Below are 43,186 nucleotides of genomic sequence, written 5' to 3' on the forward strand. Positions count from 1 at the left end.
CCTTTCGGTCGTGTACCACGGACAGCAAGCATGATCTGCCCGTGGCGCCCAACCTGCTGAACCGGCAGTTCTCGCCGGACGCCCCAGGGCGCGCCTGGGTCGCCGACATCTCATACATCCCGACCGACGAGGGCTGGCTGTACCTCGCCGTGGTCCTCGACCTGTTCAGCCGCAAGGTGGTCGGCTGGGCGATGCGCGACCACATGCGCACCGAACTGCCGCTGGCGGCCTTGATGATGGCCACCCAACGCCAAAAGCCTCCGCCTGGCCTGATCCACCATTCCGACCGAGGCAGCCAGTATGCCTCCCACGACTACAGAAAAGCGTTGAAAAACAGTGGCCTGGTCGCCTCCATGAGCCGCAAAGCAAACTGCTGGGACAACGCCCCCATGGAGAGCTTCTTCGGAACCCTCAAGTCCGAACTGGTCCATGATCGTCGATACGCAACCCGCGAGGAGGCCAAACGCGATCTGTTCGCCTACATCGAAGGCTACTACAATCGCCGGCGCCTTCACTCAGCGCTCGGCTACATCACACCAGAGCAGGCCGAGCTTCGTGCCGCGTAACCCGGTGTCCACTTTTTCGGGGCAAGGTCAGCCCGAACATCATCCGGGATTTCGTGCATGGCATACCAACGCCGCCGAAGCTTCTTGATGTACATTGCCAGGAACCCCTTCACACCCACGTTTCACACCAACGCTATCACGTCGAAGGGGGCAGTTTTCAAGGGTTTTCTGGTGTTAGATGGTGTGGCTCAGAGCGTCCCACCCCCTCCGCCATTCTCGCATCAGCGGTGGTCTCTCGGTGAGGTGGTCGCCGCCAGAAATCGCCAGCTTCCGCGGGTCTCTTAGAGTCAAGCTGTTGACCGCCCCGACGACTTTTTTCCCCTCATCTCCTCCCTTTCGGCCAATTCTCTCCGAGGCTGTTGACTGCGAAGTCGATGAAGGGACGGTTGAGGTGAGGTATCGTGTGCTCTGTCGCCGTATCCGCGCCGTACTGGTCGGTCACCATACCGGAAGGTCACCACTTCCATCCTTCGACGGCGGCGATGACTGCAGCAAATGCCGCGATCACAGTCATGACCAGGACTATCCCATACCCGAACCGCGCCCAGAACACTCGCCAGCGAATTTCAGCAACCAATTCGGTGCGGGTGACACTGCCATCACGGAGACGGATTAGGTCACTTTCGTTTTCTTGATACCGCCGCCGCAAATCGTCAGTTGTGTAAAGCTGAAATTAGAATTTGTTGCGGCCGTCAATACCGTGCCGGACGCGCCGTACATCGTACCATCTCATCAAGTGAACGGTCTGGTCGGGGTGAGGAACACTCATGCGTTTGACCGCTCTGTGTTACCGTGACTCAGACCCTCTCGCGGACGACGCCCCATTCGATGTCACGCCGCACTCGACAGCGGCTTGGCCCGTTCGATCCGCGCCATTTCGCGGGGCGAGTGCGTCGCCTCCCACAAATCCGTGCGCCGCTGCACGTTGAGCCAGAAATCCGGACTATTGCCGAACACCCGCGCGAGGATGAGGGCGGTCGGCGCGGTCACCGAGCGGCGGTCGTTGCACAGCTCGTTGACGTGCTTGCGCGGAACGCCCATGGCCTCGGCCAACGCGCCCTGTGTCAATCCCAAGGGCCGCATGAACTCCTCCACCAGAATCTCACCGACCGTGGCCGGCTTGCGCTTGGTCATCAACATGGCGTGACCTCACCTGTAACCGTGGTCATCGAGATAAGTCTCCGACGCTTCGCCCGTGCGGCCGTCCCAACGAAAAATCAGCCGCCACTGCTTGTTGACGCGGATGGAATGGAGTCCGGCGAGATTTCCGCGCAGCGTCTCGAAGTGGTTACTGGGCGGCACCCACAAATCCTGGTCACACGTCGCATCGTCGATCATCTGGAGCTTGCGGAACACACGGGTTTCGTGGTCGGGCGGGATGTGGCGGGACCGGACGTCGTCCACGAAGAATGCCCGCAGCCAGTCATCCCGAAACCCAACGATCATCCCGCTGCTCCATGCTGAGTCAATGTACCACCCCTAGGGACACTCGGCAAGAAACCCAAACACCGCGACACCAAGCGATCGGGACCATGGTCAATAAAGCAACCTATCGAATTTACAGAAATTTCCGGAGACGGTTGGATTCCAGAGTCCTTCCCTCCGCCATCTATCCCATTAAGATGGTTTCTCCAAACCCGGCTTCGGCCGGGTTTTTGCGGTGTTTCAAAGGGATATGGGGGCGGGGCCGACGACCCACTCCTCGAAGGCCTCGGCCTGGGGCAGCCTGGAGCGCATGATCCGGCGGTACACATCCCGTTCCGGAATGATCAGCAGGTCAGAGGACGGGGCGTCGCCAAAACCCAATTCCGTCAATTCAACGGAATTGAACTTTTTCAATGCCTTACAGTGCTTGCGAGCCTCCTGATCAGCGTCAGCGCACCCCATGATCTCCGCCACGCCCTTGTGAACGAACCCGCGCGTCTGAAAGTCAGCGTCTCCCGGCTCCCGCTTTACGCGTTCCCAAGCAGGAACTCGACGTCCTCCTCGCTGATGTCGAAGGGGGTGGCGCCGTCGGGGTCATACAGGCCGTCGGCCAGCGCCTGCTTGCGGTCCTTCAGGGTCTGCATCTTGACCTCGATGGTGTCCTCGGCGATCAGGCGGTGGACGAACACCGGCTTGTCCTGGCCGATGCGGTGCGCACGATCCGTGGCCTGTTGCTCCACCGCCGGGTTCCACCACGGATCGTAATGAATGACCGTATCAGCGGCGGTCAGGTTCAGGCCCACGCCGCCCGCCTTCAGGCTGATGAGAAACAACGGCATGTCGCCTTTCTGGAACCGCTTGACCACGCTCGTCCGGTCGCGCGTCTGCCCGGTCAGCATCACATAGGGAATGCCGGCGCGCGTCACCGCCGTCTCGATCAGGTCCAGCATGCTGGTGAACTGCGAGAACAGCAGCACGCGCCGACCCTCGGCGACCAGTTCGGGCAGCATCTCCATCAAGCGGTCGAGCTTGGCCGAGCCGGCGGCGCGCACCTTGTCCGCGCGGCCGGCCTGACGCGCCCCGGCCACAAGGCGCGGGTCGCAACACACCTGACGCAGCCGCAGCAGCGCCTCCAACAGTTCAATGCGGCTGCGCGCCAGCCCCTTTTTCGCGATGGCCTCGCGGACCTTGGTATGCATGGCCAGCCGGATCGCCTCGTAGACGGCGCGCTGATTGGCCTCCAGGGTGACATGCTCCACGATGTCGGTGCGCGGCGGCAGGTCGGCCAGCACATCCCCCTTGGTCCGGCGCAGCAGGAACGGCCGCAGCCGCCGCGACAGCCGCCCCTGCCGCTCGGTGTCGCCCTGCTTCTCGATGGGCGTGCGCCACTGCTTGGTGAAGCTCTTACGGTCGCCCAGCAATCCCGGCGAGATGGCATCGTACAGCGCCCACAGCTCCCCCAGGTTGTTCTCGACCGGGGTGCCGGTCAGGGCCAACCGGTGGCGCGCGGTCAGGCGGCGCAAGGTCTTCGCCGCCGTGGTCTGCGGGTTCTTGATGGCCTGCGCCTCGTCCAGGATCAGCAGATGCCAGTCCTGTCCGGCGAGAACCTCGCCATCATGGGCCAGCAGCGGGTACGTGCTGAACACGAGATCATGCTCGCCCAGACGTCCGAAATCGGCCTTGCGCTCCGGCCCTTGCAGCACCAGCGTCTTCAGGTCGGGGGCGAACTGCGCCGCCTCGGCCTGCCAGTTGCCCATCAGGCTGGTGGGGGCGATCACCAGGGAGGGGCGGTCGAGACGGCCCTCGGCCTTCTCTATGGACAGATGCGCCAGCGCCTGCACCGTCTTGCCCAGGCCCATGTCGTCGGCGAGGATGCCGCCCAGCCCGACCTCTCGCAGAAGTTGCATCCAGGCTACCCCAGCGCTCTGATAGGGCCGAAGCGTGCCAGTGAAGGCCGGCGGCAGCGTCACTTCCGGCGGCGCGCCGTGGGCCTCGCGCAGGCGGCGACCCAAGGCACGCACCTGCTCGCCGCCCTTGAAGACGACGCCGCTGTCGGCCACCGCGTCCTCGAACGCCGTCAGGTCTGCCATGTCCAACGCCAACAGGCGGCCGCCATGGGCGGGGCCGGCGTCGCTGCCCAACAGGTCCACCAGGGCGCGCAGGATGGGTTTGATCCGCGCGAACGGCAGGACGAAGACCCGGCCGTCCGGCGCCCTCACGTTCAGGGTCTCAATGTCCTCGCCGACATCGTCCAGCAGGTCGTCCAGGGCGTCCGCCGGGATCCCCTCCAGCACGCCCAGCAGGGCCGGCAGCAGGTCGACCCGCTCGCCGTCCACCATCACACCCAGGCTGAGGTCGAACCAGTCGATCCCGGAGCCGTCCCCGGGCTGTTCCAGGCCGGCCTCGACATCGCCGTCGATCAGGATCGGGCGCAGCGGGAAATCGTCGGCGATCTCCACCTGCCAGCCCGTCTCGCGCAGGCGCGGCACGTCCTCCAGCAGCACGGCGAGCCATGCCGAGTCCAGGTCCTCGTCCGGGATCAGGGTGAGGTCGTCGCGATGGGCCTGAGGAATCGAAAGGTCATAGCGGTTGCCGGCGCGGGTGAAGCCGATGCGGGACAGGGCGCGCAGGGCGTCCCGTTCCTTGCCCTTGGCGCGGACAACCTGGACCAGACCGTCCCCGTCGCGCCGGGTGACCTTGGCATCGGTTTCGGTGGCGGGAACATCGAGCCCGCCGTAGCGAAACCACGGGCGCGCCAGCCGCAGCGTTTCCGTTCCAGTTCCGCCCCCGTAGCGCATCCAGTAGGGACTGCGCTGGACCTCCAGGGGGAAGATGCGCAGGCACGGAACCGGGGCCTCCTTGATGACCCGGGGCGGCGGAAGGGCGCGGGGCAGAACCTCCGGCGTGGCGCCGGTGACCTGATCGCCCAGAACCGTCGACAGTCGGCCGCGCACCGGTTCGACCTGCTCGGGCGCCAGCGCCGGCGCCGCCAACAGCGCCGCCAGGGTGCGCGGCGCGATGGGCAGCGACAGCGGCGACGCGATCACCCGGTCGGGGACCGTCGGATCGGCGGTGATGGCCCACGGCGGCCCCATGGGCAGCACCGCCAGCGGGTCCGAGGCATCTGTGTCGGCGTCCGGCACGACGACGGGGCGTTGCCGGCCGTCGTCCTCCACGGTCCAGGTTGCGCGGCCCGGGCGGGGCTCGCCGCGCACCATCGCGGGTCCGGTCAGATCGTTCCAGCGGGCACGGCCGGTCTCAAGGATCGCCTCCAGGATGGAGGCGCCCTGATCGCCCGACAACGTGCGTCCGCCCATCCCCGAGCCGCCGTCGCGCAGGCGAGCCAGGCTGTCCAGGATGGTCCGGTCGGACGGCCGCAGAAACTTCGCGCCGCCTTGTGCGCTGGAGATGTTCGAGGGATCGTAGGGATTGGCGCTCTTGGAGAAGGAGCCGTCTTTCAACAGCCGAACGGACAGGGGGCGCACCCGGGCCTCTCGGCGGCCGGTGGGCCAGACGTACTCATGAACGACATAGATCAGGCGCTGGCGGACGGTTTCCGGATAGGCCTCGCTGTCCGACTCCCCGGCGGCCTCCAACGACCGCAACCACTGATCGACCGCCGGTTCCAGGACCCCGGCATCGTTCGCGGCGGGCGGTGGCCGCTCCACCTCCACCTCCACCAGTTCGGCGGACGTCGCCCCCCTTTCCGGCAGGCGCAGCACGCCGTCATCAAGCGCCTGCAACAACAGAGCGACGGCATGCTTGCACTTCAGGCCCACCGGACAGGCGCACTCGGTCATCACCGTGGGCACGCCATGCCGGTCAAGGGCCAGGCGCGCCTCCGTCTGGTAGGGGAGAGAGCGGGTGCCCTTGACCGTGCCCGCCACGCGGGTTCCGTCCGGCGACGCGGACGTCACCGCCGCCCGGCCGGAGCGGTGATACGTCGCTCCACGCTGCCAAGTCACGGTGCCGAAGGCGAGCTTGAGGAGATGAAGCGGAGGAACCGGCACGGATCGCAATCCCGGACAAGCGCGTAGGAAACATGATGATGAGCAGACGCCGACACAGCGTTGCCCACGAACCGTTGGGACAACCGTCGGGACGACCGAGTTGGTCGGACCATTGGGTTGGGGCACGGTTTTGTGAGACAGGACGCTGCGCTACCTTAGGGTTCCCCCGATCACTGCGACATCCTGGATGCCTTCCGGCATGCTTGCAACGCTCTCATCGACCAGCCAAGCTGAATTTGATCTCTGGGTCCTCAATCCTGGCGGTCGTCGACCGCTCCATAAACGGTTTCGCATGGGGCAGGTCCGGAGACCGGGATCGGTTGTCCAACGTCGAACGACACGATCACGCCAACACCCGCTCCAGCCTGTCGCGCGCGCTCTGGCTGAGGCGGGCGAGGCCGATGGCCCGAGCCAGTGCACCAGGATCGCCCATCAAATCCAGGTCGGCGTTGATGGAGCGCAGTTCCGCCGCGCAGATGTAGTCCACCGAGCGGACGTCGTCGTCGCGACCCTGGCAGCGGGCCGGGGCCGGGTGGCCGTGGTCCGGCGCCTTGGCCCAATAGAACACGCCGACGTCCTCGGTGGTCCGTGCCGCGTGGTCGCCGGCGACCTCCAGCACCCGCTCGCGGATCAACCGGCCCGCCCGCTTGAACCCGTGATGACGCGCGATGCGCCGCACCAGGATGTCCTCGTGGACCGGGCCTTCGGTGTCCACCACATGCCGGACCATGGCGGCCAGCCGGCCGTCATAGGAGTCGTCATAGAATGCCTCCGGATCGGAGGCCAGATCCGGGGCATTGAACGTCGAGACGACGTAGGTTCTGGCCACGTCGAGCGGCCCGGCGTCGCGAGGGGGCGCCGGGCTGTCCGCTGATCTGCTCGCGGTCTCCCCATCGGTCGGGGAGCGGTCGGCGGCGGCCAGCGGACGCGGGGCGGCCGGAGCGTCGAGGGGGCCGACATCGCCGAAAAGATCGGTATTCCGCGCTGTGCCATGTGTTTCCGCCGGGCCGGTGGAGCCGGTTCCGGCGGGTGCGGCGGTCTCCTTGTGGGGCATCCCTTTGGTCTCCGTTTCGGTTTGCGCTTCGGCTTCGGCCATGGCCTTCGCTTCGGCCTCCGCCTTCGCGGCCGCCGCCTCGGCCCGCCGCGCGCGGTCGGCCTCCAGATGCGCCCGCAGGGCCGCGTCGACCGTCCCCAGGGCCGCGTCGGCGTGGTGCCACCAGTCGGTCGACCAGATGCGGAACAGCGTCCAGCCCAGGCTTTCCAGGACCGCCTGCCGGATCTTGTCGCGTTCCCGAGCGTTGGCGGCGCTGTGGTACATGGCCCCGTCGCATTCGATGCCGGCCAGATAGCTGCCGGGCAGGTCGGGATGCACGACGCCCAGGTCGACGCGGTAGCGCGACACGCCGATCTGCGGATGAACCTCCCATCCGCGCTCGCGGAGCGCCCGCAGCACGGCACTCTCGAATGGTGATTCCACGTCGCCGACAGACCCGAACACAGCGCTGCCCAGCGCGGACGGGCCGCGCTCGGCGAACTCCAGGAAGTGCTTCAGGTCGGTGACGGCGCGGGCCTGCGTGCGCGACAGGTCGATCCGCTCTGGCGCCAGGGATGAAAACACCCGCATCTCGAACCGTGCCCGGGTCAGCGCCACGTTCAGGCGGCGTTCGCCGCCCTGTTTGTTCAGCGGCCCGAAGTTCATGGTCATGTGGCCGGTTCGGTCGGGACCGTACGTGATGCTGAACAGGATCACGTCGCGCTCGTCGCCCTGCACGGTCTCCAGGTTCTTGACGAACACGGGTTCCTCCAGGCCGTCGGCGGCGAAGGCCCATTCGATCTCCGGCTGTCGGCCGCGCGCCTCGTCCAGCAGGTTCTCGATCAGGGTCTGCTGTTCCGCGTTGAAGGTCACGACGCCAATCGACAGCGCCCGCACCGCCTCGTCCGGGTGCGTCAGGCGGCGCACCACCTCGTCGACGACGGCGCGCGCCTCGCCCTCGTTATGCCGGGCCTTGCCGCGCGCGTAGTGTCCCTCGGTTCGCACCAGGGCCACACCATGGTCGCGCACCGACGGCGCCGGGAAGGTGACGAGCTGGTCCTCGTAGTAGCGGCTGTTGGAAAACGCGATCAGGCTTTCCCGACGTGAGCGGTAGTGCAGCGACAGCACGCGTTCGGGAATGCTGGCGCCGCGCATTTCGTCGAGGATGCTTTCCAGCGTAACGTCGGTTTCGACATCCCCGTCGATGTCGTCGTCCGAGCGGTCGAAGAAATTGGTGGGCGGCATCTGCTTCGGATCGCCGGCGACGATCAACTGGCGGCCGCGCGCGATGGCGCCGACGGCGTCCCACACCGTGATCTGCGAGGCTTCGTCGAAGATGACCACGTCGAAGGGTGTCTGCTCCGCCGGCAGGTACTGGGCCACCGACAGGGGCGACATCATCAGGCACGGTGCCAGCGTCCCCAGCACATCCGGAATCTCCTGCACCAGTTGGCGGACCGGCTTGTGGCGCGCCTTCTTCTGCAGTTCCCGGTTCAGAATGCCCCACTGGGAGCCACGGGTGACGGTCTCCTGATCCGGCATGTCGCCGCGCAGGCGGGCGACGATATACGCGGCCGTCAGGGCCTGGAAGGTCTCGTCCACCTCCCTGAACTTCTGGATGGCCGCCTCGTGCTCGGCCGTGGAGAAGGTCCGCAACACCTCGTCCTCGCCGATGATGGCGGCGGCCCACCATGTGCAGTACGCCGCTTCAAAGACATCCCGGGCCTGTGTCGGGTCGATCCGTCCGGCCTCCAACGCCTCGACCATCGGCATCAGATCGAGGTCGATGGCCTGGGTGCGGCGGCGGCGCCACGCACACCACTCCCGAAGCTCCGCCCGGGCGCCGGCGATTCCCGCCGCCATGTCGACCACCGCGTCGAGGTCCGGCGCGGCGGCGGCATCGGTCCCCGCCGACGGGGCGCCGCGCTGGCGGTCGAACGCCTGGTGAGCCTCGCGGTAGGCGTCCATGGCCTGATCGAGCGAGCGGGCCACCACCCCGACCGGCGCGTCGGCGGCCAGCAGGTCGTTGCCGTCGTGGAGCAGGTCGCGCAGGCGCGCCCGCAGAGCGGTCAACGCGGTGGCGTCGTCGGCGAGGCGGCCGGCGGCCTGCCGGGCGCGCTGGCCGAGGTCGCGCAGCCGGTCCATGTCGTCGGGCGCGCTGTCGTGACCGCGCCAGCCCTTAACGGCCTCCAGGATCGGTCCCAGGCGGTCGATGGCCTCGCCGTGGCGCCGCAGCCGCGCGAGAACGGGGGCGTCGTGCTCCGGATCGGGTTTGCCGGCTGTGTTGCCGAGCCGCCGCATCTCCTTGCGGATGCGCCCCTTCAGGAAGGCGCGCTTGGGCCACCATGTCTCGCGGGCGACGGCCCATCGCCGAGCCAAGGCATCGCCATCCAACTCGCGCCAGGCCATGGGATCGAACGGAACACTGAGATCCCGCTGGGCCGCCAGATAGTCCCGCAGATGCGTCACCGCCTGGTCGAGTGCCTCCAGGCGCTCGGCACCGTCGGGACCGAAGGCGCAGGCGGTCTGGCGGCGATGCGACTCCCGCAGCACCTGGGCGAGGTCCACAAGGGCATCCAGGCGGCCGGGTGTGAGCGTCGGACAGTCGAAGCCGACGGCGTTCGCGAAGGCGGCGCAGGCGGCCCGCAGGTCGCGGGCGGTTCGCGTCAGGGTCTCGGACCCCTCAACGAGGTGCGTTTCCCACTGCGGGGACCAGTCGCCGCCCAGCACGCCCCGCAGCGGGCTCGCGGATAGATTGCGCACGGCGCCGGCCTGGATCGCCAGCGCCTCGACGGCCTCGCGCATGGCCTCCAGGGTCGCCTCGTCGTGCATGTCGGCCTTGGGCCAGCGGAGCGAGACGTGCGCCGCCAGGGCTGCGTCCCGGATCGACACGCCGACGGCGTGGTGCGGCGTCAGGCCGTTGCGGTGGCGCGCATGCAGGTGATCGACCACCTGATTGAGGCGGTCGCGCAGGGTGCGCAGGCGCTCGGCCTCGCGGTGCCAGGTGGCGGCGTCGTGCGGCTGCCCGCCCGTCCACGCCTCGCCAAGCTGGCGCAGCACATCGGCCTTGCGCGCCTTGTTGGAGTGCAGTTGCAGGCAGAAGGGACCCAGCCCGATGCGCTCCAGCCGGCGGTGAACCACCTCCAGGGCCGCCGCCTTCTCGGACACGAACAGCACGGACTTCCCGCTGCCCAGCAGGTGGGCGATCATGTTGGCGATGGTCTGGCTCTTGCCGGTGCCGGGCGGCCCGATGATGACGAAGGTTTTGCCCCTGTCAGCCGTGGCGATGGCCGCCATCTGCGACGAATCCGCTGGCAGTGGCGCCAGCAGGTCGGACGGCGCGTACAATCGGTCCACCTGGGCGCCGTCGACGAAGCGAATGTCGCTGGGGAACGGGTCGCGCGGCGTGTCGATCAGGTGCTGGACAACGGCGTTGCGACGCAGGGCGTCGGTGCGATCGACCAGATCCTTCCACATCAGGTACTTGGCGAACGAGAAGTGGCCCAGGACCACGTCCTCGACCACCTCGAAGCCAGGCGCGTCCTTGATCGCGTGGCGAACCCTGGTCCAGATGCCGGCGACGTCGATGCCGCTGTGATCCTCCGGCAGCGGGCCGTCCAGCCCGCCGATGTGGATGTCGAAGTCCTTGCGTAACATCTCCAGCAGCGTGGTGTTGAAGCGCGGCTCGTCATCGTGGGCGGTCAGCCTCACGCCGCTGCGCACCGAGGTTCGGTCCAGCGCCACCGGCATCAGGATCAGGGGCGCGCGGAAGCGGCGGTCGTCCTTGTCATCGCGTTTCCACAACAGGAAGCCCAGGGCCAGGAACAGCGTGTTGGCGCCGCCTTCCTGCAACGCGGTGCGGGACCGGCGGTAGATTTCGACCAGCCGGCGAGACAGCTCGGCCTCCGGCAGATCGACCAGGACCTGATTGTGTTCGAGAGCGTCGGCCGCGTAGTCCTGGGTGATCGCCTCACCGGTGCGCTGACGGTGCAGGTCCGCATCCTGCCCGGGCGCGGAGCGGTGCGGCACCGGCTGGACGGCGATCCGGGCGTTGGCGGCAAGCTTGTCTTCCAGCAGACCCGGATCGGGGCAAATGAGGGACAGACTGGTGGTGCTGGCGCGGTGGTGCAGCATCGGATTGCGCACCGAGAGATCGAGCAGCCGCCGGTGCCAGCGCTCCAACCGCCCCGCCGGGGTGTCGTCCTGCACCGGCGCCTCGGGCGCGGCGTCGAAGCCGGGCAGCGGTGGCGGTGCCTCCAGCCCCAGAACCACGGTCGGCGCCGCCAGGGCGGCGGGCTCCATCCCGTCCGCCGGGCCGCTCTTCAGGCCCAGGGGGGCGATCCGGAACGCCCGCGCGCGGCGGATGTCGACGGCGGCGCCGAACGTTTCGTCGCGCTCTGGCAACACCTGATCGCCGGCCGCCTCGATGGCGCGCGTGAACGGCGGCGGCGGGTTGGACGTGACGTAGGTGGTCTCAAACAGCAGCAGTTCCTTCAGCGCCACCCGCTTGCGCAGCGGCTCGGCCTCGTCAATGACGATGGTCGACAACTGCTCCGGTTGCAGCCACACGCCGATCAGCGCGTGGCCCTGCGGCAGCACCACGACGGGATTGAGCCCCGCCTGCTCCAGCGCCGAACAGAACAGCATGGTGAGGTCGAGACAGGTCGCTAGGCCACTGTCCATGATCTGGCCGGGCAGCCGGATCTTCTGGCCGTCCCGCTCGAAGCTGGCCGGCGGCATGGCGTAGTTGAGGCCGAGGTTGGCGATGGCCGTGTAGATGGCGGCAGCGATCTCCCAGACGCGCTCGCGCCGGCCGGACTGATAGCCGTCGATGCCGCTCGGCCGGCCGGCGTGGCGCAACACCTCCGCCGCGTCACCGAGAATCCGGTCGACCACCGGGTCGTTGGGCACCGAGAACGCCGCCAGTTGCTCCGGCATGTAACCCGCGCCGCCCCACTCGTTGTAGGCCAGCAATTCGATGGGGCGGGTGGTTTCGGCCAGGCACACGCCCGCATGTTCGGCGCGGATGGTCAGCGTGCCGCGCACCGCATCGGCCAAGTTGAGCAGGAACTGGCCGTCGACCTCGACGTCGGGGGTCTTCACCGCCACGGACGTCCCCGGCCCGATCCGGTCCAGTGTCCAGACCGCATCGCGAAAGAACGGCGGCGTCGCGGTGGCGGTCACGGTCACATTGTCGAGGGCGGTGTCGGGACCGCGGTTTTCCACGCTCAGCGCGCGCACAACCGGAAACGCGCTCTGGTGGCAAGCGAAGTTCACTTTCGGTGTCGTTTCGACGTGAAGGATCAGCCCCTCGGACTCCGCCCCATCCATGATGTCCCCCGTTTCCAACACCGGACAATCGTTGCTCAAGGGGGCGCCGGGCGCAAGAATGGATCGGGTTTGGTGCTGGTCATCGCGGCCGGACGCCGCGCGGTCCTTGGAGGCGAGCGTGCGCCTTTCGACAACACCGCTCACCTGCCCCTCGTGTTCCTGCCCTCGCTCGATCGTCAGGCCGACCCGCCCGACCCCGCGTGTCGCGCCCTGAGGGCGTCGGCGCGGAGCATCGAATACATCACGGCCCAGGGCACCGGGTTCGGCCAGAGCGACGGGTTCGCCCTGTTCTCGCACCTCAAGGACGGGCGCGTCCGGTTCCGCGTGCGGAGCCAGGGCCAGTGGATGATTTCCGTCAACCACAAGGAGGACGTGACGCCGAACGGCCCGCTCGCCGATCTGGTCGGCAAGGCCGATCAGGTCTACCACGGCGCCACCCTGACGTTCAGCGTTCGGTAGAGCGAACCGCGACCAATCCGAGACACGATGGTTCCGGATTGGGTTTCGGCCGGATTGGGTTTCGGATTGGCCGCGTCGCTCTGCTCGTGGTGGTCGATTTAGCCCGACGGCCGACCGTTGGCTGACCGGTCGGCCGTCGGGGGGAGGGGCCGGGCGACCGACCGTTGGCTAGGCGGTCGACCGTCGGGGGGAGGGGTCGCGCCCCCCGACGGCCCCCGATGGCCGTCAACGCGGTGCCCATGCTGCCACACCACGCTGTTCGGCCGGAGATTAAGGGTCCGCCGGCTTGGCCGCCGATGGGACGACCATCGCCACAGTAGTGCGAGTGCGTGTCATTTGCATCCGAAAATCCTGCCGTTCCAAATCTTTCGGGTTAATGGGCGACATGCCCCGGGGAAAGAATGGTCGGATCGCGAGCGATCCTCGCGAGAAAACCCGCGTGTCGGGCGCCGGCTAGGTGGCGGGCCTGGGGACACCGAGAACGTCCGATCCGTCCTGTCTCATCCCCTCCCCCGAAGACCGTTGGGTCCACAAAAGTGCGAATGCGACTCGATTGCATTTATTCATGGACGCGGACCCACCCCTCGGTCTACCATCCTCAGAGTCAGGCGATCCGCTTTCGGATGGTCGCCTACGCACCGTTTCACGTCCTCGGAGGGAAAGCCAGACCATGTCCAAGAACCTCAGCACTCTCGACCGCCTGCTGCGATTTGGCGTTGGCATGACGCTGATCTTCGCCGCCATATGGTGGGAACCCCTGTCCCTCTGGGGCTGGATCGGAGTGATTCCGGTCGTCACCGCCCTGGTCGGCTGGTGCCCGTTCTACCTGCCATGGGGTTTCAGAACCCGCAAGACCGAGCAGGCGTCGGCGCCCGGGGCCAAGCGTGCGCCCTCCCCCAGGCAATCGCCCGCCGGGTAATCCCGCCGCCCGCTCACAGGAACACGCCAGCGCAAGCCACGGGACAGGATGAGCGGAGCGGGCAACCGCGCCTTTTGCTGTTCGGCAGCTCGCGCGGCGCCGACCTGAAGGTCTCCCGGCTTTCGCACAAGCGAAGCCGGGAGACGGGGCGTTGGCGCTGGCGCGGCCGGGCGAACCCCTGAAGGGGGTCACGGCCCTCGGCTCCATGCTCCCACCGGACCGGAGGCAGGATCATGAGACAGGACCCCGAACGCATTCGTACGCTGACGGCATCGACGTCCCCGTGCATCGCGGCCATCGCGGAAAGCGAGGGCATGGTGCCCCTGCTTGCCGCAGCGTGGACCGACATGACGCTCCGCCAGCCGCATGGGCGTCAGACCATTCGCGAGGTCCTGGACCGGGCGGCGCGCACAGCCAATCGCCGTGGCGATCGCATGGCCGCGTCGCGGTACCATGACGCCTTGCGCGAGTTCGACCGGTCCTTTGAGGCAAGGTCGTGAAATCCATGACCATGCGGATCGTTGACAGCGCCATGATCGACGGCTCATCCGCGCGAAGCGCACGCGCCCTGGCGCGACCCACCGCGTGGACCACCGAAGACCCACGGGCGCGCGCCGCCGCAGCCCACGCCCGTGTCGCCTTGAAAACGGCGCGCAGCGCGGGGCGTGCCATGAAACGACATGATACCGAGACGTTTGGTGGAACCGCCGAGCCCGCCGTGACAAACGTGCTCAACGACCCGCTCATTCACTCCATGATGCACCGCGACGGCGTGCCCTTGGAGTCACTGCAAGCCTTGATTCGCGACGCCCGGGCGCGCTTGCGCGCGCTGTAGCCTCGACCGCCTCACCACCACCGAGCCCCTCGGGGCGACAGGGGGAAACTTCTGTATTGGGATGGGCAGGTCTTCTGCCTGTACTACAAGGTGCTGGCGCATGGCCGCTTCCCCTGGCCGTCCGGAGGCGACGGGACCGTGCGACTGACGCCGGCACAGCTGGCGATGCCGTGGGAGGGGATCGAGGTGGCGCGGGCGGTGGCCGAGCCGGCCCCGGCCGAGGAGGAAGAGACCGACCCGTCCCCGAGAGCGAGACAGCATCGGACCCGGGCCAGCCGTCCCAGAAGACCGCGCCGCGCCGTCGCAAGAAGCCCAAGGTGGTTGCCGGACACCCCCCGCGCGAACGCATCGTCCTGGGCCCGGGCGAGCAGTGTCCGGCCTGCGGCAGGCCGCTGCGCCTGGTGGGCGAGGTTCTGGCCGACGCCATGACCCTCATCGAGACCGCCAAGATGAGCGGCCTGAATCCGGAGGCCTACCTGACCGACATCCTGGCCCGGATCAACGATCACACGATCAACCGCCTGGACGACCTGCTCAAATGGAACTGGCGCGCAGCCAACGCCTGCCAGACCGCCGCCGCGTAATCTTCAAGCCCCTATCTCGGCGGCCCAGAGCGGCCGGTTACCACCCGCCAACCCCCGATGAATAATCCAGGCCCGCTCGCCCCGACGCTGCGGATCATCCCAAGTGAGTTCCGGCCACCACCAGCACGATCAGAATAGGGCCGCGCGAACATCAAAGACGACAACACCCGCAGCGGCGTCGCAATGGTGGCAGCCTATGATGCCGGGTTCGAAGTCCGGCGTGATCCGGCGCACCCGGGTTTCTTCGTAGCATGTCAAATCAAGCGCCGTGATTTCCATCACATTGAGCCCGTATCCGTAAGTGCCATGGGAATTCTCCTGTGACGTTCGGTACAGACGTCCGTTCTCGTGAAACACGCGCCCGCCGTTTCGGGCAGTGCAGGACCCGACCACCACCGGATTCAGGGGGTGGGGCTCCAATCGACGCAGAAGCGGGCTGTCGGCGCGATAAACATGCAATTCCCCACTATAATCATCGAAAATATCGCCAAATATGTTGGTGAACACCCACCAAGCGTTCTCATGGACCGCCAGCACCGTATCCGCGGCGCGGGTCCCTTCCAATGCCGTCGCCACCAGTTCCCATTCCAAAGGAAACGCGCGCGCGCGCCACACCTCGATGCGGGCGGCTTGGATTGTTTCCGGTATCATCCAGATGTCGCCGTTCCACCTGAAGACAAACGGAAAAGAAAGGTGATAGGGGCGCCGCAACGCATCGCCGATGACGTCGAAGCGGTCACCGTCCGTTCGGGCCACGGCAATATGGCCAAGGCCGGTCCTGTAATCGTAATCCTCATAGAACACGTACAGGCCGTCTTCGGTCTCGAACAGGAACGGATCAGCCCAAAAGGCATGGCTTGGCGGCATCACAGACTGAGCCGCCGCAGGGTCGAAGGTGTGGGGAGTGCCCCGGCCGATCTTCAGATAAAACCCCCCGTACCGGCGGCCGAGGCGGGCGCCGGCGGCCCGTTTGAACCGCTGCACGACCTCCCCGCCCCACCGCGTCAGGTAGCGGGGCACGTGGGATCGCGCCGATGGCGATGGTCTCGGTTCGGCCAACCCGAGATCCTGAACGGCGCCGTCCTGGTGCAGGCGCGCCAGCTCCCGCATCACCAACGGCACCGCCTTCTCGCGCAAGAACGCGTGATGACGGCTAGCCGGGAACTTCGTGTCATGGTCAACACGGGCAACGACGCGAGGAGGCTCTTCCGCACTCTGTTGGACCGTCAGGACGACGGGGGTGACAGGGGCTTCCTCAAACGCCTCGCGATAGCCGGCCCCGCTCGCGAAGGCATCAAGCCGCCAGACCCCGAATCGGGTTCGGGCACACAGCGTCAGGACTCTTGGATCGTGGACGAAATCGACCACAACATCGAATGTCCGTTGGCCGGCCACCGCTTCTGCCAGAGGCATGACCGGGGCGGAGGTGGGCTGCGGCGGGCGCTCTCCACTGGTCGACCCACGCTGAAAGCGGGCTGTCACGCCGGCCTCCGCCCACATCAGCGCCCTTACGGCGATTGAAGTGGTTGCTGCTGGACGGGGAGCGTCCACAAAAACGAGCGCCTCAATGGAGAAGCGCACATCCGTCACAATATGGTCGATGAACCGCCGCTCGGCGCGCGTGGGCGCGGCCGGATCCGCAACCACAATGGCAGTCCGCACAACGCCCGGCCGTGGCGCGGGTGTCGCACCGCCACCGTTCGACCGAGACCGTCCCGTCCTGGGGGGACCGGCTCTGGCAGGGGACGCAGCGGCCAGCGCCGGGTCCAATCCGTTCATTGTCACGCCACGGCCCTATTTTCGGCGACGTCCTCGCCCAAGACACTCAACCAATGGCTTCCCGATCTCCGCCCCCAAACGCGCGCCCATCGCTGATCGGCTGCGACAGGCCCATTAGGCGCCTCGCTGGTTCAGCGAAGCACCGGCCCGCCTCCAATGGATCACCGTGCCGGAAGGAAAACGGTTGCAGGTCTAGGACACCCCATCCTCGGTCAACGCGGAAACTCAATACAGGTGACGAGATTAGACCCCTAGGACCGCAGCTTCAACCGCCTTCTCAGGGAGGACCGGTGCTGCCAGCGGGAATGACAATCAGGAGACGGAATCGCCAATCCATGACCCGCTGTCTCCCAGGGACCCGGCTTTCTGTCGGCGCGAGCCCATGCCGTCGCCACCGGCGCGTTATGCCATGACGACACAGCACCCTATCGCGGCAACGCTGCACGCGAGGTAGCGACCCGGATCTTTCGGACCTTGGTTCTTATGCCGAGACACGCCCCGGCAACGCCCAACTCGGCCGAAAAAGCGACTGATCGGACCGTATCGGACGGCCGAAACGGCCCCTTTCGGGCCGAAACGACACATCACGCCGGCCTCTCGTCGATCCATTCGATCACGTCGGGCTCGACGCCAACGCCACCCCGGACTCCTCCGGCCGGATCGAAGGCACGGGGGATGGCTGATCGTCGGTCGCCCGCGCCAGATCCCACGAGATCAGGTCACCATACTCGTCGAACATTTTTCGCGATCGATCATCCGTCTCGATCAGGTGATGGATTCGGTCCATGGCTTCCACGGCGGCGTCCGAGTCACCCATATGTTTGTGACACAGCGCCTTGCAATACAATGCAATGATATGAAATGTATGGCGAACCAGAACATCTTCAAACTCCACCAGCGCTTTCTTATAATGCCCAGATCTCATCTTTACATTATTGATGAAGTTCACATCCAGGTTGGCCCTGTACGCCAATTTCTCCAGATCATCCGCCGATATCTCCGGCGTGTCGAATGAACGGTCGCGATACGTTCCCGTCCACGACCGGTCATCGTTCGACAGGACCCCCATATCGCTGAATTCTTGGAACATCTCGCTCCCAATCAAGGGCATTGCCACCATGAATTCGCACCAGTCGGCGCCCAAATCACGGGCAAACGCCACGGTTTCCTTCATGTTCTCTATAGTCTCTCCGGGAAATCCAAGAATGAAATAGCACCGGACATAAATATCATGGTTAACAGCATAGGCTACCAAGTCTCTGGCACGGTCCAAACTGCATCGTTTCTTGATGATATGTTTTTGGACATAGTCGCTTCCCGATTCGATTGCGAGAGTAAGAACGCTCATACCGGCGCGGCGAAGCGCTTCAATGACATCTTTATCGAGAGTATTAACAGAAAGAGCATTTGGAAATTGCATTTCCATGTTCTCAATGTTCAAACCATCAATTGCATCAAGAAGGCCAACAATTCTTTCTTTCTTGATGGTGAACATGTCATCTTCAGGAACGAAAAGATTGACGCCCCAGCGTTTGTTCAGGATTCTTATTTCTTCCAGAACATTTTCTTGAGATCGATACCGCATTTCCCGCCCGTGAACGGTATGGCTGCTGCAAAACGTACAATGGAACGGGCACCCGCGCGACGTCATGATCGAGGCCATCCGGGCTTCGCGCGCCGCCCCGAAATTCCGCTTCCGCGAGTAGGGGGAATTCACATAGGCATCCATGTCCAGAAGGTCCCAATCCGGGAACGGCAAACGATCCAGGTCTTCGACCATCAAACAGCGATCCAGCACCCCGGTCCGATGATCGGTGATCGCTGTCTTGTCGAAGAACCCGCGCACGTCCGCTGGGACGCCCTCGGCCATCTGTCTGATGAACTGCGCGAATCCGAGTTCCGCCTCCCCTCGGGCCACCCAATCGACATCGGGGCGCGCGAGCAGGCCATACACGTCATTGGTTGCGTGCATGCCCCCGACGACAACGGTTGTGTCGGGCCACATCTCGCGAAGGATAGGCATCATGCGGCCAAAAAACTCAACAGAAAATGAGAACATAAAAGAAACAGCAAGAATATCAGGAGATCGCTCTACAGAATCGTTCGCTACATTAAAAATGAAGTTTTCGATTGATCCGTGCTTACCTCTATTGAGCGTTTCTATATTGTAATCAATTAGATCAACAAACTTAACCCCTGCCGATTCTTTGATCGCAGAAGACAGGTACATTATTCCTAACGGCATCGAAACCGCCGGATATACATTGCTTCCCCCCAGTATACCGTCCACTGATATCGTCGGAAGATTGACAAACGTCACATTGGGGGTGGTCATGGTCAGATCTCCTGGCAGGAGAACCTGGCAATAACGATTTTGCCTCTTTATGATCGGTGTCTCTGAGTTAAAATTCTGCGAACGAACGGCGCGAAAATGCGCCCATACGCCGCCGGCGGAGTGCCGCGATGCGGCGGCTCCGCCTTACGGTCATTGCAGGGTTCGTATCGCCCGCTTACGCCGGATCATGCGCCGAGCGTTCCGGCACCTCCTGGAGTTCCAGCACCAGCTCGTACACATCCTCCTCGACCATGCGTTCGCGGCGGAAACCCAGGTTCTCGCAGAAATGCAGCATGCGGGTGTTGTCCTTCAGCACCTGCCCGATCATCTGCCGGGTGCCGCGCGCGCGGCAGTAGCGGATCATCTTTTCCAGCAGTGCCACGCCGAGCCCGGAGCCCTTCAGGTCGGAGCGCACGACGATGGAGAACTCGGTGCGTTCGTTGTCGGCGTCGGTCACCGTGCGCACCACACCCAGTGTTTCCTCTGCCTTGTCCTTGTCCAAGTCAGCGCGGGCAATGAAAGCCATTTCGCGCTCGTAGTCGATCTGCGTCAGGCGGGCCATCTGATCGTGCGGCAGTTCCTTGACCAGCCCGAAGAAGCGGAACCGAATGTCCTCCGACGTCAGACTGGAGACGAACTCGTAGTGCTTAGGCTCGTCCTCCGGGCGGATCGGGCGCAACAGCACCTTCTCGCCGTTCGTCATGGTGAACCATTCCTCCTGTTCCTTGGGATAGGGACGAATGGCGAGACGGTGCGGTCCGCGTGTCTGCTTGGGGTCCAGCTTGATGCGGGCATCGACGGCAAGCACGCCCCGGCTGTCGGCGAACAGCGGGTTGATGTCCAGTTCCGTGATCTCCGGAATGTCGCACACAAGCTGCGAGACCTTGATGAGGGTCAGGCAGATGGCGTCCAGATCAGCCGGCGGGCGGTCGCGGTAGCCCTGAAGGCGCTTGTAGATACGCGTGTTCTCGATCAGGTTGCGGGCGAGGTTCATGTTCAACGGAGGCAGGGTCACCGCCCGGTCGGCGATCACCTCGACGGCGGTACCGCCCTCGCCGAACAGAACCACCAGGCCGAACACCGCGTCGGTGGTCACGCCGATGATGAGCTCGTGAGCGCCCGGGCGGCGCATCATCCTCTGCACCGTGAAGCCGTCGATCTGGGCATCGGGGAAGGTCTCGCCCACCCGGTTCAGCATGCTCTGGGCCGCCTGCCGCGTTTCCTCGGGCGAGTTGAGGTTCAGCATCACGCCGCCGACATCAGACTTATGCGTGATGTCGGGCGAGAGGATCTTGACCGCCACCGTGCAGCCCATGCGGTCGGCGATCTCCAGCGCCTCGTCGGGCGTGCGCGCGATATGGGTCTCGACGGTCGGAATGCCGTAGGCCGCGAACACCGCCTTGGCATCCGGCTCGCTCATCACGAAGTGCCCCTTGGCCATCGACCCTTCGATGACCAACCGGGCCGTGGTCGTGGCCGGGGTGAATTCCACGGGAAGCGAGGCCGGCGTCTCCATCAGCATTTTCTGGTTGCGGGCGAAGGTCACCGTGTGCATGAACGCCCGCACCGCCTGATCCGGCGTTTCGTAGGAGGGCAGACGCGCCTGTGCGAACATGCGGCGGGCATTCGCGACGGCACCCTCGCCGACGAAGCAGGTGGTGATGTGCGCCCGCTTGTTCTTCTCGGCCAGTTCAATGACCTTTTCGGCGATCTCGTCCGGACTGCTGATGGCGGTCGGCGCGTGCATCACGAGCATCGAGTCCACCTCGGGCGCCGTGAACAGGACCTCCATGGAGTCCGTATAACGCTTGCCCGGCGCGTCACCGATGATGTCGATGGGGTTGGAGCGCGACCACGTCGGCGGCAACACGGCATCAAGCTTGCCGACGGTCTCGTCGGACAGGACCGCCATCGTGCCGCCCATGTCGATCAGATCGTCGACGGCCATGACCCCGATGCCGCCGCCGTTGGTCATGATGGCCAGCCGTTCGCCTTTCAGGCGGCGTTGGTGGGCGACCGTTTCCACCGCCTCGAACAGTTCCTCAAGGTTGTACACCCGCAGAATGCCGGCACGGCGGAAGGCGGCGTCGTAGATATGATCGGCCCCGGCCAGCGCGCCGGTGTGCGAGGCGGCGGCCTTCGCGCCCTCGGCGACGCGGCCCGACTTGATGGCCAGGACGGGCTTGTTTCGGGCGGCGGCGCGGGCTGCGGACATGAACTTGCGGGCGTCGCGCACGGCCTCGATGTACAGCAGAATGGCGCGGACGTCGGGGTGCGTGCCCAGATAGTCGATGGTATCGCCGAAATCGACATCCAGATTGTCGCCCAGCGAGATGAAGTGCGAAAAGCCGATGCCGCGCGGCGTGGCCCAATCCAGCACCGCCGTGCACAGGGCGCCGGACTGGCTGACGAACGCCACCTTACCGGGCTTGGCCGGTTCGTGCAGGAAGCTGGCGTTCAGGTTCACGCCCGGGACCAGAAGACCGACGCAGTTCGGCCCCAACAGGCGCATGCCGAAATGACCGGCGATTTCCAGCATCCGCTCCTGGGCGGTGCGGCCCTCGTCGTCCTTGATCTGACCCAGGCCGGCGGTGATGACAATGGCCGCCAGCACGCCCTTGTCGCCCAGGGCCTGGACCACATCGGGCACCGCCTTCGGCGGAACGCAGACGACCGCCATGTCCGGCGTCACCGGCAACGCGGCCACATCCTTGTAGGCGAGAACACCGGCGATCGCCGATTCCTTGGGATTGACCGGCATGATCGGACCCTGGAACCCGCCCATCAGCAGGTTACGCATGACCAGCGCCCCGACCGTTTGCGGGCGGTTCGAGGCCCCGATCACGGCAACCGAGCGCGGCGCGAACAGGCGTTCCAGATTCCGTGTGCTCATCTTTTATCCCTCGACGGTATGGGCTGAATGACCCGAGCGTTCAGATCGAGGGTACGCCTTTTTTGCTGCACTGCAAGATCAACCATCCGGACCCGGTCCGGTTTCTGTCCGACCCGGGTCCACCCCGATCAATCCGGCACGAACAGCTTGCCCTGGAACAAGGCCAGCATGGTGCGCAGAAACACGGTGACGACCACGATGGTGGTAATGGCCAGCAGCCCCCAGCCGACATACAAGGTCCAATTCGTCCCGGTCAGGGCATGAAACTCCAGCGTGGCCACGGTGACCGCCGCTATCGGGAAGGTGTAGGCCCACCAGGACACGAAAAACGGCACTTTCATGTACTGCGCGACCAGGGAGAAATTCAGCAGGGTGATGAACAGGGCCAAGTGGATCATCATGCGGGCAAAGCCGTCCAGGGCCTCGGCATGGGCGGCGCCGTCCGGCAGAAGTCCGGCGTTCAACTGAATGTAGGACAGGAACCCGATGGCCGGGGGCGCGATCAGGATGAACAGGGTGGGGACGAATTTCGCCGGCATCTGATCGTGAAACACGATGCGATAGAACACGATGGTGAACAGCAGGAGCCAGAACACCATGCCGATCGAAAAGAAGAACCAGGACACCTCGTCATAGCCCAGGCGCGTCCCGCTCAACGGCACCAGAACGTTCCCGACGATCGGAATGAACCAGGCCGGGTTGGAATGATTGATCTGATGATTGTGAACGATCCATCGGCCGATCAGGCGTAGCGTCAGCAGCAAATGCAAACCGGTCCCGACGGCCCACAGCAACAGAGTGACAGTGTGCGAGTAAGGACCGGTCCCCAGCGACAGCAACAACAGACTGATTGAGACCGCTGGAAAGAAGCTAGACCGGATCGGGTGATTGAACTCCGCTTTCACCTCAGCCGGATGCAACATCCATTTGAAGACATACAGGATGGCGATGGCGACGAAGGCCACGCCAGCGAACCCCAGCACGGCCTCACCGATGATCGACGGCATCTCCAGCACATGGTGTGCCTTGCGCCAGGCAATGCCGAGTCCCGCCGTGCCCATGACCAGGGCAAACAGCGGAATCGGCACGTGCATCAACCAGTTCGATTCGACCTTCTCGGCGTGGGTCGGCGTCTGCGTGCCCGCTGCGGCGGGCGCGGCTGTCTCGTTCATGGGAAACAATCCTCCATCAATGTTCGACGTTGCCGTCTGCGCTCATGGTTATATTCGCCACCCCTAATATGCAAGCCGTGACTGGACCGACTCCGGAATCTGCCCAGCCAGTGCCATCAGGCGCGCCCGGAACAGGGTCGCAACGCTTTGCGCGTCGGTGATGGCGCCGGTCTCGGCCATGTGCACGGCCTCGCGGAACGGAACCCGACGGATCTCCAGCCTTTCCGTCTCCTCCGGATCGCTGGGACCCTCGGTCAAGTCCCAGGCTAAAAACGACACCGCCGCCTCGTCGGTGATGCAGTTCGACAGGTGCAGCCGCAGGATCTCGACCCATTGCCCCGCTATGAGACCCGTTTCCTCGCGCAACTCGCGACGCGCCGAGTCCAGGGCCTTGGTCCCCAACGGACATCCCCCCTCTGGCAGTTCCCAACTCCATGCCCCGAGCGGATAGCGGAACTGGCCCACCAGGGTTACCGACCCGTCTGAGTCCACAGGCAACACACAGACAGAGCGGTTTTGAAAATGAACCACCCCGTATCGTCCAAGGGTTCCGGCCGGTGTGATCACCTGATGCTCGGTGACCCGAATCCACGGGTTGTCGTAAACCTTCCGCGTCGAGAGCGTTCTCCAGGGACTGTTGTCTGGATCGGATGGCATCGCCTTGGCTCCTTTTGACGCGACGAACCGCTGCCATCCGACGAAACACGCCCACGATACGTCGGGATGCTACAGGGTCGCCCCCGTCATTGATTTGATGGAGCGCAATGGCCGGCAAGACACTCGCGATCATCGCCGGGACCCCATATGATGCGGACGCGCGCGCGTCCGGGATTCCCGGCATGGCCGCGCCCCGTTTCGTCGAGGGTCTCTTTGAAAAGGCTGTGTCGTTGTCCAACCGCCCGACTGTGACGCCCCCTCCCGCACCGCCCGGGCCGGCCGTGCGCTGGCTCGCCACTTGGTTCGGCAGCGGCCTGAGCCCCATTGCCCCGGGGACCGCCGGCTCCCTTGCCGCCCTGCCCTTCGCCTGGGGATTGAACGGCTGGGGTGGCCCGTGGCTGTTGCTGGCCGGCGCGCTGGCGGTTTTCGCCCTTGGAATCGGCGTCAGTGACGCCTACGGTCGCGCCGTCGGGCGCCGGGATCCCGCCGAGGTCGTGATCGACGAGGTTGCCGGCCAATGGCTGACCCTGGGGCTTGTCCTGCTTGTCTTCCCTTGGGATGCTGTCTCCCTGACGCTCGGGTTCCTCGCCTTCCGCGTGGCCGACATCGTCAAGCCATGGCCGGCGCGCCAGATCGACCGCACGACCCACGGCGGCGTCGGAATCATGGCCGACGACATGGTTGCGGGCGTTTACGCCGCCGCCGCCGTTCTGCTTGGTCTGACCGCTCTTGAGATCTGGATCGTCGCGCCATGAGTGCTCTCGACAAGACCCTGATCGACCACGCCCGGGATGTCCTGGAGGCATGCCGCCGGGACGGCCTGACCCTGGCCGTCGCCGAGTCTTGCACCGGCGGGCTGCTGGCGGCCAGTCTGACGGCGGTGCCGGGCTCCAGCGACGTCTTCGATCGCGGGTTCGTGACATACTCCAACGAAGCCAAGAGCGAGGTTCTCGGCGTGGAACCCGAACTGCTCGCCTCGGTTGGCGCGGTCAGCGAAGATGTCGCCGTGGCCATGGCCCTGGGTGCGCTGGCCGCCAGTGGTCGGAGTATCAGCGCGTCGATCACCGGGATCGCCGGACCAACCGGCGGATCGGAGACCAAACCCGTCGGTCTGGTTTTTATGGCGGCTGCGCGTATGGACGGACTGGTCCGGCCCAAGCGCTATGTGTTCGCCGGCAGCCGGGACGACATTCGCCTCGCCAGCACGCACGCAGCCCTCGATCTGCTGCTGGAACTGGTCACGTTGCGCGACGACATGCTGGAAGACGAGGACGATCCGCCGTCCGGGTCCTCGGACGATCCGAACGCCAACGCCGGCGACCACGGCAACGGTTCCTGATCACGATGTCCAAAGGCCGCCGGCCCACCGGGCGTCCATCCGGCGCCCGCCGCACCGCCCGCTCGAACTGGCCCGGCCCCGACACCGTCGAGGTCACGGTCACCGCTCTCGGGGCGCGGGGAGACGGCCTCGCCCAACACGAGAGCAGCGCCCTGTTCGTGGTCGGTGCCCTGCCGGGCGAACGCGTCCGCGCGCGCGTCGGGGCGCGCAAGGGGCATGGGTGGCAGGCCCATGTCACGGACGTGCTCCAGGCCTCGGCGGAGCGGATCGAGCCGGCCTGTCCGCATTTCGGGCCGTGTGGCGGCTGCACCATTCAGCACCTGAGCCCGTCCGCCCAGGCCGCGTGGAAGCGCCAACAGGTGGTCGAGGCCCTGATCCGGCGCGGATTCCCGGCGCCGGAAGTGGACGCGACCGTCAGTGTTCCCCCGGGCCAGCGGCGGCGTTGCACGGTGGCCTGGCGGCGCACGCCCCGGGGCGCACTCGTCGGGTTCCATGCCCAGGACACTCACCGCCTGGAGGACGTACGCGCCTGCGCGATGCTGACGCCCGCGCTGTTCGCCCTGATGGAACCGCTGCGCGCCCTGGTGCGGGACATCGCCCGTCCGGGTGAGCACGGTCAGGCGGTTCTGACCATGACGGACACCGGGGCGGAGGTCGCGCTGATCCTGGCCCGGCCCCCAGACCTGGCGGCGCGGGAACGCCTTGCTGCCTTTGCCGAGGCCACCGATCTGGCGCGGCTGAGGTGGATGCCGGACCCGGACAGCGCCCCGGAACCGCTCGCCGAGCGGCGTCCGCCGGTGGTGACATTGGGTGAGGCCGCCGTTGTCCTGCCGCCCCTCGCGTTCCTGCAACCCTCCCGGGCGGGTGGCGACGCCATCACCGCTTCGGTTCTGGCCCGTCTGCCGGAGGGAAGCGGTTCCGTGCTCGACCTGTTTGCGGGTGTCGGCACCCTGAGCTTCCCGCTTGCCGGAACGGGGCGGCCCGTCCACGCCGTCGATGCGGCGCCGGAGGCCCTCTCGGCCCTGGCGGCCGCGATTCCGCCGCACCGACAAATGACCACGGCATGTCGCGACCTCGAGCGGGACCCGCTTCAGGGCGCCGATCTGACGGGTCATGAGGTGGCGGTGTTCGATCCGCCGCGCGCCGGCGCACGGGCCCAGGCTGCCGCCCTGGCCCAGCATGGTCCCGACCGCATCATCGCTGTCTCGTGCAACCCGTCGAGCTTCGCCCGCGACGCCCGCGCGCTGGCGGACGGCGGTTATACCCTCGGACGCGCCACACCCATCGACCAGTTTCCGTGGTCGGCGCACGTCGAACTGGTGGCGGGATTTTCGCGATAACGTCGGCTGGAAGCCCGGCGACCGGCCTCAGCCCCCCTGACGAATGGTAAACAGGGTTTCGAACCGCGCCAGATCCAGGATCTCCCGTACCGTGCCCTGGGGTCGCGACAGGACAATCATGGTGCCCGTCTTCCTGGCCTGCTCCCGCAGTGTCAGCAGAAAACCGAGCCCGGCGGAATCCATGTACGACAGGTCATGGAAATCCACTTCGACCTCGCCCGGCTGATTGGCGAGAACTTCCCGCACCACCCGCTCGAATACTCCGCGATCTTCGTGGACCAACCGATCCCGCAGGCTCAGCACAACCTTGCCGCTTTGCGCGTTGACTTCGTATCGCACGCCCATGCCTCCCGTTGACGTTCCGCCGGCCCTTCCAAGCTCCAGCGGCCGAGCCAGCGCCCGGCCGCCAAGTCTTGATCGGCGTCACCCCCTAGCGCCCGCCCGTTTGCGGATGAAGGTGTCCAACCCGGCCAACTGTGCCTCGTTCAGTTCAAAACGGACATGGGTCCCGGTTCCCGTCTTTGCAACGACACTTCCCGTCATGGACCCAAGTTCCGGAACATCCATGGTGAAGGCATGACCCCGTTCGACGTCAAGAGCCCGATCCACGGTGCCGACCCCACTGCGGGCCAAATCCTGCAACAAGCACGACTGGCTCGCGCCACCGCCCAGGTTCAGCGTCACCGCCACGTTGACGGTATGCAGGGCGCTGTCCCGCCGATCATCGTCCGACCCGCCGCGCATCAGCTTTTCCAGGGCATCCTGCATCTGCCTGACGCGCGCACGCACATCTTCGGCGGACTGCTTGACGGATCGGGCGTGTTCGCCGGTCACGGAACTGCTCTCCAGGACCTGCCCGATGTTGTCGGAGGACTCCTGCGTGCTGTGCGAGGCCTGCTGAGCGTTCTGACTGATTTCCTGGGTCGCGCCCGTTTGTTGCTCAACGGCGGCCGAGACCGTCTGGGTGATGTCGTTGATTTCGCCGATCACCCTGGCGATGTCCTCAATGGCCGTCACGGCCTCCCGCGTGGCCGCCTGCATGCCGCCGATCTGGTTGGCGATATCCTCGGTCGCGGTGGCGGTCTGGTTGGCCAGCGTCTTGACCTCGTTGGCCACCACCGCGAAGCCTCTGCCGGCATCCCCGGCCCGCGCCGCCTCGATGCTGGCGTTCAGCGCAAGCAGGTTGGTCTGTTTGGCGATGTCGCTGATCATGTTGACCACCTCGCCGATCTGGTCGGCCGCCTCGGCCAGTCCCTGGATCCGCTGATTGGTGGTTTCGGCCTGCCTCACCGCCCGATGGGCCGTCTCCGTCGAGGCCGTCATCTGACGCGAGATTTCGCCGATCGACGCGGCCATCTGCTCGGCGGCCGCCGCGACCGCGTCCACGCCGTGGGCCGCGTCCCGCGAGGCCGACGCGGCGGCATCCGAGCGCGATTCCGTGTGTTCCACGGACTCGGCCATCTTCAGCGCCGCCTGGTGCATGGCGTCGGCCTGTTGCTGCACAAGAATAATGGCGCTGCGCACCTCCTCGTCCAGCGCATTGGTAAGCGCGAACATCTCGGCCCTGACCTTGCGGGCGTTGCGTCGATGCAGCGCCTCCTGCTCGGCAGCCATTTCCTTCAGTTTATAGCCGTTGTCCTTGAACACCTGGACGGCGTCGGCCATGTCGCCGATCTCGTCCCGGCGGGACCGGCCCGGAATTTCGACGGACAGGTCATCGTGCGCCAAGCGTTCCATGGCGGCCGTCATCGCCGTCAGCGGCCGGCTGAGCAGACGGCGCAGCATCAGCACGATCAGACCCATCACGCCCAGGGTGGCCAACGGATTCACGACCGCCTGCACGGTTGTCGAACTTGACTGCGTTTCGTTCAGCCCCGTCACCCGCTGGCCCAGCCGTGCGGCGATGGCCCTTGAGGCCTCTTCGACCTCTCTACGGCGGGTTTCGGTCTGCTCCTTGAGGGCCGCCATCTCACGCTGCTGCTCGGCCTCCATCGCGGTCATCCGCTCGACCGAACGTTCCTCGACGGCGATCAGCGACTCCCGCGAGACCGCCAGTTCAAGGACACCCCGGATCGGGTCTTCGACGCCATGGCACCCCTGACATTCCGGATCGTTGGTCAGCGTGACATAGGAATAGAGGACCGGCCGGAGCACTCCCCCTGAATCCTCGACCTCGCCAGGCTGCTCCGCCGAACCATCCGCGCTGGCCAGCGCCTCCCTCAGGCCGGACTCGCGGTCCGCCGGAATGGAGACCGGGTTCTCCCGGCTGCGGCGCTCGAAATAGGTTGTGCCCAGGAGTCGATTGACATCCTTGATTGTGTCGTTGTCCGAAAAGGCCTGGACCCCCGTTGTCCGCCACAGCCCGATGTCCAGCACATCCGGGATCTGCGACAGATTGAACATGATGTCCTCGGCCGTGGTGGCTTCGCCGCTCATCATGGCGGCGCGGATCATCTCCGTCGCGGCGGATGACAGGCCCTCGTGCTTGCCGGCGATGAACCGCCGCTCGCCCAGGGTCTCCCCGTGAGTCTCGGTTTCGGTCACGGCGTGCTCGGCTGCCTGACGGGCAATCTGCGTCTCCACCAGCGCGTCATGAGTCTCGCCGATGACGGCGTTCTTCTCGGCCAGGATGCCGCTCACATCGTCCGCGAAGTCCTGCGTTTCGGACCGAACGATGGTCGAAAAGTAGTAAACGAGGGCGATATTGACGATCGCGATGATGGCAACAAGAGCGACGACAACGGCGGTGATCTTCGCGGTCAACGACTTCATTAGACCTATCTTTCTTCAACGCAGACCGACCCGGGCACCCCCATCAGACATCGATAAAGGGTGACATGCAGGCACTACAGAACCGCACCTCGGCGATTCCTGAACAACGGACCGCGAAGTATAGTCGAATGTAGCCTGGGGGTCATTACGGATCGATCCGCGTCGGAGACATACCTGGGTCTTCAGATCTCGCCAACTGCTCGGGCCGCGCGGGACAGCGGCGCCGGCCGCCCCTCAATCGGCTCAGCCGGCCGGCTCATCTTCCTCGACCCGTCCGCCGGTGATGATGACCGTCACCGTCATGATCATGGCGGTCAGCGCCAGCACCAAATAGATCACCCACCACTGCTGGAAGATGAACACCGCGAGATACCCGAGAAGGGCCGCCAGGGCGACGGCCAGAATGAGGATCAGTTTGACGGTGACCATGACGCTCGCTCCCTCTTCGGGGCCAATCTTGAACAATCCCAAATAGCCGATCCCGCCCGGACTGTCCAGCACGGCGACGCTGTGACAGCAATTCTCAGGATGGCGTGAGAACACCTGTTGCGACCAGCGCAGGCCTGTTCTCCTCCCCCCTTCGGGGGGACGTTGGGAGGGGGGCGAGGTGATGTCCGCACGGACCCCGCTTGCCGCATCAACCCCACGGGCTTTTTTTTTCAACCCCACCCCACTCCTCCCCTCCTCTACCCAGAGGAGGGCGTTCGGGTCGCGCCTGGAGCTCCCGACAGGACCCTTCGGAGGCCGTGCGACCAAAATGAGAACTGCCGGCGCTGTGAGGCGCTGAACACCCGGCCTTGAGCGGCCGCATTGACAGCCCCCCGGGCTGCCCGCAAGCTCTGACCCAACATGACGGACTGGGACTTTGAGGCTCAGATTGTCGCTCTCTAGGATTGCGCGCCATCCTGCCCGAGCGCGAACCGCACGAACTGACGGACGCTGTCACCGGCATGGCACATCCCCTGCGTTCCTTTCTCGGGCTGGTCCTGAGCGCCCTGCGTGACCTCGCACCGATCATTCTGGTGATCGGGTTTTTCCAGATCGTCGTCCTCCAGCAACCGTTTCCCAACCTGGGACCGATCCTGGTCGGCCTGCTTCTGGTCCTGCTGGGACTGGCGCTGTTCATCCAGGGACTGGAGATGGGCCTGTTCCCGCTCGGCGAGTCCATGGCCCACGCGTTCGCGCGGAAGGGCAGCCTGGTCTGGCTGCTGGCGTTCGCCTTCGCGCTGGGGTTCGGCACCACGGTGGCGGAACCGGCCCTGATCGCGGTGGCCGCCGAGGCGGCCGAGGCCGTGGCTCAGGCTGGCCTGATCGAGCCGGACGCGGACAGTCAGGCCACGTACGCGTTGGGCCTGCGCTATACGGTGGCGCTGGCCGTCGGGCTGGCCATCCTGGTGGGTGTGTTTCGCATCATCAAGGGCTGGCCGGTGCCGGTTCTCATCATCGGCGGCTACCTGATCGTGGTGGCCCTGACCTTCATCGCGCCGCCGGAGATCGTCGGCGTGGCCTATGATTCCGGCGGCGTGACCACCTCCACCATCACCGTGCCGCTGGTGACGGCCCTGGGGGTGGGGCTGGCCTCCATGCTGGGCGGGCGCAATCCGCTGATCGACGGCTTCGGCCTGATCGCCTTCGCCAGCCTGACCCCGATGATGTTCGTCATGCTCTACGGCCTGCTGTATTGAACCGGGAAGGGACCGCGCCGTGTCCACCCTGATCCAGTTGATCGATACCCTGTGGACCACGATCCTGGACGTGGCGCCGATCCTGCTGATCCTGGTGCTGTTCCAGGTTCTGGTGCTGCGTCAGAAGGTCCCGCACCTGCGCCGCATGATCCTGGGGTTCCTCTATGTGGTGCTGGGCCTGGACCTGTTCCTGGTCGGCCTTGAGATGGCCCTGTTTCCCCTGGGCGAGATCATGGCCGCGCAGTTGACCGACCCGGCGTTCATGGGGGTCGCACGGGACGCGGCCGGTGGCCTGGGGTGGCGGGACTATCTGTGGGTCTATGCCTTCGCCGCCGCCATCGGGTTCTCGACCACCATCGCCGAGCCGGCGCTGATCGCCGTCAGCCTGAAGGTCACGGAGGTTTCGGGCGGGGCCGTCAAGTCCTGGGGCCTGCGCGTGGCGGTGGCCATCGGCGTCGCCTTCGGGGTCTCCCTGGGCGCGCTGCGCATCATCACCGGCTGGTCCTTGCCGATCCTCATCGTCATCGGCTATGTGGTCGTCATCGTTCAGACCGTGATCGCGCCGCGCCAGATCATTCCCCTTGCCTACGATTCCGGGGGCGTGACAACCTCCACCGTTACCGTTCCGCTGGTCACGGCCCTTGGGCTGGGCCTGGCTTCCAACATCCCGGGGCGAAGCCCCCTAATCGACGGCTTCGGGCTGATCGCGCTGGCCAGTCTGTTTCCCATGATCACCGTCATGGGCTACGCGCAGATCGGCGAGTTGCTGACCCGGCGCGCCGCCCGCCGCACCGCGAGCGAGGATTCATGAAGTTCAAGCTGATCATCGCCAGCACACCGGACGACATGACCGACGCCATTGCCGATGCCGCCCGCGAGGAGGGGGCCACCGGCTGCACGATCCTGACCAACGCGCGCGGACAGGGGCTCAAGAAGGCCAAGACCTTTCTGGGCCTGGACCTCGCGGGCGCCCGCGACGTGGTGCTGATCCTGGTTGAGCAGCACCTAGGGCGGCGCATCCTGGAAGCCATCGGCCGCGCCGGCCATTTCGACGCCAGTCCCGGCGCCGGCATCGCCATCATGATCGACGTCGAGGACGCCATCGGCCTGAACAGCCAACTTCATACCATCCAGACCGAGATCGAGGACGAGATATGACCCAGCGTCCCTATGTGCCGATCCGTCAGGTGATGTCCGAAACCCCCTACCTGATCGAGGGCATGGCCACCGTCGCCCAGGCCGTGCGCATGATGAAGGACAAGGGGGTCAGTTCCCTGGTCATCCGCAAGCGTCACGAGGGCGACGAGTTCGGCATGGTCGTGATCCAGGACATCGCCGACAAGGTGGTGGCGCAGGACCGCTCACCCGACCGGGTCAACGTCTACGAGATCATGAGCAAGCCGCTGATCTCGATCCAGGCGGACATGGACGTGCGGTACGCGATCCGGCTGTTGGGCCGCTTCCGCCTGTCCCGCGCGATCGTCATCGAGAATGGGGACCTGGTCGGAATCGCCACCCTGCGCGACCTTGTTCTCGCCCACCTGATCGGAGACGGCCCCGTGCCGCCCGCGCCGACGGAGACCACCTGACGTGATTGTCGCCTCCCTGTTCCTGATCGCCGGCATCGTGCTGCTGCCGGTCGGCTCCAACATCCTGGTCAGCGGCGCGGTCGCCTTGTCGGAGCGACTGGGCATCTCCCCCTTGGTGGTGGCCCTGACCGTCGTGGCCTTCGGCACCTCGCTGCCGGAGCTGGTGGTCTGCGTCGATGCCGCCCTGGACGGAGTCCCCGGCATCGCCATCGGCAACGTCGTGGGATCCAACATCGCCAACATACTTCTCATCATGGGCGCGGCGGCTCTGCTGGCGCCCATCGCCTGCCATCAGCCCCGCGCCTTCCTGCGCGACAGCCTCATCATGATCGGCGCGACGGGCCTGTTCATCGCCGCCGCGCTGTCGGGCGTGATCCCGCGCTGGCAGGGCGGCGGCATGCTGGGCCTGCTGGTGCTGTTCGTGCTGTACTCCTATTGGCGGGAGTCCGCCGGAAAGGACGCGGCCGACGCCCATCTGGCCGAGGTCGAGGAGTTCGAGGGACTCAAGAACCGCTCCTGGATCGTCATCATTGGAGCCATCGCGCTGGGCCTTGTCGGCGTGGCGGCCGGGGCCAACCTGCTGGTGGACGGCGCCGTGGTCATCGCCAGTGAGCTTGGCGTGCCCGAGGAAGTCATCGGCCTGACCATGGTGGCCCTGGGGACCTCGCTGCCGGAACTGGCGGTCGCCGTGACGGCGGCCATGAAGGGCCAGCCCGACGTCGTGGTCGGCAACGTCGTGGGCTCGAACATTTTCAATATCCTGGCCATCCTGGGCGCGACCGCGCTGGTGATCCCGGTGGAGATCCCGGCCCAGGTGCTGCGGTTCGACATCTGGGCCATGGCGGCGGTGTCCATCCTGATGGTCCCCGTGATGCTGAGCGGCAGACGCATGGGCCGTGCGGAGGGGATCCTGTTCCTGGCCGCCTACGCAGGATACACGGCGCTTCAGTTCTTCGGCGTGGACCGCGTGCTGGGCGCCGTGAGTGCCTGAGGCCGCGAGAGCCATGACGACCACCATCCCGCCCCAGGCTCTCGTGACCGGCGCCGCGCGTCGACTGGGACGCGCCCTGGCGCTGGAACTGGCCGACGCCGGCTTCGCCGTGGCGGTGCACCACCTGGGCTCCGCCGACGAGGCCGAAGAGACCCGCGCGCTGATCGAGGCGGCCGGCGGACGCGCGACCGCAGTACGGGCCGATCTGTCCGTAGAACACGAAACCGCCACCCTGGTGGACCGCGCCGCCAACGCTTTGGGCGGCCCCATCGGCGTTCTGGTCAACAACGCCTCCACGTTCGATTACGACGCCTGGGACACGGTGACGCGCGACAGCTGGGACCATCACATGGAGCCCAACCTGCGCGCGCCGTTCGTCCTGACCCAGGCCCTGGCCCGCGCCCTGCCCGCCGACGCCGAGGGGCTGGTGCTCAACATCATCGACCATCGGGTCTGGAACCTGACCCCGCACTTCGTCAGTTACACAGTCAGCAAGGCCGGGCTGTGGGCGCTCACCCAGAGCCTCGCGCTCGCCCTGGCCCCGCGCGTGCGCGTCAACGCCATCGGCCCCGGACCCGCGCTGCCGAGCCCGCGCCAGACCCAAGCCCAGTTCGACGCCCAATGCGCCGCCATGCCCCTGGGCCGGGGGACGTCTCCGGACGAGATCCGCCGCGCGCTCCGCTTTGTCCTTGAAGCGCGGTCGATGACCGGGCAAATGATAGCGCTGGATGGGGGGCAGCATCTGGCCTGGGCCTGGCCGGCCCGGGGCGGTCTGGCGGATGCGCCGGAGGAGTGACCCCCGTTCGCCGACCGTCCCCGTTGCGTTCGGGCCGGCGGCTCTTGGCGCCCGTCCCGGCAGTCCTTTCCCTTCTCAGACATTGGGTGGTTCGATGAGCCCTCGCTCCAACCTGTATCCGACCACCCCGCTGACGCCCCTCGCGGACGCCGAGGCCGGCCTGCGCCATGTGTTCGTGCGCGACCTCGTCCTTCCGGCCCGGATCGGCGTGCATGCCCATGAAAAGAGCGGTCCCCAACGCATCCGCCTGAACCTCGACCTCGGGGTGCGAGAAGGCGCCGCCGGTCTGGGGGACCGGCTTGAGAACGTCGTCTGTTACGAGGCCGTCCTTGATCGCGTGCGGGCCATCGTCGCCGACGGGCATGTCAATCTGGTCGAGACGCTGGCCGAACGCATCGCCCAGGCCTGCCTGGAGGACGCGCGGGTCCGCCGCGCCGTGGTGCGAATCGAGAAGCTCGACGTGTTCCCGGAGGCCGTCAGCGTCGGCGTGACCATTGAGCGGCTCAATCCGTTCGGATGACAGCCCGCGCCGACGGTGTCATTCCTTTGCAGGAGACACACGTTCGATCGCCGTCGAAACACCCACTCCAACGCCTGTAACAAAAGGTCCACATCGAGTCGTAACCACTCGAATCGATCAGAATCCCGCCAAAACCCGACGGTTTTCTTTTCGGAACAAGTTGTACACAGGAAAGGACCCGCACCGAACCCGACACGCGCCTGTCAAGAACGGCGGTCTCCGACCGTCGATTTTTCGCGGCAGGATATTTTTGGCGTTTCATAACAAGAGGTTAGAGAAACTGCCCAAAAGTTGGTCACGGTGATGAAACGCCCGGATTTCCTGGGAGTCGGTGCGGCCAGACACAATCCGCCCACAAAGTTACCCACAGGTTCAGTGGATATATTCCCTCTTGCCATGCGGCGCGACCTGTCACAGCCCTCTGATTCGGCGTTGCGCGCGGCGGGATTCACAACCCTTAACTCGTTCAGTCATGGTTCGGTTGATGTGCCAAACTCCGCCATTCGAAGCCCTCAGAGTGGAACAGACCAGATCGAGGTGGCGCCGGATCGGAGTCGAGCCCCCCTGCCCCCTGTCCGGGCACGCTCCTGATCGGGAGGCGCCGTCGTGAAGGGCGAGGCCTCCGAATCCCCTCCCCCTGAAACCGGCGTGGCCGTGATCGCCGCCACGGTGCGCACCCTGCCCAACGCGCCCGGCGTCTACCGCATGCTCGACCGCTCGGGCGATGCCCTTTATGTGGGCAAAGCCCGGAGCCTGAAAAAGCGGGTGGTGGCGTACACCCACCCGGAGCGGCTGCCCATGCGCCTGCGGCGCATGATCGACGCGACCGCGCGCATGGAGGTGGTGACCACCCACACCGAGGCCGAGGCGCTGCTGCTCGAAAGCAACCTCATCAAGAAGCTGAAGCCGCGCTACAACATCCTTCTGCGCGACGACAAGTCGTTCCCCTACATCCTGATCGCGGACGACCACGCCTGGCCGCGCGTGCTGAAGCACCGGGGGCCGCGCACCCGAGCCGGGCAGTACCACGGCCCCTATGCCTCCGCCGGGGCCGTCAACCGCACCCTGGTGGCGTTGCAGAAGGCGTTCCTGCTCCGCTCGTGCTCCGACAGCGTGTTCGCCAACCGCACGCGTCCCTGCCTGCTGCACCAGATCAAGCGCTGCTGCGCGCCCTGTGTCGACCGCGTGACGCCGGAGGACTACCGGGGCCTCGTCGAGCAGGCCCGGGCCTTCCTGGAGGGCCGCAGCCACGACATGCAGCGCGAGCTGGCGGCGCGCATGGAGGACGCCAGCACCCGGCTGGCGTTCGAGGAGGCGGCCATCTACCGCGACCGCATCCGCGCCTTGACCAGTGTCCAGTCCCACCAGGACATCTCGTTGCCCGGCGTCGGCGAGGCCGACGTGGTGGCGTTGCATCAGGCCGGCGGGCAGACCTGCGTGCAGGTGTTCTTCTTCCGCGCCGGCAACAACCACGGCAACCGCGCCTACTTCCCCAGCCACGCCCGCGAGGACGAACCCGGCACGGTGCTGGAGGCGTTCCTGGGCCAGTTCTACAGCCGGCAGATGCCGCCCCGGATGATCCTGCTTAGCGAGGACATTCCCAACCCCGAGCTTGTCGCCGAGGCGCTGTCCATCCGCGCCGACCACAAGGTGTCGCTGCACGTCCCCCAGCGCGGCGCCCGGCGCAAGGTGATCGACCACGCCCTGACCAACGCCCGCGAGGCGCTGGGACGGCGCATGGCCGAAACGTCGGCACAACAGACGCTGCTGGAGGGACTGGGCGAGGTGCTGGGCCTGGAGGCGGCGCCGGAGCGGGTGGAGGTCTACGACAACTCCCACATCTCCGGCACCAACCCCATCGGCGCCATGATCGTGGCCGGGCCGGAGGGCTTCCAGAAGACGTCCTATCGCAAGTTCAATATCCGGCACGCCGAGGCCACCGCCGACGACTACGCCATGATGCGCGAGGTGATGGAGCGCCGCTTCGCCCGTGCCCTCAAGGAGGACCCCGACCGCACGCGCGGCCAGTGGCCCGATCTGGTGCTGATCGACGGCGGCCAGGGGCAACTTTCGGCGGCCTCCGGCGTGCTGGAGGATCTGGGCATCGAGGACGTGCCCCTGGTCGGCGTCGCCAAGGGGCCGGATCGCGACGCCGGCCGCGAGCGGTTCTTCATTCCCGGACGGCCGTCGTTCCTGCTGCCGCCCAATCATCCGGTGCTGTACTTCGTGCAACGGCTGCGCGACGAGGCGCATCGCTTCGCCGTGGCGGGCCATCAGGCGCGGCGCAAGAAGGCCGCCGCCGCCAACCCGCTGGACACCATCCCCGGCATCGGGGCGGCGCGCAAGAAGGCGCTGATGCACCACTTCGGCTCCGCCAAGGCGGTGTCTCAGGCCGGGTTGGCCGACCTGGAGGCGGTGGAGGGCATCAGCGAAGGGTTGGCCCGGAAGATTTATGAGAGGTTCCACGGCACGGATTGATGCGGAGACTGCCCGGCCCCGATGACCGACACCCTTGATCTGCGGACGTTTGGACGAACCCTGATACCAGGGTCATCGCGCGGGAAGACGGCCGCCCACCGCGGATCCAGGGCGCGTTGCGTGAGTCGGCACGCGCGCAACGCGCCCTCGGTATTTGATACTTCGGCCCATCGTCGTCGCGATCCATTCCGGATCGCTTGGAATTTGGTCTGATCGCCGTCCCGGAGGGACGGGTCATTTCGGGGGTCGGCCGGTCATGCCCGCGTGTGCATCGTCGTGAACGCGGCGGCCCGGTCGGCGGAAAGGGCGGGAAACGGGCGCCCGTCGGGATCGGTGGGCAGGGCGGCCGTCGGTCGAGCGTGTTGCAACACCAGGTCGCGTACGCCCATGGCCGCCAGATCGTCGGCCAGCCGGTCGAGCGCGGCGGCCTCCAGCAGGGCCGGATGCACCGTGGTGCGCGCCTCGAACGGCACCCCGCTGGCGATCAGCCGGCGCAGGCTGTCCCGCGCCCGCTCGCCACTGCCGGGCACGCCGGTGATCGCGGCATACTCCTCGAACGGCGCCTTGACGTCGAAGCCAACCCAGTCGAGCGGCGGCAGCACCGCCGCCAGCCGGTCCGGCCAGGGGCCGCCGGTGTGCAGCCCCACCGCGAACCCCAGCGCGCGCACGGCGTCGAGGGCGTCGGACAGGCCGCGCTGCGCGGTCGGCTCCCCGCCAGAGACCACCACGCCGTCCAGAAGGCCGCGCCGCTGCTCCAGAAAGGCGAGAACGTCCGCCCAGGGGATGTCCTCACCGGGTCCGTCGGCCGTCAGCAGGTCCGGATTGTGGCAGTAGGGGCAGCGCCAGGGACAGCCGCGCAGGAACACGGTGGCCGTCAGGCGGTCGGGCCAGTCCACGGTGGAGAACCGGGCGAGGCCCCCAACGCGCAGGTCAGCCAACGGACCGGGCGGGCTCGCGGAAGGCCACGCGGTCGGCGAACTCGCCCTGCTTGCCCCGGTTAAAGGACGACACCGGGCGGTGATAGCCCATGACGCGGGTCCAGATCTCGCAGGGCTGGCGCTCCTCGTCCTTCAGGTCCAGGGCACCCGGGGTCCCCAGGGCTTCGGCGGCGGTCAGGTGAGTCATGCTGTGGGTTCCTTTTGGTCAGGACTCGGACGGGGTCAGGGCGCCCCGACGCTTGCGGGCCAGGATCTCGGCGTCGCACTTGGGGCAGAAGGCGTGCTCGCCGGCGATGTAACCGTGCTTGGGGCAGATGGAGAACGTCGGTGTGATGGTGATGTAGGGCAGCGCGAACGACCCCAGCGCCCGCTTGACCAGGGTCTTGCAGGCGGTGGTCGAGGAGACCCGCTCGCCCATGTACAGGTGCAGGACGGTGCCGCCGGTGTACTTGCGCTGAAGCTCCTCCTGCCGCTCCAGGGCCTCGAACGGATCATCCGTGAAGCCCACGGGCAGTTGGCTGGAGTTGGTGTAGTACGGCTGGTCGGCCGGGCCGGCCTGGAGGATGTCCGGGAAGCGTTTCTTGTCCTCGCGGGCGAAGCGGTAGGTGGTCCCCTCGGCCGGCGTGGCCTCCAGGTTGTACATGTGCCCGGTCTCTTCCTGGTACCGGACGATACGGGCGCGGATGTGGTCCATCAGACGCACCGCGAAGGCGTGGCCCCAGGATGTGGTGATGTCCTCCGCGTCTCCCGTGAAGTTGCGGATCATCTCGTTGAAGCCGTTCACGCCCAGCGTCGAGAAGTGGTTGCGCAGCGTGCCCAGGTAGCGGCGCGTATAGGGGAACAGGCCAGCATCCATGTGCTGCTGGATGACCTTGCGCTTGATCTCCAGGCTGGTGCGGCCGATGTCCATCAGCCGGTCGAGCGCGGCCAGCAGGCCGGCCTCGTCGCCCTTGTGGAGGTAGCCCAGGCGCGCGCAATTGATCGTGACCACACCCAGGGAGCCGGTCTGCTCGGCGCTGCCGAACAGGCCGTTGCCGCGCTTGAGCAGCTCGGTCAGATCCAGTTGCAGCCGGCAGCACATGGAGCGCACCATGTTCGGTGACAGGTCGGATTTCAGGAAGTTCTGGAAGTACGGCAGGCCGTACTTCGCCGTCATCTCGAACAGAAGCTCGGTGTTCTCGCTATCCCAGGGGAAGTCCTTGGTGATGTTGTAGGTCGGGATCGGGAAGGTGAACACGCGCCCCTTGGCGTCGCCGGCCGTCATCACCTCGATGTAGGCGCGGTTGATCATGTCCATCTCGGCCTGGAGGTCGCCGTAGGTGAACGGCATCTCCTCGCCGTTGATCAGCGGCACCTCGTCCCGCAGGTCCTCCGGGCAGGTCCAGTCGAAGGTCAGGTTGGTGAACGGCGTCTGGGTGCCCCAGCGCGACGGCACATTGAGGTTGTAGACCAGTTCCTGGATCGCCTGCCGAACCTCGGCGTAGCTCAGCCGGTCGTTGCGGATGAACGGCGCAAGGTAGGTATCGAAGGAACTGAACGCCTGCGCGCCGGCCCACTCGTTCTGGAGCGTGCCCAGGAAGTTGACGATCTGCCCCACGGCGCTGGACAGGTGCTTGGGCGGGCTGGCCTCCACCTTGCCCGGCACGCCGTTCAGGCCCTCGGTCAGCAGGGTGCGCAGCGACCAGCCGGCGCAGTAGCCGGACAGCATGTCCAGGTCGTGGATGTGCAGATCGCCCTCGCGGTGGGCGCGGCCGACCTCGGCCGGGTAGACGTGCGACAGCCAGTAGTTCGCCACCACCTTGCCGGAGACGTTCAGGATCAGCCCGCCCAGGGAATAGCCCTGGTTGGCGTTGGCGTTCACCCGCCAATCGGCGCGGTTAAGGTATTCGTTGATGGAGCGTTCGACGTCCACCACCGTCTCGCGGTCGCGGCGCAGGCGGCTGCGCTGTTCGCGGTAAACGATGTAGGCGCGGGCGGTGGCGGTGTGGTTGGCCGAGATCAGGGCCTGCTCGACCACGTCCTGGATCTGCTCGATGTGCGGCGTCCGGTCCTGGAAGCGGTGGGCCAGGACCTTGACGATCTGGATCGCCAGCAACTCCGCCTCGCTGCCCTCGAACTCGCCGGTGGCCTTGCCGGCCCGCTCAATGGCCGAGCGGATGCGGTCGCGATCGAACGGTGCTTCCGTGCCGTCGCGCTTGACCACCGCGCGCGGCGGCGCCACCAGCGGGCGCCGGGGCGCGATGCCGGGCACGGACTGCGGTTCGATCAACGGGGAGAGTTCCATGCCGGCCTTCCACTCCAGAGACGGGACGGAGCGGATCGCCACGGACGCATCACCGTCGCGCGGACCAGAATGGACGCCGCGCGGATTCGGCAACGCTCCGCCGGAGCACCCCGCCCGAGGGAGAAACACGGTTCACGGCAGGTCTCCTGGCTCGCGGGTCACCGCGTCCGCCCGACCTTCCCGGAGCCCGAAGGCGCCAGTGGTGTGGAATGGGCGGTCGCTCTCCGCTCACAGTTGCGGGGGCAGCTCCGGCCTTGGTCCGCGCGCCCGCTGGGGGCAAGGATCGCACCGGCATTCCCTCTTGGCACGACGCACCCCATATCTGGAGCGAGCAGTGACCGTGAACACGAGATATGGTGCCAGATCGTGCCCGGATGTCAAGCAACAATACCGTCATCCGGTCGAGTATGGCGCAAAGCGGCGGCTGGTCTCGTCGATACGGAGGGGTTTTCCCAGCGGCGGGAAGGCACGCTGCGGGCAGTCCGGGCGTTCGCAGACCTTGCAGCCGGCGCCGATGGGCGTCGCCGCCGCCGGGTTGGTCAGGTCCAGCCCGGTGGAATAGACCAGCCGGTCGGCGTGGCGCAGGTCGCAGCCCAGCGCCACGGCGAACACCTTGCGGGGCGTGCCGTGGCCGCCGCGCCCGCGCGCCACGGTGCGGGCCACCCACAGATAGGTGCGGCCGTCCGGCATCTGCGCCACCTGGGTCAGCGTCTCGCCCGGATGGGCAAAGGCCGCGTAGACGTTCCACAGGGGGCAACTGCCGCCGATGCGCGAGAAGTGAAAGTCCGTCGCCGACTGCCGCTTCGAGATGTTGCCGGCCCGGTCGACGCGGATGAAGAAAAACGGCACGCCCCGTGCCTCGGGCCGCTGCAGCGTGCTGAGGCGGTGGCACACCGTCTCGAAGCCCACGCCGAAGCGGCGGCCCAGCAGGTCGATATCGTAGCGCTCGACCTCGGCGGCCTCCAGCATCGGCCCGTAGGGCATGATGAGCGCCCCGGCGAAGTGATTGGCGAGCCCGATGCGGGCCAACGCCCGCGCCTCGTCGGTCAGAAACCCGGCCTCGGCCACCAGCCGGTCGATGGCGGCGCCGGCTTCCAGAAACGCAAGCTGCGTGGCCAACTGAAAGGCCGCCTGTCCCGGCAGCAGGGTCTTGGACAACCGCAGCACCCGATTGTCCGGGTCCAGATCGCGCAGCACGCCCGCCCCCGTCCCGTCGACCCGGACAATGCGCAGGCCGTGGCGCGCCTCCAGCCGGGCCGCCAGCCCCTCGACCATGTCGCCCACGGGCAGCTTCTCCGCGATGGCGACCGATTCGGCCTGACGGTCCAGCGCGTCGATGTAGTTGTGGTGGCGGTAGAAATAATCGCGCACCTCCTCGAACGGCATCGGCGTCGTGGTCACGCCCCCATCTGCGCCGCCGTCTCCCCCCAGACGCGCGGCGAGAGCGTCCGCCCGTTCGGTCGCGGCGCGCATGCGCCGGTGCATGGTGACGATGGCCCGCGCCACGTCCGGCATGTCGGCGGTCAGGGCGCGGACATCGCTTTTCGCCACCGCCCGGCCGAGATCCTGGTCAGCGAAGATGTCGGTCAGGTCGGCCATCAGGCGCGCCTCGTCATCCTCCGAGAACACCTGAACATCGACCCCGAACACCGCGTTGATCCGCAGCAGCACGGGCACGGTCAGGGGGCGTTGGTTCTTTTCAAGCTGGTTCACGTAGCTGGGGGACAGGTCCAGCATTTGCGCCAGCTTCGCCTGGGTCAGCGCCCGGTCCTCGCGCAACCGCTTCAGGCGTCCGCCGATGTAGGCCTTTCGCATGCTCGCACCCTTCACACTATCCACAAACCATCCGGTTTTCGCCGTCAGGCACCTGCTTTTCCGACCCTTCACGGGCCATCGGTCGTTGTGAAGAGTGCGGGGCATCGCCGGACGGCACAAGCGGATTCCCACCGAAAGGATGACGCGACCGCCGTCTCGGCACCGCGCCGGACAGGCCGTGACCCGGTCGGCTTTCCACCGCGCGCACCGGGCCTTCGATGAAGTCATGATGCCGCTCGAACCGGGCACACCCTGTCGCTGAAGAAAATTCTGCCCCGCCACTACTTGCGAGACGGCCCAGCGGTCAAGCCCAACGTCTTGACGTTTTGATCGACCGCTTCACTTGCGAAACTGCGTCCGGATCGACCATAATTCTCGCAGGGATTTTCAGCAGGTCGTGCTTTCTTCAATGGGAGAGAGCCGTCGTGCCGTCATAACCCAGTGACATCAATCCATTTTTTCTCGGCGAGGCGTAGGGGGACGTGGCGTGGATGAGATTGGTTCGAGGCCCTTTTCCGGACAGGCGGCGCGTGGAGGTGTCGCGACCCGCCCCACCGTTCGGTGGACAACAATCGTCCGGGCGGCCCTGTTGTGCGGAACGGCCCTCGCCCCCTGGCCCGCCATGGCCGCCGATTACGACA

The 43,186-nt window shown here is 66.2% G+C and carries 32 protein-coding genes, 3 pseudogenes and 1 riboswitch; of the genes and pseudogenes, 18 read left to right on the plus strand and 17 right to left on the minus strand.

Going from position 1 to position 43,186, the window contains the following annotated elements; genetic code table 11:
* Positions 1–566 (plus strand): IS3 family transposase (locus BLS85_RS12930; protein WP_143027188.1); only part of this gene is annotated, 566 nt, incomplete at its 5' end.
* Positions 567–1,397: 831 nt separating this feature from the next.
* Here BLS85_RS12930 and BLS85_RS12935 read toward each other — a convergent pair.
* From BLS85_RS12935 to BLS85_RS12955, 5 genes and pseudogenes are all read right to left on the minus strand, one after another.
* A complete protein-coding gene (locus BLS85_RS12935) occupies positions 1,398–1,706 on the minus strand; it encodes a HigA family addiction module antitoxin (protein ID WP_092786973.1) in 309 nt (102 codons plus the stop codon).
* Positions 1,707–1,715: 9 nt separating this feature from the next.
* Positions 1,716–2,012: a type II toxin-antitoxin system RelE/ParE family toxin gene (locus BLS85_RS12940; protein ID WP_092786975.1), complete on the minus strand. Its 297-nt coding sequence runs from the start codon at positions 2,010–2,012 to the stop codon at positions 1,716–1,718.
* Positions 2,013–2,231: 219 nt separating this feature from the next.
* Positions 2,232–2,468: pseudogene (locus BLS85_RS12945) on the minus strand (BRO family protein); the annotation flags it as partial.
* Positions 2,469–2,518: 50 nt separating this feature from the next.
* The gene (locus BLS85_RS12950; protein ID WP_092786979.1) at positions 2,519–6,001 is read right to left on the minus strand and encodes a DEAD/DEAH box helicase; all 3,483 of its coding nucleotides are present in this window, start codon (positions 5,999–6,001) and stop codon (positions 2,519–2,521) included.
* A gap of 343 nt (positions 6,002–6,344) precedes the next feature.
* Entirely contained in the window at positions 6,345–12,365 is a 6,021-nt protein-coding gene (locus BLS85_RS12955) for a DUF3320 domain-containing protein (RefSeq protein WP_092787228.1), read from the minus strand.
* A gap of 72 nt (positions 12,366–12,437) precedes the next feature.
* On the opposite strand from BLS85_RS12955, the gene BLS85_RS12960 reads away from it, so the two are divergent.
* The 6 genes and pseudogenes from BLS85_RS12960 to BLS85_RS12985 form a co-directional block, all read left to right on the plus strand.
* Positions 12,438–12,824, plus strand: a complete 387-nt coding sequence (locus BLS85_RS12960; RefSeq protein WP_143027190.1) for a hypothetical protein — start codon at positions 12,438–12,440, stop codon at positions 12,822–12,824.
* Positions 12,825–13,494: 670 nt separating this feature from the next.
* A complete protein-coding gene (locus tag BLS85_RS12965) occupies positions 13,495–13,743 on the plus strand; it encodes a YgaP family membrane protein (RefSeq protein ID WP_092786983.1) in 249 nt (82 codons plus the stop codon).
* A 233-nt stretch (positions 13,744–13,976) separates the two neighbouring features.
* A complete protein-coding gene (locus tag BLS85_RS12970; protein ID WP_092786985.1) occupies positions 13,977–14,243 on the plus strand; it encodes a hypothetical protein in 267 nt (88 codons plus the stop codon).
* A gap of 5 nt (positions 14,244–14,248) precedes the next feature.
* Complete coding sequence (locus BLS85_RS12975; RefSeq protein WP_092786987.1) at positions 14,249–14,578, plus strand: hypothetical protein; 330 nt, start codon at positions 14,249–14,251, stop codon at positions 14,576–14,578.
* Positions 14,579–14,620: 42 nt separating this feature from the next.
* Positions 14,621–15,007 (plus strand): annotated as a pseudogene (gene tnpB / locus BLS85_RS19805) (IS66 family insertion sequence element accessory protein TnpB); the annotation flags it as partial.
* Positions 14,986–15,162, plus strand: a pseudogene (locus tag BLS85_RS12985) (transposase domain-containing protein); the annotation flags it as partial. The pseudogenes tnpB and BLS85_RS12985, both read left to right, overlap by 22 nt.
* A 129-nt stretch (positions 15,163–15,291) precedes the next feature.
* Here the strand turns inward: BLS85_RS12985 and BLS85_RS12990 are convergent.
* From BLS85_RS12990 to BLS85_RS13010, 5 genes are all read right to left on the minus strand, one after another.
* Positions 15,292–16,644: a glucosamine inositolphosphorylceramide transferase family protein gene (locus BLS85_RS12990; protein ID WP_143027191.1), complete on the minus strand. Its 1,353-nt coding sequence runs from the start codon at positions 16,642–16,644 to the stop codon at positions 15,292–15,294.
* Between the two features lie 910 nt (positions 16,645–17,554).
* Positions 17,555–19,276 carry a B12-binding domain-containing radical SAM protein gene (locus BLS85_RS12995; RefSeq protein WP_092786993.1) on the minus strand — a complete coding sequence of 574 codons (1,722 nt, stop codon included), beginning with the start codon at positions 19,274–19,276 and terminating at the stop codon, positions 17,555–17,557.
* A 175-nt stretch (positions 19,277–19,451) separates the two neighbouring features.
* Positions 19,452–22,169, minus strand: a complete 2,718-nt coding sequence (locus tag BLS85_RS13000; RefSeq protein ID WP_092786994.1) for a bifunctional acetate--CoA ligase family protein/GNAT family N-acetyltransferase — start codon at positions 22,167–22,169, stop codon at positions 19,452–19,454.
* 128 nt (positions 22,170–22,297) lie between these two features.
* Positions 22,298–23,341, minus strand: coding sequence for an SLAC1 anion channel family protein (locus BLS85_RS13005; RefSeq protein ID WP_092786996.1), 1,044 nt, complete (start codon positions 23,339–23,341; stop codon positions 22,298–22,300).
* A gap of 63 nt (positions 23,342–23,404) precedes the next feature.
* Positions 23,405–23,998, minus strand: a complete 594-nt coding sequence (locus tag BLS85_RS13010) for an NUDIX domain-containing protein (protein ID WP_092786998.1) — start codon at positions 23,996–23,998, stop codon at positions 23,405–23,407.
* Between the two features lie 182 nt (positions 23,999–24,180).
* On the opposite strand from BLS85_RS13010, the gene BLS85_RS13015 reads away from it, so the two are divergent.
* Genes BLS85_RS13015 through BLS85_RS13025 form a run of 3 tightly spaced genes read left to right on the plus strand, consistent with a single transcriptional unit; the run spans position 24,181 to position 26,677 of the window.
* Complete coding sequence (locus BLS85_RS13015; RefSeq protein ID WP_092787230.1) at positions 24,181–24,753, plus strand: phosphatidylglycerophosphatase A family protein; 573 nt, start codon at positions 24,181–24,183, stop codon at positions 24,751–24,753.
* Complete coding sequence (locus tag BLS85_RS13020; RefSeq protein ID WP_092787000.1) at positions 24,750–25,337, plus strand: CinA family protein; 588 nt, start codon at positions 24,750–24,752, stop codon at positions 25,335–25,337. Before BLS85_RS13015 ends, BLS85_RS13020 begins: the two co-directional genes overlap by 4 nt.
* A 5-nt stretch (positions 25,338–25,342) precedes the next feature.
* Positions 25,343–26,677, plus strand: coding sequence for a TRAM domain-containing protein (locus BLS85_RS13025; RefSeq protein ID WP_092787002.1), 1,335 nt, complete (start codon positions 25,343–25,345; stop codon positions 26,675–26,677).
* 27 nt (positions 26,678–26,704) lie between these two features.
* Here BLS85_RS13025 and BLS85_RS13030 read toward each other — a convergent pair whose 3' ends face one another.
* The 3 genes from BLS85_RS13030 to BLS85_RS13040 form a co-directional block, all read right to left on the minus strand.
* Positions 26,705–27,016, minus strand: a complete 312-nt coding sequence (locus BLS85_RS13030; RefSeq protein WP_176793717.1) for an STAS domain-containing protein — start codon at positions 27,014–27,016, stop codon at positions 26,705–26,707.
* Positions 27,017–27,100: 84 nt separating this feature from the next.
* The gene (locus tag BLS85_RS13035) at positions 27,101–29,449 is read right to left on the minus strand and encodes a methyl-accepting chemotaxis protein (RefSeq protein ID WP_092787006.1); all 2,349 of its coding nucleotides are present in this window, start codon (positions 29,447–29,449) and stop codon (positions 27,101–27,103) included.
* A gap of 243 nt (positions 29,450–29,692) precedes the next feature.
* A complete protein-coding gene (locus BLS85_RS13040; RefSeq protein ID WP_092787008.1) occupies positions 29,693–29,878 on the minus strand; it encodes a hypothetical protein in 186 nt (61 codons plus the stop codon).
* A gap of 521 nt (positions 29,879–30,399) precedes the next feature.
* Between BLS85_RS13040 and BLS85_RS13045 the strand changes: the two genes are divergently transcribed.
* The 8 genes from BLS85_RS13045 to uvrC all read left to right on the plus strand — a co-directional run bounded on the left by BLS85_RS13045 (position 30,400) and on the right by uvrC (position 37,508).
* On the plus strand, positions 30,400–31,134 hold the full coding sequence (locus tag BLS85_RS13045; RefSeq protein ID WP_092787232.1) for a DUF1538 domain-containing protein: 735 nt from the start codon (positions 30,400–30,402) through the stop codon (positions 31,132–31,134).
* 19 nt (positions 31,135–31,153) lie between these two features.
* A complete protein-coding gene (locus BLS85_RS13050; protein WP_092787010.1) occupies positions 31,154–31,945 on the plus strand; it encodes a DUF1538 domain-containing protein in 792 nt (263 codons plus the stop codon).
* A complete protein-coding gene (locus BLS85_RS13055; RefSeq protein WP_092787012.1) occupies positions 31,942–32,292 on the plus strand; it encodes a P-II family nitrogen regulator in 351 nt (116 codons plus the stop codon). The genes BLS85_RS13050 and BLS85_RS13055 overlap by 4 nt, the downstream gene beginning before the upstream one ends.
* Positions 32,289–32,723, plus strand: coding sequence for a CBS domain-containing protein (locus BLS85_RS13060; RefSeq protein WP_092787014.1), 435 nt, complete (start codon positions 32,289–32,291; stop codon positions 32,721–32,723). The genes BLS85_RS13055 and BLS85_RS13060 overlap by 4 nt, the downstream gene beginning before the upstream one ends.
* A gap of 1 nt (position 32,724) precedes the next feature.
* Entirely contained in the window at positions 32,725–33,714 is a 990-nt protein-coding gene (locus tag BLS85_RS13065; RefSeq protein ID WP_245699221.1) for a calcium/sodium antiporter, read from the plus strand.
* Positions 33,715–33,727: 13 nt separating this feature from the next.
* Complete coding sequence (locus BLS85_RS13070; RefSeq protein ID WP_092787016.1) at positions 33,728–34,510, plus strand: SDR family oxidoreductase; 783 nt, start codon at positions 33,728–33,730, stop codon at positions 34,508–34,510.
* A 94-nt stretch (positions 34,511–34,604) separates the two neighbouring features.
* The gene (folB, locus tag BLS85_RS13075) at positions 34,605–35,030 is read left to right on the plus strand and encodes a dihydroneopterin aldolase (protein WP_092787018.1); all 426 of its coding nucleotides are present in this window, start codon (positions 34,605–34,607) and stop codon (positions 35,028–35,030) included.
* Between the two features lie 606 nt (positions 35,031–35,636).
* Entirely contained in the window at positions 35,637–37,508 is a 1,872-nt protein-coding gene (uvrC, locus tag BLS85_RS13080) for an excinuclease ABC subunit UvrC (protein WP_092787020.1), read from the plus strand.
* A gap of 254 nt (positions 37,509–37,762) precedes the next feature.
* Here uvrC and BLS85_RS13085 read toward each other — a convergent pair whose 3' ends face one another.
* From BLS85_RS13085 to BLS85_RS13100, 4 genes are all read right to left on the minus strand, one after another.
* Entirely contained in the window at positions 37,763–38,446 is a 684-nt protein-coding gene (locus BLS85_RS13085; protein WP_092787022.1) for an anaerobic ribonucleoside-triphosphate reductase activating protein, read from the minus strand.
* The gene (nrdD, locus tag BLS85_RS13090) at positions 38,439–38,633 is read right to left on the minus strand and encodes an anaerobic ribonucleoside-triphosphate reductase (RefSeq protein ID WP_092787023.1); all 195 of its coding nucleotides are present in this window, start codon (positions 38,631–38,633) and stop codon (positions 38,439–38,441) included. The genes BLS85_RS13085 and nrdD overlap by 8 nt, the downstream gene beginning before the upstream one ends.
* Positions 38,634–38,651: 18 nt before the next feature.
* Positions 38,652–40,772 carry a ribonucleoside triphosphate reductase gene (locus BLS85_RS13095; protein WP_245699222.1) on the minus strand — a complete coding sequence of 707 codons (2,121 nt, stop codon included), beginning with the start codon at positions 40,770–40,772 and terminating at the stop codon, positions 38,652–38,654.
* Positions 40,773–40,849: 77 nt separating this feature from the next.
* Positions 40,850–41,088: riboswitch (cobalamin riboswitch) on the minus strand.
* A gap of 35 nt (positions 41,089–41,123) precedes the next feature.
* Positions 41,124–42,545, minus strand: coding sequence for a short-chain fatty acyl-CoA regulator family protein (locus BLS85_RS13100; protein ID WP_092787026.1), 1,422 nt, complete (start codon positions 42,543–42,545; stop codon positions 41,124–41,126).
* Positions 42,546–43,186 lie beyond the last annotated feature (641 nt).

This window comes from Rhodospira trueperi, from assembly GCF_900101965.1.
Lineage (GTDB): Bacteria > Pseudomonadota > Alphaproteobacteria > Rhodospirillales > Rhodospirillaceae > Rhodospira > Rhodospira trueperi.

Bases quoted from the DNA above. Each gene is read 5' to 3' on its own strand.
- BLS85_RS12935 (WP_092786973.1), bottom strand. From the start codon at position 1,706: ATGTTGATGACCAAGCGCAAGCCGGCCACGGTCGGTGAGATTCTGGTG.
- BLS85_RS12940 (WP_092786975.1), bottom strand. From the start codon at position 2,012: ATGATCGTTGGGTTTCGGGATGACTGGCTGCGGGCATTCTTCGTGGAC.
- BLS85_RS12955 (WP_092787228.1), bottom strand. From the start codon at position 12,365: ATGGATGGGGCGGAGTCCGAGGGGCTGATCCTTCACGTCGAAACGACA.
- BLS85_RS12965 (WP_092786983.1), top strand. From the start codon at position 13,495: ATGTCCAAGAACCTCAGCACTCTCGACCGCCTGCTGCGATTTGGCGTT.
- BLS85_RS12970 (WP_092786985.1), top strand. From the start codon at position 13,977: ATGAGACAGGACCCCGAACGCATTCGTACGCTGACGGCATCGACGTCC.
- BLS85_RS12975 (WP_092786987.1), top strand. From the start codon at position 14,249: ATGACCATGCGGATCGTTGACAGCGCCATGATCGACGGCTCATCCGCG.
- BLS85_RS12995 (WP_092786993.1), bottom strand. From the start codon at position 19,276: ATGACCACCCCCAATGTGACGTTTGTCAATCTTCCGACGATATCAGTG.
- BLS85_RS13000 (WP_092786994.1), bottom strand. From the start codon at position 22,169: ATGAGCACACGGAATCTGGAACGCCTGTTCGCGCCGCGCTCGGTTGCC.
- BLS85_RS13005 (WP_092786996.1), bottom strand. From the start codon at position 23,341: ATGAACGAGACAGCCGCGCCCGCCGCAGCGGGCACGCAGACGCCGACC.
- BLS85_RS13010 (WP_092786998.1), bottom strand. From the start codon at position 23,998: ATGCCATCCGATCCAGACAACAGTCCCTGGAGAACGCTCTCGACGCGG.
- BLS85_RS13015 (WP_092787230.1), top strand. From the start codon at position 24,181: ATGGCCGCGCCCCGTTTCGTCGAGGGTCTCTTTGAAAAGGCTGTGTCG.
- BLS85_RS13020 (WP_092787000.1), top strand. From the start codon at position 24,750: ATGAGTGCTCTCGACAAGACCCTGATCGACCACGCCCGGGATGTCCTG.
- BLS85_RS13025 (WP_092787002.1), top strand. From the start codon at position 25,343: ATGTCCAAAGGCCGCCGGCCCACCGGGCGTCCATCCGGCGCCCGCCGC.
- BLS85_RS13035 (WP_092787006.1), bottom strand. From the start codon at position 29,449: ATGAAGTCGTTGACCGCGAAGATCACCGCCGTTGTCGTCGCTCTTGTT.
- BLS85_RS13040 (WP_092787008.1), bottom strand. From the start codon at position 29,878: ATGGTCACCGTCAAACTGATCCTCATTCTGGCCGTCGCCCTGGCGGCC.
- BLS85_RS13045 (WP_092787232.1), top strand. From the start codon at position 30,400: ATGGCACATCCCCTGCGTTCCTTTCTCGGGCTGGTCCTGAGCGCCCTG.
- BLS85_RS13055 (WP_092787012.1), top strand. From the start codon at position 31,942: ATGAAGTTCAAGCTGATCATCGCCAGCACACCGGACGACATGACCGAC.
- BLS85_RS13060 (WP_092787014.1), top strand. From the start codon at position 32,289: ATGACCCAGCGTCCCTATGTGCCGATCCGTCAGGTGATGTCCGAAACC.
- BLS85_RS13070 (WP_092787016.1), top strand. From the start codon at position 33,728: ATGACGACCACCATCCCGCCCCAGGCTCTCGTGACCGGCGCCGCGCGT.
- folB (WP_092787018.1), top strand. From the start codon at position 34,605: ATGAGCCCTCGCTCCAACCTGTATCCGACCACCCCGCTGACGCCCCTC.
- nrdD (WP_092787023.1), bottom strand. From the start codon at position 38,633: ATGACTCACCTGACCGCCGCCGAAGCCCTGGGGACCCCGGGTGCCCTG.
- BLS85_RS13100 (WP_092787026.1), bottom strand. From the start codon at position 42,545: ATGCGAAAGGCCTACATCGGCGGACGCCTGAAGCGGTTGCGCGAGGAC.